This window comes from Bacteroides rodentium JCM 16496 (genome assembly GCF_000614125.1).
GTDB classification, from domain to species: Bacteria; Bacteroidota; Bacteroidia; order Bacteroidales; family Bacteroidaceae; genus Bacteroides; species Bacteroides rodentium.
On the sequence record NZ_BAKJ01000019.1, the window covers coordinates 1 to 57,416 of the forward strand.

General features: G+C 48.5%; 54 protein-coding genes and 11 pseudogenes (1 of these 65 running past the window's edge). 28 read left to right on the forward strand and 37 right to left on the reverse strand.

Annotation, left to right across the window (positions count from 1 at the left end):
- The 15 genes and pseudogenes from JCM16496_RS10135 to JCM16496_RS10205 all read left to right on the forward strand — a co-directional run.
- Positions 1–170 (forward strand): DUF4134 domain-containing protein (locus JCM16496_RS10135; protein WP_025834055.1); only part of this gene is annotated, 170 nt, incomplete at its 5' end.
- Position 171: 1 nt separating this feature from the next.
- A pseudogene (locus JCM16496_RS10140) lies at positions 172–502 on the forward strand (DUF4133 domain-containing protein).
- Positions 499–2,997, forward strand: a complete 2,499-nt coding sequence (locus JCM16496_RS10145) for a TraG family conjugative transposon ATPase (RefSeq protein ID WP_025834057.1) — start codon at positions 499–501, stop codon at positions 2,995–2,997. The pseudogene JCM16496_RS10140 and the gene JCM16496_RS10145 overlap by 4 nt, the downstream one beginning before the upstream one ends.
- 32 nt (positions 2,998–3,029) lie before the next feature.
- A complete protein-coding gene (locus JCM16496_RS10150; protein WP_025834059.1) occupies positions 3,030–3,650 on the forward strand; it encodes a hypothetical protein in 621 nt (206 codons plus the stop codon).
- A gap of 38 nt (positions 3,651–3,688) precedes the next feature.
- On the forward strand, positions 3,689–4,318 hold the full coding sequence (locus tag JCM16496_RS10155; protein ID WP_025834061.1) for a DUF4141 domain-containing protein: 630 nt from the start codon (positions 3,689–3,691) through the stop codon (positions 4,316–4,318).
- A gap of 18 nt (positions 4,319–4,336) precedes the next feature.
- Complete coding sequence (gene traJ, locus JCM16496_RS10160) at positions 4,337–5,341, forward strand: conjugative transposon protein TraJ (RefSeq protein WP_025834064.1); 1,005 nt, start codon at positions 4,337–4,339, stop codon at positions 5,339–5,341.
- 21 nt (positions 5,342–5,362) lie between these two features.
- On the forward strand, positions 5,363–5,986 hold the full coding sequence (gene traK / locus JCM16496_RS10165) for a conjugative transposon protein TraK (RefSeq protein ID WP_025834065.1): 624 nt from the start codon (positions 5,363–5,365) through the stop codon (positions 5,984–5,986).
- A gap of 12 nt (positions 5,987–5,998) precedes the next feature.
- The gene (locus JCM16496_RS10170) at positions 5,999–6,292 is read left to right on the forward strand and encodes a TraL conjugative transposon family protein (RefSeq protein ID WP_025834067.1); all 294 of its coding nucleotides are present in this window, start codon (positions 5,999–6,001) and stop codon (positions 6,290–6,292) included.
- Between the two features lie 96 nt (positions 6,293–6,388).
- Positions 6,389–7,600 carry a conjugative transposon protein TraM gene (gene traM / locus JCM16496_RS10175; protein ID WP_244440307.1) on the forward strand — a complete coding sequence of 404 codons (1,212 nt, stop codon included), beginning with the start codon at positions 6,389–6,391 and terminating at the stop codon, positions 7,598–7,600.
- Between the two features lie 23 nt (positions 7,601–7,623).
- Entirely contained in the window at positions 7,624–8,604 is a 981-nt protein-coding gene (gene traN, locus JCM16496_RS10180) for a conjugative transposon protein TraN (RefSeq protein ID WP_025834068.1), read from the forward strand.
- 2 nt (positions 8,605–8,606) lie between these two features.
- Entirely contained in the window at positions 8,607–9,179 is a 573-nt protein-coding gene (locus JCM16496_RS10185; RefSeq protein ID WP_025834070.1) for a conjugal transfer protein TraO, read from the forward strand.
- A gap of 12 nt (positions 9,180–9,191) precedes the next feature.
- Positions 9,192–10,047 (forward strand): annotated as a pseudogene (locus tag JCM16496_RS10190) (DUF8464 domain-containing protein).
- Between the two features lie 37 nt (positions 10,048–10,084).
- On the forward strand, positions 10,085–10,651 hold the full coding sequence (locus JCM16496_RS10195) for a DUF3872 domain-containing protein (RefSeq protein ID WP_025834071.1): 567 nt from the start codon (positions 10,085–10,087) through the stop codon (positions 10,649–10,651).
- The gene (locus JCM16496_RS10200; protein WP_025834072.1) at positions 10,642–11,160 is read left to right on the forward strand and encodes a glycoside hydrolase family protein; all 519 of its coding nucleotides are present in this window, start codon (positions 10,642–10,644) and stop codon (positions 11,158–11,160) included. Before JCM16496_RS10195 ends, JCM16496_RS10200 begins: the two co-directional genes overlap by 10 nt.
- A gap of 98 nt (positions 11,161–11,258) precedes the next feature.
- Positions 11,259–12,146: a bacteriophage abortive infection AbiH family protein gene (locus JCM16496_RS10205; protein ID WP_025834074.1), complete on the forward strand. Its 888-nt coding sequence runs from the start codon at positions 11,259–11,261 to the stop codon at positions 12,144–12,146.
- Positions 12,147–12,208: 62 nt separating this feature from the next.
- On the opposite strand, the gene JCM16496_RS10210 is transcribed toward JCM16496_RS10205, so the two are convergent.
- The 13 genes and pseudogenes from JCM16496_RS10210 to JCM16496_RS10270 form a co-directional block, all read right to left on the reverse strand.
- Positions 12,209–13,228, reverse strand: coding sequence for an LPD29 domain-containing protein (locus tag JCM16496_RS10210; protein ID WP_025834076.1), 1,020 nt, complete (start codon positions 13,226–13,228; stop codon positions 12,209–12,211).
- 12 nt (positions 13,229–13,240) lie between these two features.
- On the reverse strand, positions 13,241–13,450 hold the full coding sequence (locus JCM16496_RS10215) for a hypothetical protein (RefSeq protein WP_025834077.1): 210 nt from the start codon (positions 13,448–13,450) through the stop codon (positions 13,241–13,243).
- Positions 13,426–13,725 (reverse strand): hypothetical protein, encoded by a 300-nt coding sequence (locus JCM16496_RS10220; RefSeq protein ID WP_025834079.1) that lies wholly within the window; start codon positions 13,723–13,725, stop codon positions 13,426–13,428. The genes JCM16496_RS10215 and JCM16496_RS10220 overlap by 25 nt, the downstream gene beginning before the upstream one ends.
- Positions 13,722–14,312, reverse strand: a complete 591-nt coding sequence (locus JCM16496_RS10225) for a hypothetical protein (RefSeq protein WP_025834081.1) — start codon at positions 14,310–14,312, stop codon at positions 13,722–13,724. The genes JCM16496_RS10220 and JCM16496_RS10225 overlap by 4 nt, the downstream gene beginning before the upstream one ends.
- A 38-nt stretch (positions 14,313–14,350) precedes the next feature.
- Positions 14,351–15,279: pseudogene (locus tag JCM16496_RS10230) on the reverse strand (hypothetical protein).
- 92 nt (positions 15,280–15,371) lie between these two features.
- Entirely contained in the window at positions 15,372–15,659 is a 288-nt protein-coding gene (locus JCM16496_RS10235) for a hypothetical protein (RefSeq protein ID WP_025834082.1), read from the reverse strand.
- An 18-nt stretch (positions 15,660–15,677) separates the two neighbouring features.
- Entirely contained in the window at positions 15,678–16,043 is a 366-nt protein-coding gene (locus tag JCM16496_RS10240; protein WP_025834083.1) for a hypothetical protein, read from the reverse strand.
- Between the two features lie 11 nt (positions 16,044–16,054).
- Positions 16,055–16,369, reverse strand: coding sequence for a DUF8466 domain-containing protein (locus tag JCM16496_RS10245; protein ID WP_025834084.1), 315 nt, complete (start codon positions 16,367–16,369; stop codon positions 16,055–16,057).
- A 13-nt stretch (positions 16,370–16,382) separates the two neighbouring features.
- Entirely contained in the window at positions 16,383–16,880 is a 498-nt protein-coding gene (locus JCM16496_RS10250; protein WP_025834085.1) for a hypothetical protein, read from the reverse strand.
- 11 nt (positions 16,881–16,891) lie between these two features.
- The gene (locus JCM16496_RS21750; protein ID WP_244440308.1) at positions 16,892–17,092 is read right to left on the reverse strand and encodes a hypothetical protein; all 201 of its coding nucleotides are present in this window, start codon (positions 17,090–17,092) and stop codon (positions 16,892–16,894) included.
- A gap of 16 nt (positions 17,093–17,108) precedes the next feature.
- Positions 17,109–20,111 carry an N-6 DNA methylase gene (locus JCM16496_RS10260; protein WP_025834087.1) on the reverse strand — a complete coding sequence of 1,001 codons (3,003 nt, stop codon included), beginning with the start codon at positions 20,109–20,111 and terminating at the stop codon, positions 17,109–17,111.
- 82 nt (positions 20,112–20,193) lie between these two features.
- Complete coding sequence (locus tag JCM16496_RS10265; RefSeq protein WP_025834089.1) at positions 20,194–21,132, reverse strand: hypothetical protein; 939 nt, start codon at positions 21,130–21,132, stop codon at positions 20,194–20,196.
- A gap of 20 nt (positions 21,133–21,152) precedes the next feature.
- Positions 21,153–21,981: pseudogene (locus tag JCM16496_RS10270) on the reverse strand (DUF4121 family protein).
- Positions 21,982–22,049: 68 nt separating this feature from the next.
- Here JCM16496_RS10270 and JCM16496_RS24620 point away from each other — a divergent pair.
- Complete coding sequence (locus JCM16496_RS24620) at positions 22,050–22,178, forward strand: hypothetical protein (protein ID WP_262482769.1); 129 nt, start codon at positions 22,050–22,052, stop codon at positions 22,176–22,178.
- Positions 22,179–22,480: 302 nt separating this feature from the next.
- On the opposite strand, the pseudogene JCM16496_RS25400 reads toward JCM16496_RS24620, so the two are convergent.
- Positions 22,481–22,591: pseudogene (locus JCM16496_RS25400) on the reverse strand (N-acetylglucosamine-6-phosphate deacetylase); the annotation flags it as partial.
- Positions 22,592–23,126: 535 nt separating this feature from the next.
- Here JCM16496_RS25400 and JCM16496_RS10285 point away from each other — a divergent pair.
- Entirely contained in the window at positions 23,127–23,828 is a 702-nt protein-coding gene (locus tag JCM16496_RS10285) for an SIMPL domain-containing protein (protein WP_025834094.1), read from the forward strand.
- Here the strand turns inward: JCM16496_RS10285 and JCM16496_RS10290 are convergent.
- Genes JCM16496_RS10290 through JCM16496_RS10300 form a run of 3 tightly spaced genes read right to left on the reverse strand, consistent with a single transcriptional unit; the run spans position 23,800 to position 25,454 of the window.
- Positions 23,800–24,606 carry an amidohydrolase gene (locus tag JCM16496_RS10290; RefSeq protein WP_025834096.1) on the reverse strand — a complete coding sequence of 269 codons (807 nt, stop codon included), beginning with the start codon at positions 24,604–24,606 and terminating at the stop codon, positions 23,800–23,802. The genes JCM16496_RS10285 and JCM16496_RS10290 overlap by 29 nt on opposite strands.
- 22 nt (positions 24,607–24,628) lie before the next feature.
- On the reverse strand, positions 24,629–25,183 hold the full coding sequence (locus JCM16496_RS10295) for a 1-acyl-sn-glycerol-3-phosphate acyltransferase (protein WP_025834098.1): 555 nt from the start codon (positions 25,181–25,183) through the stop codon (positions 24,629–24,631).
- A gap of 1 nt (position 25,184) precedes the next feature.
- Positions 25,185–25,454 (reverse strand): hypothetical protein, encoded by a 270-nt coding sequence (locus tag JCM16496_RS10300; protein ID WP_005826660.1) that lies wholly within the window; start codon positions 25,452–25,454, stop codon positions 25,185–25,187.
- Between the two features lie 303 nt (positions 25,455–25,757).
- On the opposite strand from JCM16496_RS10300, the gene JCM16496_RS10305 reads away from it, so the two are divergent.
- The 3 genes and pseudogenes from JCM16496_RS10305 (at position 25,758) to JCM16496_RS10315 (ending at position 31,543) form a co-directional block, all read left to right on the forward strand.
- Complete coding sequence (locus JCM16496_RS10305) at positions 25,758–27,032, forward strand: efflux RND transporter periplasmic adaptor subunit (protein WP_025834101.1); 1,275 nt, start codon at positions 25,758–25,760, stop codon at positions 27,030–27,032.
- Between the two features lie 7 nt (positions 27,033–27,039).
- Positions 27,040–30,150 carry an efflux RND transporter permease subunit gene (locus tag JCM16496_RS10310; RefSeq protein ID WP_025834103.1) on the forward strand — a complete coding sequence of 1,037 codons (3,111 nt, stop codon included), beginning with the start codon at positions 27,040–27,042 and terminating at the stop codon, positions 30,148–30,150.
- Between the two features lie 17 nt (positions 30,151–30,167).
- Positions 30,168–31,543 (forward strand): annotated as a pseudogene (locus tag JCM16496_RS10315) (efflux transporter outer membrane subunit).
- 169 nt (positions 31,544–31,712) lie between these two features.
- On the opposite strand, the pseudogene JCM16496_RS10320 reads toward JCM16496_RS10315, so the two are convergent.
- Both JCM16496_RS10320 and rbp read right to left on the reverse strand, forming a co-directional pair.
- Positions 31,713–32,210 (reverse strand): annotated as a pseudogene (locus JCM16496_RS10320) (cold-shock protein).
- 79 nt (positions 32,211–32,289) lie between these two features.
- Positions 32,290–32,595, reverse strand: coding sequence for an RNA-binding regulator (rbp, locus tag JCM16496_RS10325; protein ID WP_025834104.1), 306 nt, complete (start codon positions 32,593–32,595; stop codon positions 32,290–32,292).
- A gap of 307 nt (positions 32,596–32,902) precedes the next feature.
- On the opposite strand from rbp, the pseudogene JCM16496_RS10330 reads away from it, so the two are divergent.
- From JCM16496_RS10330 to JCM16496_RS10345, 5 genes and pseudogenes are all read left to right on the forward strand, one after another.
- Positions 32,903–34,548 (forward strand): annotated as a pseudogene (locus JCM16496_RS10330) (diphosphate--fructose-6-phosphate 1-phosphotransferase).
- A 69-nt stretch (positions 34,549–34,617) separates the two neighbouring features.
- Positions 34,618–35,474, forward strand: a pseudogene (locus JCM16496_RS10335) (glycoside hydrolase family 25 protein).
- Positions 35,475–35,615: 141 nt separating this feature from the next.
- Positions 35,616–36,722, forward strand: a complete 1,107-nt coding sequence (locus tag JCM16496_RS10340) for an ABC transporter permease (RefSeq protein ID WP_244440309.1) — start codon at positions 35,616–35,618, stop codon at positions 36,720–36,722.
- Positions 36,692–36,916: a hypothetical protein gene (locus JCM16496_RS23685; RefSeq protein WP_244440310.1), complete on the forward strand. Its 225-nt coding sequence runs from the start codon at positions 36,692–36,694 to the stop codon at positions 36,914–36,916. Before JCM16496_RS10340 ends, JCM16496_RS23685 begins: the two co-directional genes overlap by 31 nt.
- A gap of 6 nt (positions 36,917–36,922) precedes the next feature.
- On the forward strand, positions 36,923–38,194 hold the full coding sequence (locus tag JCM16496_RS10345) for an ABC transporter permease (RefSeq protein ID WP_025834106.1): 1,272 nt from the start codon (positions 36,923–36,925) through the stop codon (positions 38,192–38,194).
- A 4-nt stretch (positions 38,195–38,198) separates the two neighbouring features.
- Here JCM16496_RS10345 and prmA read toward each other — a convergent pair whose 3' ends face one another.
- Positions 38,199–39,041, reverse strand: a complete 843-nt coding sequence (prmA, locus tag JCM16496_RS10350) for a 50S ribosomal protein L11 methyltransferase (protein ID WP_025834108.1) — start codon at positions 39,039–39,041, stop codon at positions 38,199–38,201.
- A 281-nt stretch (positions 39,042–39,322) separates the two neighbouring features.
- Between prmA and JCM16496_RS10355 the strand changes: the two genes are divergently transcribed.
- Together JCM16496_RS10355 and JCM16496_RS10360 are read left to right on the forward strand one after the other, a co-directional pair.
- Positions 39,323–40,708 (forward strand): hypothetical protein, encoded by a 1,386-nt coding sequence (locus JCM16496_RS10355; RefSeq protein ID WP_025834110.1) that lies wholly within the window; start codon positions 39,323–39,325, stop codon positions 40,706–40,708.
- Positions 40,709–40,744: 36 nt separating this feature from the next.
- The gene (locus JCM16496_RS10360; protein ID WP_025834112.1) at positions 40,745–42,382 is read left to right on the forward strand and encodes an OmpP1/FadL family transporter; all 1,638 of its coding nucleotides are present in this window, start codon (positions 40,745–40,747) and stop codon (positions 42,380–42,382) included.
- A gap of 111 nt (positions 42,383–42,493) precedes the next feature.
- Here the strand turns inward: JCM16496_RS10360 and JCM16496_RS10365 are convergent, their stop codons facing one another.
- From JCM16496_RS10365 to JCM16496_RS10390, 6 genes are all read right to left on the reverse strand, one after another.
- Complete coding sequence (locus JCM16496_RS10365) at positions 42,494–43,399, reverse strand: cytochrome c-type biogenesis protein (RefSeq protein WP_025834114.1); 906 nt, start codon at positions 43,397–43,399, stop codon at positions 42,494–42,496.
- Between the two features lie 20 nt (positions 43,400–43,419).
- The gene (locus tag JCM16496_RS10370; RefSeq protein WP_128809538.1) at positions 43,420–43,890 is read right to left on the reverse strand and encodes a DUF6108 family protein; all 471 of its coding nucleotides are present in this window, start codon (positions 43,888–43,890) and stop codon (positions 43,420–43,422) included.
- 12 nt (positions 43,891–43,902) lie between these two features.
- Positions 43,903–44,361, reverse strand: a complete 459-nt coding sequence (locus JCM16496_RS10375; protein ID WP_025834118.1) for a PG0215 family putative anti-sigma factor — start codon at positions 44,359–44,361, stop codon at positions 43,903–43,905.
- Positions 44,358–44,882 (reverse strand): GFO_1088 family ECF-type sigma factor, encoded by a 525-nt coding sequence (locus JCM16496_RS10380; protein WP_025834121.1) that lies wholly within the window; start codon positions 44,880–44,882, stop codon positions 44,358–44,360. The genes JCM16496_RS10375 and JCM16496_RS10380 overlap by 4 nt, the downstream gene beginning before the upstream one ends.
- A gap of 124 nt (positions 44,883–45,006) precedes the next feature.
- A complete protein-coding gene (locus JCM16496_RS10385; RefSeq protein ID WP_005836026.1) occupies positions 45,007–45,564 on the reverse strand; it encodes an NADH peroxidase in 558 nt (185 codons plus the stop codon).
- 26 nt (positions 45,565–45,590) lie between these two features.
- Positions 45,591–46,025 carry a Fur family transcriptional regulator gene (locus JCM16496_RS10390; protein ID WP_025834123.1) on the reverse strand — a complete coding sequence of 145 codons (435 nt, stop codon included), beginning with the start codon at positions 46,023–46,025 and terminating at the stop codon, positions 45,591–45,593.
- Positions 46,026–46,294: 269 nt separating this feature from the next.
- On the opposite strand from JCM16496_RS10390, the pseudogene JCM16496_RS10395 reads away from it, so the two are divergent.
- Positions 46,295–48,217 (forward strand): annotated as a pseudogene (locus tag JCM16496_RS10395) (NAD(+) synthase).
- Positions 48,218–48,489: 272 nt separating this feature from the next.
- On the opposite strand, the gene JCM16496_RS10405 reads toward JCM16496_RS10395, so the two are convergent.
- From JCM16496_RS10405 to JCM16496_RS10455, 11 genes and pseudogenes are all read right to left on the reverse strand, one after another.
- Positions 48,490–49,320 carry a transporter substrate-binding domain-containing protein gene (locus tag JCM16496_RS10405; protein ID WP_025834127.1) on the reverse strand — a complete coding sequence of 277 codons (831 nt, stop codon included), beginning with the start codon at positions 49,318–49,320 and terminating at the stop codon, positions 48,490–48,492.
- An 11-nt stretch (positions 49,321–49,331) separates the two neighbouring features.
- A complete protein-coding gene (locus tag JCM16496_RS10410; RefSeq protein ID WP_025834129.1) occupies positions 49,332–51,542 on the reverse strand; it encodes a putative porin in 2,211 nt (736 codons plus the stop codon).
- A gap of 255 nt (positions 51,543–51,797) precedes the next feature.
- Positions 51,798–52,343, reverse strand: coding sequence for a 2-oxoacid:ferredoxin oxidoreductase subunit gamma family protein (locus JCM16496_RS10415; RefSeq protein WP_005826606.1), 546 nt, complete (start codon positions 52,341–52,343; stop codon positions 51,798–51,800).
- Between the two features lie 51 nt (positions 52,344–52,394).
- A pseudogene (locus tag JCM16496_RS10420) lies at positions 52,395–53,155 on the reverse strand (thiamine pyrophosphate-dependent enzyme).
- A 12-nt stretch (positions 53,156–53,167) separates the two neighbouring features.
- Positions 53,168–53,341: a hypothetical protein gene (locus JCM16496_RS21760; RefSeq protein WP_005826603.1), complete on the reverse strand. Its 174-nt coding sequence runs from the start codon at positions 53,339–53,341 to the stop codon at positions 53,168–53,170.
- A 102-nt stretch (positions 53,342–53,443) separates the two neighbouring features.
- Positions 53,444–54,523: a 3-methyl-2-oxobutanoate dehydrogenase subunit VorB gene (locus JCM16496_RS10430; RefSeq protein WP_025834133.1), complete on the reverse strand. Its 1,080-nt coding sequence runs from the start codon at positions 54,521–54,523 to the stop codon at positions 53,444–53,446.
- A gap of 19 nt (positions 54,524–54,542) precedes the next feature.
- Entirely contained in the window at positions 54,543–54,770 is a 228-nt protein-coding gene (locus JCM16496_RS10435; protein WP_005826600.1) for a 4Fe-4S dicluster domain-containing protein, read from the reverse strand.
- Between the two features lie 16 nt (positions 54,771–54,786).
- The gene (locus tag JCM16496_RS10440; protein ID WP_025834136.1) at positions 54,787–55,062 is read right to left on the reverse strand and encodes a tetratricopeptide repeat protein; all 276 of its coding nucleotides are present in this window, start codon (positions 55,060–55,062) and stop codon (positions 54,787–54,789) included.
- A gap of 167 nt (positions 55,063–55,229) precedes the next feature.
- Positions 55,230–56,636 carry a glycoside hydrolase family 28 protein gene (locus tag JCM16496_RS10445; RefSeq protein ID WP_025834138.1) on the reverse strand — a complete coding sequence of 469 codons (1,407 nt, stop codon included), beginning with the start codon at positions 56,634–56,636 and terminating at the stop codon, positions 55,230–55,232.
- A gap of 229 nt (positions 56,637–56,865) precedes the next feature.
- On the reverse strand, positions 56,866–57,306 hold the full coding sequence (rpiB, locus tag JCM16496_RS10450) for a ribose 5-phosphate isomerase B (protein WP_025834140.1): 441 nt from the start codon (positions 57,304–57,306) through the stop codon (positions 56,866–56,868).
- Positions 57,307–57,397: 91 nt separating this feature from the next.
- Positions 57,398–57,416 carry the end of a transketolase family protein gene (locus JCM16496_RS10455; RefSeq protein WP_025834141.1) on the reverse strand. It continues 1,991 nt past the right edge of the window, so the window shows 19 of its 2,010 coding nt (coding positions 1,992–2,010); the start codon falls outside the window, past its right edge; the stop codon is at positions 57,398–57,400.

The window sequence follows — 57,416 nt, forward strand, 5'->3', positions numbered from 1 at the left end:
CCAAGTTGATTTACGCAATCGGTGCCGTGGTCGGCCTTATCGGTGGCGTGAAGGTGTATTCAAAGTTCTCGTCCGGCGACCCGGATACCTCCAAGACCGCCGCGAGCTGGTTCGGGGCGTGTATCTTCCTGATCGTGGCGGCAACCATCTTACGCTCATTCTTCCTGTAATATGGCGAAGTATCCGATTAACAAGGGAATCGGCCGCAGCCGGAGTTCAAGGGGCTCAAGAGTCAGTACCTGTTCATCTTCGCCGGAGGCTGCTCGCCCTGTTCGTGGTGTTCGTCATCATGTACATGGCAGGCATTGACCAGTGGATATGCATCGGTTTCGGGGTCATTTCCGCATCGGTGCTGGTCTGGGCGACCTTCCGCATGAACACGAAGTACGGCGAATGGGGTCTGATGAAGCTCCAGGCGTTGCGCAGACATCCCCGCTACATCATCAACCGAAGAAAGTTCCTTCGGTTGTTCTCTTCAACCATCAAAAACAGAAAAGCATGAGAAACGTAATGAAAACAGCCACGCTGGAAAGCAAGTTCCCACTGCTTGCCGTGGAGGACGGCTGCATCATCAGCAAGGACGCGGACATCACCGTGGCGTACAGGGTGGAACTGCCCGAACTTTTTACGCTGACCCGTGCCGAGTACGAGGCGATGCACTCCACTTGGGCGAAAGCGGTCAAGGTACTGCCGAACTACAGCATCGTGCACAAGCAGGACTTCTTCATTGAGGAAAGCTACCGTCCTGACATCTGCAAGGACGGCATGAGCTTCCTCGGCCGCAGTTTCGAGCGGCACTTCAACGAGCGTCCGTACTTGCAGCACACCTGCTACCTGTTCCTGACCAAGACCACGAATGAACGCAGCCGCACGACCAGCAGTTTCAACGCCCTGACACGAGGGTTCATCATCCCCAAGGAAATGCAGGACAGGGAGACCGTCACCCGTTTCATGGAGTGCTGCGGCCAGTTCGAGCGTATCGTGAACGACAGCGGCCTGCTCCGCATCACGCGCCTGACGGACGGGGAGATAACCGGAACGGAGAGTTCGGCGGGCATCATCGAGAAATACTTCTCGCTCTCGCAGGAGGATACCGCCTGCTTGCAGGACCTTTCGCTCGGGGCCGGGGAAATGAAGGTAGGCGACAACTACTTCTGCCTGCACACCCTTTCCGACCCGGAAGACCTGCCGTCAGGCGTGGCCACGGACTGCCGTTATGAACGGCTCTCCACCGACCGGAGCGACTGTCGCCTGTCATTTGCCGCACCGATAGGCATCCTGCTCACCTGCAACCACATAGTGAACCAGTACCTCTTCATCGACGATTCGGCGGAGAACCTGCGGAAGTTCGAGCAGACCGCGAGGAACATGCACTCGCTTTCCCGTTACAGCCGTTCCAACCAGATTAACCGCGAATGGATCGAGGAATACCTGAACGAAGCGCACAGCAAGGGGCTGACCTCCATCCGTGCGCACTGTAATGTCATGGCGTGGAGCGATGACCGGGAAAAACTCAAGTGCATCAAGAACGATGTGGGCAGCCAGCTGGCATTGATGGAAGCGAAGCCGCGCCACAACACGGTGGACGTGCCGACCTTGTTCTGGGCGGCGATACCCGGCAATGCCGGTGATTTCCCGTCCGAGGAGAGTTTCTACACCTTTATCGAACAGGCATTGTGCCTGTTCGTGGGGGAAACCTCCTACAAGGACTCGCTTTCCCCATTCGGCATCCGCATGGTGGACCGTCTGACCGGAAAACCCGTCCATCTGGATATTTCAGACCTGCCGATGAAGAACGGCACGATTACGAACCGCAACAAGTTCATACTCGGACCTTCAGGCAGCGGAAAATCCTTCTTCACCAACCACATGGTGCGACAGTATTACGAACAGGGTACACACGTGCTGTTGGTGGATACGGGAAACTCCTATCAAGGGCTGTGTAACCTTATCCATGCGCGGACACACGGAGAGGACGGTATCTATTTTACCTACAAGGAGGAAGATCCGATAGCCTTCAATCCTTTTTATGTGGAGGATGGTGTTTTCGACATCGAGAAGAAGGAGTCCATCAAGACCCTTATCCTTACCCTGTGGAAACGTGACGACGAACCGCCAACACGTGCCGAGGAGGTGGCACTCTCCAATGCCGTCAATCTCTTTTTAGAGAAGATTCGGCAGGAAAAGCAGTCCAATCCCACTTTCAACACCTTCTACGAGTTCATCCGGGACGAGTACCGGGACATCCTGAAACAGAAGCGCACCCGTGAGAAAGATTTCGACGTGTTCAATTTTCTGAACGTATTGGAACCCTATTACCGTGGCGGCGAATATGACTACCTGCTCAACTCGGACAAACAGCTTGACTTGTTAAGTAAACGATTCATTGTCTTCGAGTTGGACAATATCAAGGACAACAAGGTCTTGTTCCCGATTGTGACCATTATCATCATGGAAACCTTCATCAACAAGATGAGGAAGCTGAAGGGTGTCCGCAAGATGATATTGCTGGAAGAAGCCTGGAAAGCCATCAGCAAGGAGGGTATGGCGGAATATCTGAAATACCTCTTCAAGACCGTCCGCAAGTTCTTCGGTGAGGCGGTGGTCGTCACTCAGGAAGTGGAGGACATCATTTCCTCTTCCATAGTCAAAGGCACCATCATCAACAACAGCGACTGCAAGATTCTCCTTGACCAAAGGAAATACGTCAACAAGTTCGATGAGATACAGGCACTGCTCGGTCTGACGGACAAGGAACGGGCGCAGATACTCTCCATCAACATGGCGAACAACCCTTCCCGGAAATACAAGGAAGTCTGGATCGGCCTGGGCGGAACGCAGTCGGCGGTCTATGCCACAGAAGTGTCGCTTGAGGAATATGTATGCTACACCACAGAAGAGACCGAGAAACTTGAGCTTATGCGGCTTACGGAAAAACTGGGTGGCAATATCGAACTTGCCATAAAACAACTTGCCGAGAGCAAGCGGGAAAAGTGAAATCATTTATCAACCATTAAACATTAGAAATCATGTACAGTAATTTGGAATCTGACGAAAGGAAACGCGACGAGGTCGTGTCATGCCTCTACTGGTCCCTGATGCAGAACTGGAACATTCCGCGGTCGATACAGGACTGTTACGGGTTTACGGAGGACTACAGGCTGTTCCATCGGCTTGAGGAGATGAGTCCCGATGAATACCGGCAGAAAAGGCTGACGGGAGAAGTACCGGACAGTCTGGAGGTCGATGCCCGGCTGACCCACCGGGCGGAAGCACTTTTCGAGAGGCTTTGTCCCCGTCCTCCGGCCGATTACCTTGACAAACTAAACGGGGAACTGGAAAGATTGGGATGGATTGCCGCTTCACCGGATACCGTCCACGACATTATCCATATCAGTCCTTCTTTTCTTGTCAAGTACGGCATAGACAAAAACGCTTCCGCTGCGGAACGCTCGTGTCAGGCGGAAAAGGCATACCGGGAACTGGATGTCCGTTTTGTCAGGATGACCGGCCGCAGACCGTATGCCGATGAGTTCTTTTCATCGCTTAGACGTGAAACGGAAAAGGCTGCAAAGGAGAACCGTCCAAAGCAGGTTCATCGGACCATCCTGCGTAACCCGCCGTCCAAGGGACGGAAAATGTCATTCTGAAATCCAACATTCTATTCACAATTAAAAACAGAAACATCATGAAAAAGAAAATTATCATGCTGTGTATGGGCTGTTTCTTTGTCAGCCTCACGGCGAAAGCGCAATGGGTGGTGACCGACCCGACCAATCTTGCCCAAGGTATCATCAATGCCGCGAAAAACATCGTGCAGACATCCACGACGGCGACCAATATGATCAACAATTTTCAGGAAACCGTAAAGATTTACAAACAGGGAAAGGAGTTCTATGACGGGCTCCGCAAGGTCAAGAACCTCGTCCGTGACGCGCGTAAGGTGCAGCAGACCATCCTTATGGTCGGTGACATCACGGACATTTACGTGAACAGCTTCGAGCGTATGCTCAGCGACCCTTACTTCACGCCGGAGGAACTGAGTGCAATCGCTTTGGGTTACACCAAACTGCTGGAAGAGAGTGCGCATTTGCTGAACGACCTGAAGACGGTGGTCAACGAGAACGGCCTGTCGATGAACGACAAGGAACGGATGGATATAATCGACCGCTGCTACAACGACATGCTGCAATACCGCAGTCTCGTGCAGTATTACACCAACAAGAACATCGGCGTTTCCTACCTGCGTGCCAAGAAACGGAACGACCTTGACCGCGTGATGGCCCTTTACGGCTCGCCTAACGAACGTTACTGGTAATCCTAAATCCGAACGCTTATGGTATTGTTGGCAGCAAATTTTGACAACCTGCACCAGATCCTGCAAAACCTGTACACGGATATGATGCCGCTATGCTCGCAAATGACGGGCGTGGCAAAAGGACTTGCCGGATTGGGAGCTTTGTTTTATGTAGCATATCGTGTATGGCAGTCCCTGGCAAGGGCCGAGCCGGTCGATGTGTTCCCGCTCCTCCGTCCTTTCGCACTGGGGCTCTGCATCATGTTCTTTCCGACCCTTGTGCTGGGTACGCTGAACAGTGTCATGTCACCCATAGTAAAGGGTACGCACACGATTCTGGAGACCCAGACCTTCGATATGAACGAGTACAGGGCACAGAAGGACAGACTGGAGCTGGAAGCGATGAAACGCAATCCCGAGACGGCCTACTTAGTGGATAAGGAAGCCTTTGACAACAAGTTGGATGAACTGGGTGTATTGGACGCGATAGAAGCCTGCGGGATGTACGTGGACCGCGCGATGTACAACATGAAGAAGGCGGTACAGAACTTTTTCCGTGAACTGCTGGAACTCATGTTCAACGCCGCCGCCCTTGTCGTCGATACGCTCAGGACATTCTTCCTTGTCGTCCTTTCGATACTCGGGCCGATTTCCTTTGCCATCTCCTGCTGGGACGGCTTCCAGGCTTCCCTCAGCCAGTGGTTCGTCCGCTATATCAGTATCTACCTGTGGCTTCCGGTCAGCGACCTGTTCAGCAGCGTGCTGGCAAGAATACAGGTGCTGATGCTCAAGCAGGACATAGAATTACTTGCTGATCCCAATTTCATCCCCGACGGCTCGAACGGTGTGTATATCACCTTCCTGATTATCGGCATCATCGGGTACTTCACCATCCCGACAGTGGCCAACTGGATCATCCAGGCAGGCGGCGGTGCGGGCAATTACGGCAAGAACGTGAGCCAGACGGCATCCAGGACCGGGTCGATCGTGGCGGGTACGGCCGGTGCGGCGGTGGGCAATATCGCCGGAAGGCTTATCAAGTAATCACATTAAAACGACATTGAAATGGAATTCAAATCACTAAAAAACATCGAGACCAGTTTCAGGCAGCTGCGTCTGTTCGGTATCGTCTATCTCTGCGCCTGCACTCTGCTCGTGGGATTCTCCGTGTGGAAGGCTTATGGCTTTGCCGAGGCGCAACGGCAGAAAATCTATGTGCTGGACGAGGGGAAATCGCTTATGCTCGCCCTCTCGCAAGACTTGGAGCAGAACCGCCCAGTGGAGGCGAGGGAGCATGTCAGGCGTTTCCACGAGCTGTTCTTCACGCTTTCGCCTGACAAGAGTGCCATTGAGGGCAACATCCAACGCGCGATGTTCCTGAGCGACCGTTCCGCATACGCCCATTACCGGGACTTGGCGGAGCAGGGCTATTACAACCGTGTCATCTCCGGCAACATGAACCAGCGTATCGGAATCGACAGCGTGAAATGCGACTTCAACACCTATCCCTACGAAGTCGTGACGTACGCACGCCTTTCCATCATCCGCGAGAAAAGCGTGACGGAGCGCAGCCTCGTCACGCGGGGCAGGCTGCTCAATTCCACGCGCAGCGAAAACAACCCGCACGGCTTCATCCTCGAAGCCTTCCGCGTGGTGGAGAACAGGGATATAAGAGTGTATGACCGTTAAAATTTAGAATGTATGAAAAAGATTTTTGTAAAAATCCGGGACTTGGCCGAAGGAAAACTGCGCGGCTTGTGCGCCGGGCTGAGTCCGGAAAAGAGAGTGATAACCATCGTGGTGCTGGCAGTCCTGTTCGCCGTCGGGAATTTCTATATGATTTTCCGTGCCATCCATGACATCGGACGGGAGGATGCAAAACAGGAGATTATCAAGATAGAGCCTCTGAACATTCCGGACTTTGTTCCGGCAGACACGCTTTCGGACAAGAAAATCCGCGAGATGGAAGAGTTTTTTAACCAATTCAACAAATAAGACAATGAGTAATGATGTGAACAAATTGAAAAAACGGCAGGAAATCAGAAAGTACCTGGTCTTTGCCGGGATGTTCCTGCTGTTCATCGGCTGTATGTGGTGGATTTTCGCCCCTTCGGAAAAGGACAGGCAGGAAAAGGAGAAGAACGCCGGATTCAACACCGAACTGCCGACCCGAGAGGGGCGGGTATCGAGGCGGACAAGATTACGGCTTACGAGCAGGCGGACATGAGACGCAGGCAGGAAGAGAAGATGCGCACATTGGAGGAATTCTCTGCGATGGCGGACGGGGGCAGACAGGAGGTGACCACGGAACATGTCATTGAACTTTCACCGGATACGGACTATCCAAGCAGCGGCACATCCAACCGTAACGGCGGAAGTTACCGGAGAAGCGGCTCTTTCTCATCGTCCACGGCAGCCTACAACGACATCAACGCCACGCTCGGCAGTTTCTACGAGACCCCGAAAGAAGACCCCGAGAAGGAGGCGTTGAAAGCCGAAGTCGAGCAACTGAGGCAGGCTACCGCCATGCAGCAGCCCGCGCAGATGACCTACGAGGAGCAGGTGGCTCTGTTGGAGAAATCATACGAACTGGCTGCCAGATATACGCCGGGAAAGGATGGCGAGAGGACGGAGAGCCGGGAAGAAACGGAACCTGTTTCCAACAGCAGGAAACCGAAAGCCGTTCCCGTGGGGCAGGTATCCACGCCGGTGGTATCGTCACTTCATCAGCCAATCAGTGACTCCGTGTTGTTTGCAAGGCTGGAGCAATCCGGAAACATGGGCTTCCATACCGCTGTGGGAAACTCTGGAGAGAAGTATAGCCGGAATACCATCCGCGCCTGTGTGCATGGCGACCAGACCGTCACCAGCGGGCAAGGCGTGAGGCTGAGACTTTTGGAACCTATGCGTGTCGGCAGGTACACGCTCCCGCGTAATTCCATAGTTACCGGAGAGGGACGCATACAGGGAGAACGGCTCGGTATCGAAATCATCCAGGTGGAGCATGGCGGAGTCATCATTCCGGTGGAACTCACCGTGTATGACAATGACGGACAGGACGGAATCTTCATTCCGGGTTCCATGGAGGCGAATGCGGTCAGGGAGGTGGCCGCCAACCTGGGACAGAACCTCGGCACGAGCATCTCCATCACCAACCAGTCGGCAAAGGATCAGTTGCTGTCCGAACTCGGAAGGGGTGCCATACAGGGAGTGTCGCAATACATATCACGGAAAATGCGTGAGGAGAAGGTACACCTCAAGTCCGGCTATACCCTGATGCTTTACCAGAAAGAGAATCAATAACAATCCATTAAAATTCAAGAAGTATGAAAAAGATTTTTGTAATGCTTGCCCTTGCATTGGGCGTAACGAGTGCTTTCGCACAGAATGAGTCCGATACCGTATCGGCAGAAAAAAACAATGTGACACTGGCCAAGGATGTCTATCCGCAGCAGGAAGACGGCGACCTCTATCATGGTCTGACCCGGAAACTCACCTTTGACAGGATGGTACCTCCGTATGGGTTGGAAGTGACCTACGACAAGACGACCCACATCATCTTCCCGTCGGCTGTACGTTATGTGGATCTCGGTTCCCCGAATCTCGTGGCAGGCAAGGCTGACGGTGCGGAGAATGTCATCCGTGTGAAGGCGGTGGTGAAGAATTTCCGTGACGAGACGAATATGTCGGTCATCACTGAAAGCGGCAGCTTTTACACTTTCAATGTCAAGTACGCCGATGAGCCGCTGCTTTTGAATGTGGAGATGAAGGACTTTATCCATGACGGCAGCAAGGTGAACCGTCCGAACAACGCGCTTGACATCTATTTAGAGGAACTGGGCTGTGAATCTCCCAAATTAGTGCAGCTTATCAACAAAAGCATCCACAAGGAAAACAGACGCCATGTCAAGCACATCGGCAGCAAGGCTTTCGGCATCCAGTACCTCTTGCGCGGAATTTACACCCACAACGGGTTGCTTTATTTCCATACGCAGATCAGGAACTCTTCCAATGTGCCTTTCGAGGTGGATTTCGTGACGTTCAAGATTATGGATAAGAAAGTGATGAAGCGTACAGCCATCCAGGAGCAGGTCATCTTTCCGCTCCGTGCCTATAACTACGCCACTGTGGTTGCCGGCAACAAGGAAGAACGTACCGTATTCACTCTTGACAAGTTCACCATTCCGGCCGACAAGGTGCTGGTGGTGGAACTGAACGAGAAAAGCGGCGGTCGCCACCAGTCGTTCACCGTGGAGAACGAGGACATCGTGAGAGCCAGGGTAATCAATGAACTTAAAGTGAAGTGACCATGCGTAAAGTCGTTTGTATCATAGTAACGGTCGTGTCGCTAGCCCTGTTCTCAGGGCGGGCGCACGCCCAACGCTATCTCCCCGGCATGACGGGAGTGGAACTTCGCGGAGGTTTTGCCAACGGTTCAAGGAATCCGTTGAACTATTATACCGGATTCGCGGTGTCGGGATATACCAAGAGAGCCAACCGTTGGGTGGTCGGTGCGGAATACCTGCAAAAGAATTACGGATACCGTAATGTGTCCCTTCCCCGTACGCAGTTCACGGCCGAAGGCGGATATTACCTGAAGTTCCTGTCCGATCCATCCAAGACACTGTTCCTTTCTATCGGCGGTTCGGCAATGGCCGGTTATGAAACCGTGAACTGGGGTGACAGGATATTGTATGACGGTTCCAGACTGCTTGTCAAGGATGCCTTTGTCTATGGAGGGGCGATAACGCTGGAACTGGAGACCTATGTCACAGACCGTATCGTGCTGCTGGCAAGTGTCCGTGAGCGTGCCCTGTGGGGCAGTTCGCTCGGGGTATTCACGACCCAGTTCGGGATAGGATTGAAATTCATCATCAACTAAAAATTACCGCTTATGAATATAGAAGACATAAGGGCTGTTCCCATTACCGATTTCCTCGCGAAATTGGGATACGGGCCGAAAAGACAACGCGGGGATGAATGCTGGTATCTCGCTCCTTACCGTGAGGAACTGACTGCCTCATTCCAGGTGAACATCCGCAAGAATGTCTGGCACGACTTCGGAACCGGACGCGGCGGTGATATTTTCACCCTTGCCGGGGAATTTGTCGGCAGTAACGATTTCAAGGAGCAGGCGGATTTCATCACGAGGATTTATGCCGGGCTGGCTCCGGAAAGGAAGACGGTCTTCCGTCCGAAAGAGAACGGCAAGGATAATTCGGATGAAAGGGAATGTATGACGGATATCCGTTTCGGACCGCTTTACAATAAGGTTCTGCTCCGCTATTTGCAGCGATGTGGCATTACCGAACTGCGAGGAGGTCAGGTATTCCTTGCACGGGAAACAGTATTTCGCCATCGGGTTCAGGAATCGAAGCGGCGGATATGAACTGCGCAACCGTTTTTTCAAGGGAAGCCTGTCCCCGAAGGACATTTCGCTGACAGACAACGGATCGGATATCTGCAACCTCTTTGAGGGGTTTATCGACTACCTCTCGTGGATGGTGTTGGGATTGGGGTACGGTGATGACTGTCTCGTGCTGAACTCGGTGGCGTTATTGGAACGTTCGTTTACTGTTTTTGACAGGTATGAGACGATAAACTGCTATCTGGACCGGGACGAAGCCGGGAGGCGAACACTGGAAGCACTCCGAAAACGCTATGGAAACAGGATTGAGGACCGTTCAGCCTTGTACAAGGGGTTCAAGGATTTGAACGAGTATTTGCAAAACAGGTTGCCACAGGATTAAAACAATGAAGTATAACAAATTAAAAATCAGATTGGATATGAATACATTGATTCGAAAAAGAGGATTTGGCGGACTTTTGTCCGTCCTGTTCCTGAGCCTGACGGCTTTTATGTTTACCGCCTGCAATGACGATATGGACGTGCAGCAGGCTTATCCCTTCGCGGTGGAAACGATGCCTGTTCCCACGCGCATAGTGAAGGGCGAGACCGTGGAGATACGTTGTGAACTCAAGCGGGAAGGACGTTTCTCCGATGCCCGTTACACCATCCGCTATTTCCAGCCGGACGGCAAGGGTACACTCCGCATGGATGACGGGATGGTACTGCTGCCGAATGACCACTATCCGCTTGACAGAGAAGTGTTCCGACTGTATTACACTTCCGCGTGTGAGGACCGGCAGTCGATTGACATCTATTTTGAAGACAACAGCGAACCGAAACTGCTGTTCCTGCTCAGTTTTGATTTCAACAACGAAAGAAAGGAGGAGACTGAAGAGAAAACGGAAGGGACTGTATCCGATCCCGGAACTCCTTGGATTAGGGATTCGCTCGTTATTGTAAGACCGCCTGTATCGAAATCTGAAAAGGATTCCCTATGCGAATGATTGTAGCGGTTTTATGCCTGATTCTGACCTGCGGCGGTATGGTGGCGCAACCACGGGGAGGCGGTTCTTCGCCTCCCACCGCCTTGCAGATTCCGGCTTCACTCTTCGAAAAGGCAATCGCCTGTATCAAGGAACATGAAGGATGGCACGGAAATCATTTGCCTTATGTAGGATATGGCCATAAACTGTTGCCGGGCGAGACGTTCATGCCGGACATGAGCGAGGCGCAGGCGGATTCCCTGCTGAGGGCGGATCTGATGAAATTGTGCAGGATGTGCAGCCGTTTCGGAAAGGACGCATTACTCGTCGCAACCCTTTCATATAATGTGGGGTATTACCGTCTGGTAGGCTATGGAAAAATCCCAAAAAGCAAACTGATTCAAAAATTGGAAGCCGGTGACAGGAATATCTACCACGAATATATCTCCTTCAGGTGCTACAAGGGGAAAGCGGTACCAAGCATTGAACGACGAAGGAAAAAGGAGTTCAGACTGCTGTACATTCCATAAAATTAAATAAGGATGAGATTCAATAGAGTTTCATCCTTATTTGTTATGTTCAATGTTTCAAAAAAGAGTAATTTTGTAAATTATTAATTGAAAACTATATGAACTATTTATTTCCAGAAATAGAACAACAGAATAAAAAGACACTTGTTGTCATTGGTAATGGATTTGACTTGGCAAATGGTATTGAGTCCAGTTACGGCAACTTTAAAGAATGGTTACAAAAGAATAGTAAACATCGCCTCATTGGTTTGATGGACACTTTTTTTAGCAATCAACGGGATGTATGGGGTGATATTGAAAAAGCCCTTGGAGAATACGATGAAGATAGTATTTTGGAGTATTGTAAACCCGACGAGGATTTTGATTATGACCATCCTACTCGTTCGATGGCGGCAGTGGAAGATTCACCGGATTGGATATTCAGACCAGTATTGGATGAGTTTCTTGAAGAATTCAGAAATTGGGTAGACAGTATCAATATAAACGATGCTGAAAAAGTCCTTGACCTACCAATGGAATGTAGATATTTGACATTCAATTATACAGAAACATTGGAAAGGGTATATTCTATACCTGAATCTAATATATTGCATATTCACGGGTCACGATTGTCAGATAAAGAATATATTATCGGGCATAATAATTATCGGGATCCACAAGATGCATATAATGATGAAAGCCAAATGTTATACCTGCAACAAACATGGAGTAAAATTATAGAGTGGATGAATGGCTTAATAAAAGTTTCGTCTTCTATCATTCATCAAAATCTGGACTTCTTTAATAGTTTATCTGATATAGAGCAGGTAGTTGTTTATGGTCATTCTTTTTATAAAGTTGATTGGCCATATATGGAAGAGATTGTAAAACATATTGGGATTGACAAGCCATGGGCTATATCTTACCATGTTCCCGAAGACTTGAAACGTATAGATTCTTTTGTGAAAAAGATAGACCTAAAAAAAGTGAGAGAATTCAAATGGTGATTTGATAATCTTTAATAAAATGGTTCGTGAGGGCTTTCATTGAACCATTTTATTTTTGTTGACTAAGTTGCCGATTGTCTTGCCTGCCATGCCTTGTGTGCAACGATGACCTCCTGCCGTTCCTGCTCCAGCAACGCTTCCGTTTCGGGAGCATAGCCGAGAAAACGGATGTAACCGCCATTATAGCCTGTAAGCTTGCATTGAATGCCGGCTTTTTCCAATTTGTCTATCCGTTTCTGCGCCAGTTTCGCACTTGAATAATTTTTCGGCCAGAAATAGAGCTCGCCGTGTGAGCCGTAATGGTCTTCACCGAGTATCATTTCCCCGGAATGCCTCCTGTGTTCGATAAAGTCAAAACGGGCTTTGCCCAATGCCTGCCGGATGGCCTTGTGCGCAGCCCCTTCGGGATGTTTGAACACTTCAGGCTTGTCCTTTTCCTTGCAGGCAAGTTTCGGCAACTCCACTTTATACGGTTGTTTGTAGCTGCCTATTCCGAGAGTCAGGTAGAAATTGGTGTGGAAGTAGTCCGTCATCGGGTCGCTGTCATCGAAGTTATACGACATCACGAAATCGCAGACATTCAGCATCACCTCTTTCGCACGGTCGGTCAAGGACTTGTCGGACGAGATATTGTAATGGTTGATGTCATCCCGGACTTTCCCGGATTCTTTGGTAAAAGCCTCGAAATCCGCTTTCATCAGCCGAATGTAGATGGAATGGTAGTTCTCGCGCTTGACCGAGAATTTGTATCTCGGATAGGTCTCCTTGAGCCATGACCGTACCAGTTCCACGATTTCAGGGGCGTGCTGCCCCTTGTAATTGCGGCCTTTCCAGCGGTATTCGTTATACACGTACTCGGTGTATTCCTTTGCCGTAGCTCCCGAATAGTCGTGTTCATACCCGGTCGAAGTGGCGGAAACATCCGGCTTGTCCTTCCAGACCTCAAAAAGCCTTTCAAACTCGATGTTCACCTGTTGCATGATTGCAGTATCACCACCCTTGTCGGGATGGTGCTGCAATGCCAGACGGCGGTACTCTTTCTTCAAGTCCGCCAGAGAGTGTATGTTCTGAAAATAAGCCATAGCTGTAAGTTTTTATGCCCCTGCGAGGCGGTTGATAAAATATTCCCTGTAGTCAAAGTCAAGACCGAGGTTGCTACACGCCATATCAATATCATCTTCCCTTAAATCGTCCAGTTCCTGCAACTCGCGTAGGTTCCGGATTTCGGAGTCCAGATACTCCTGTGCTTCTGCCTGACCGCAGTTGCATGAACTGCAAATCAGATTAATGATGTTTGTCTGCATAATATTTGATTTTCAATGTTTATACTTTTGTTCCTGAAACGTTGGCCGTCATAAATGGAGACGGCACGCTCCACCAATAACTTGCGATTGTTTTCCGACAGGGCGGCATAGAATCGTTCCGCCGCACCGAAGATAGAATCGTTTGCAAAAGAGTTCCATTTTTCCCAGAAATGCTTGCACATTCCACCGAATACGATTTCGCATTCCTCCTTGCTCCAGGCATTCCACATGTAGTAAAAGAAACTGGAGACTGCATTTTCTGCTGGATAGTTCATGATTTTTCCGTTTGTGGTTCAACATCCTTTGTTTCTTCCAACTGGTGCCATACGGCATCATACATCTCGTGAAGCCAGTCTATGTTTCTTGCACCGAGTTCAAACGGGGAATCGCAACTTACTTCTTCAAAGCTGTCCTTCATTGTTGCGAATACCGTCAGGCCTTTGTCTGTTACCTCAATGCCGGACACCCAACATTCATAAGGTTCGCAGTCGTCATTGAACCATATTACCCATACAGGGTCGTGTTCATTTTCATTCGGAAACCGTATCGCGTTCATGGCATGGTCATGGAGCAACTGCCGTATCGCACCGATGATGTCCTCCCGCAACTTCTTGATCCTGTCTTCAAACACCAGTTTGGGGGATTTCCCGCCTCTCTGCCTTACGGAGAGGACCTGCAAGTCCGGATGGCAGCCGAAGTTCCAGTCCGTCACCTCATCGTCATCGCGTGTCGTATGGATGTTGCCGCCCAATACCAGCCCGCAATCTTCCGATACCATTCTTTCCGCTTCTTCGCGGTCCTCCGCCGCCACTGTGTAGGTACCCTCGAAGATGTACCTTACTTGTACATTGTACTTTGTCATAATCTTCTATTGTTTGATTGTTATTGATTTGATTCTTGTCAGGATACAATGCGTACCGCATCCCCGAAAAAGGAATTATCCACCCCATATACATGTTGGACTGAATAGTCATATTTGGAGCGTTCGTCATCCAGCCGGAAACGGAAGCCGTTACAGCCCTTGATTTCCAACTTCAGGCGTATATCCTGTTTCAGTTCCATTTCAAGCAGCTTCCGCCACCGAATGTAGAGCTGAACAGCCCGCAACAGTTGCCTTTCGGGATGATAACTTCATTCAGCGAAAACTCTGCATTGTACAGTTCATTCAAGTTCACACGTCCTATATAGACCAGCAGGTTCGCGCCGCAACAGGAATTTATCAACTCCTTGTAGAACTGCTCGTATGAAACCTGTTCCTTGCCGTTCCGGCTTCTGCGGTTCGGGAAACGTCCGTATGTCTTGTAGCCGTGTTCCGTCAGGAGTCTCTTCACTCTCGCCGGATTGAGGTTCAGGCAGTCTACCATGTCCCCGAAGTAGGATTCCTCGTACCTGTAACCGCCCTGTGATTCAAACCAGTTGGAATTGATGCAGTCGTGGTCGGACAGCATCTCCACACGAATGGGAATGTTGTCCGTGTGCCTTATCAGGTCTTTTATCACATCCGAGTCGTTGCGGCTGTAAACCTCGTCCCGGATTTCATCCTCGTGCTCATCGAAGAAGGTATCCACATCCTCTTCACCGAAATCATTGAAAACTGTACATTCCTCTTTCAATTTGGCGATTATCTCACGGACAGCCTCCCATTCGGCATCGCTGTACCACTCGTCCGCCTTTTCCCACAAATGTTCGGGGCTTTTGCTGTCAAGACATTTTTGAACCAGCCACCGATGGTTGTCAAGATTGTCATCATAATCCGTCCAAATCAGTGTATAGGACGGTTCCATCAGGGATTTGATGAAATCCAATGTCAATGTTTTCTGCTCATCCATTTCTGTTACCTGTGTACGGCAGGATTCTTTTTCCCGTACATACCGTTATAAATGACAGAAGCGGCCTTCCGGCCGCCTCCGTGTTCGTTTCATTACCCATACAGTTCCTTTACTATCCCGTCATACTTGTCCTTTTCCATTTCCGTATTCCGGTTGAAGTGGAAATGCGCCGTGTATCGGTATCCAGTCCTCGGCTCTCCTCCGCATTGCTGTATAGCCATGTCTATGTCCCAGTCGATATCACCTATGCCGAGAGAGATGCTTGTGCCACGTAGCAGGCACCTGGCAAGTTTCAACGCGGAATCCTTCTTGTCTTCCTTGCGGAGCCTGTCGAAAGCCATCATCGCAATCTGGCGGTTTGAAATCTTCATTATTTCCATATGCTTTCACTTTTAGAGTCAGACAATTCCGGCCAGTTGCTTGAATCGCGCAACTATTTCATCGCGTTTGCTTCGGGCAAGTTCTTTATATTTCCGACGGATGGCACAATTCTCCTCATAGGATTTGTTAAGTTCATGTTTGTATGAATTCATAACCAGTTCGGGATATTCGCAGAAAAGGGTCTTGAACGCTTTTTCCCATTTGCGTCCTTGCCATGCACCTTCTGCCACCAATGTTATGAATCCGAGCATTTGTTCGTCCGTCCTGACATCCAAAGCATAGTAATAATCGGTTCTTGGCCACACGTTGTTGGAATGCTGCCAAGTTTCTATCTGCTTGGTTTTAGCGTTGTATGCCATTCTTGTTATTATCTGGTGACTCATATTGATATGTTTTAGTTCATTATCGTATTATCCCTTTCCCTGTCACGGCTTGCCAGCGTTCCGAAATGGATGCTGAATATGCGCTGTTTGAAACAGAGCGGCGAGTTGTACTCCATCCGTTGCCACAACGTGAAATGGTTGTCCGAGTAGGACCATCGGAAATGTCCCGACAGGGAGCCGAAAACGGGATTGGCATTCCGCCCGACGAGCATCCTGTTCACGTCCATGATGTTGTTCGCTGTCAGGATGATGTTCAGGATTTCCACGAAGGCCATCTGTACGAATCGGTCTGTCGGCAGGACCGGCCCGAGAAAATTGATATTCATAAGCGTGTTTTTTTTAGTCGTAATTGTCATCGAATATCTCGAAGCGGGGAATGCCCGGCTCGAAATAGTTGCCCGATATGCCCGGGTAGTACAGCAAACTATCATCCCCGCTGTCCGGGCAAGGTTCGTCATTTATATAGGTCGCGTTCCCGAAAAGTTCGATATAATGCGCCACCAGCAGGTGAGGGTCTTCCGTGCCGATGTCGTGCCCGTAACGGTCACACCAGTCGAAGAAGCAATCCTTGTCGGGTTCCTCCAGTTGTTCCATCGCTTCCCTTATTTCAAAAAAGTTGGGACACAGCCATTCCCTGTTGATGAGCGAGTCCGGAATGTCCTCCCATCTCGTGTACCTGTATTCCGGGGTTTCCTCTTCCGGAAACAGCTCGGAGCAGGTACACAGGAATTCCCCCATGTCGCCGAAGTCGGCCATTTGCAGCAGGCTGTCTTTTTCCTGCCTCGTGTCTATGAGATGCTGCGTGGTCACTGCCACTTCTGCCTGATTCAAGTCCATGATATTCTTCATTACGGTTTATGATGCGGAACCGGGGATTTCATTCCACAGGCGTATAAAGGTCCGCGCCCCGGCAGTGCAGGGTTTTTCGGGGAAATACCGGAGCCTCCGGCGAGGATGATTTGCCCGAAAACCGCCTGCGGCCTGACCTTGCTCTGCCGGAAAAGGGTGCGGGCTACCTTTGCCTGTGGAATGTAATCTGCGGTTCTCATAAGTTTCTCCATTGTTTCAACTCATTATTCGCTGGCTTCCCCAGCTGATGTGTATCTTTCCCTCGCTGTCGCGTTCCCTGACCAGCAGGCTCTCGATGACGGACATGGTGACGTCGAACTCCTCGAAAATCTCGGACTGCTCCTTCACTTCTCCGGTCTTGATGAACTCGTTCAGCCGTTCTTTGGTCAATACCAGGGCCATCAGGTTCTGCTCCACAGAATCCTTGTAGGTGACATAATGCACGTCCTTCAGCTCTTTAGAGTCAAGACGTATGAAGCGGAAATAGAACTGTTCCATCTTCGGGATGTTCCATTGGAGCGATTCAAGTATCACGTCGTTGCAGGTGGGGATGTTCACCGAGCTGCTCAGGCTCTGCTGCGTGCAGACCAGTATGCCGTTTACGGTGGAGTCGAACTCCGTCACGATGCTTTGCCGTTTCTTGAAAGCCACGTCTCCCTTGACCACGAATACCGGCCTGTCGGGAAAACATTCGCGGAGACGGTTCCCGTAGAGGTCGAATGCGGCTATGGACGTGCAGCCGACGGCCACTTTGCCGGGAATCTTCCGTATCAGTCTCTCGATGTACCTTGTTTTTTTCGGAATCCCGTCACCGGAATAGCCCTCTATCAGGTGGGGGACGGAACAGGCCTTGATGAGTAGCTTGATCTGCCGCATAAGACGTAGTCCGGCATCCTTCTTCGTGTCACCCGTGCTGTTGTAATACAACTCGCAGATACGGCAGAACTCCTCGATGATGACACGGTAAACCTCGCGTTCGCCATCGGCAGGGCTGACGGTGTGTGTCCGTATCTTGTACTTCTCGCCGGCAAAGTCCCTGAACTTGCGGGTGATGACGGTCTTCCCGATAAGCTCTGCAAGTTCCTCTTTGTTATAGACATCCTGGTTCTGTTTCTCTATTCCGAACACGGTGGATTTTCCCGGACAGTGGCAGGCGCGGAAAAGTACATGCCCCCTGAAAGCAGGGAACGGCTCACCGTAATGCGGGTTGTTTTCTTCCTCTATCTCCTTGTCCCTGTTCTCGTGGTACACCCGGCTGCTCCAGCAGATCATATTTACGGAGTTGTTGTACAGCAGCTCGAACTGGCTGTACAGTTCTGCGATGTTGTTTCGGGTGGTCGTTCCGGTATCGAGTATTTTGTACTTGAACCTGCGGAAGAGTCCGAGGATATGCCTTGTGCGCTGTGACGAAGGGTTGGTTATCTCGTCCGATTCGTCAAAAACGAGGCATAGTTTTCTTGAGGAGCGTTTGACAAATTTCGTCAGCCCCCGTTTCAGTTTGCCGAGCATGGAGGTGGAGAGCACAATGAACACGCCTTCCGGTACGGTTTCAAGGTCGGCATTGTTCCGTATAATCCTGAACCTTTCCCTGTTTATGGAGAGAAATGGTATCCATGTCATGTTGGTGGCAATGGCGGGGGCCAGTATGATGACGTTCCGTACCTTGCGGAATTTGAGCAGGTATTTGGCACGGTGATAGACCGCCGCTGTCTTGCCCGATCCCTGCTGCCAGTTAAGCAGCGCGTAGCGTTTCTGCAAAACGAGGTTCAGGTCGTGCTTCTGGAGTGCGGTGAACTCGCATACGTCACCGTCCTTGTTGATGAATGTCACCCTGTCAAGGTATTCCGCCAGTTGGGTGTCCGGCTTCATGTCGGGAAACTGCCGGTTCTGGATTTCATATTGCCTGCGTTTCCTACGGATCAGCTTCTCTGCCACATGGATTTCACGCATGTTCTTTTCTGTCAGGATTTCCGGCATGGGCAGTTCGGTGCGCCCCAACACGAGGTCGTTGATGCCTGCCGCCTTGTGCGAAACCTTGTCTAACAGTCGTGGGGCGTACTGTTTCAGTTTGAACCCGTAGGAGGTCTTTACCAATGCCACTTCCTTGCGTGGCACGACATTCTGCGAGGTGATGTACCTACGGATGACGGCAAGCACTTTCTTCGGGGTAAGCTTGTTCTTTTCCCATTGCGCGACTTGTTCCCGTGTGGCGTTCTCCGGCGGTTTCTGGTTGCGGAACTTCGTGACCAGTGCTTCCGCCTTGCCGATATGTTTGTTCAACTTGGCGTGTGCCTTCAGTTCGTACATGTACTTGGCGAGCCTATACTCGAACACTTCAAGCTCTTCCTTGTCTATCCTGTTTGTCTCGCGCATCAGGTCGAAACGCAGCCTGTGTTTCATCGTCCTTGCTTCGCTGATACGGTTCTTCAATTCTTCCGCCGTTATGAATTCCTCCGCGTTGTAAGCCTGCATCTCGATATGAACCGATTTGCGCAGGAATACCATGATTTTCGTATTGAAATCGCGGACTCCGACGGAGGCAAAGGCTGACGGAGACAGTTTTGTCTGTCCGACAAAAGAAAAGTTGTTATTGATACTGGCAACCCGTGTTTTCTCCCAAAATTCACTCTGCATAAACGAGCCGGGTACTATGGCCATCAGGATTCCTGCCGGGTTGAGCACGTCGTATGCCTTGTCTATGTAGTATTCCTGTGACAGCTTGTAATCGAACTTCAGGTTGAAAGGTGGATTGCCGATGACTACATCGAAGCGTTGTTCCGGATAATACTGCCGGATGTCACATTTTTCGATATGCGCGTCCGGATAGAGGTATCGCGCCACGCTGACGGCTTTCCCGTCTATGTCGAAGCCGTAGGTGTTGTGCTGGTTGGGCAGATGATTGAAGAAATTGCCCATACCGCAACACATGTCAAGTATCATTTCGGAAGTGTTGGGAGAAAGCATCTCCACCATATCCCTGCACACTTCATGCGGGGTGAAGAACTGTCCCATCTCAAACTCCTTCTTCGCTTCGGCGTACTCGTTGTAATTGGCGAAATCGGATTGCCTGAGGTTGTGAAGCCCTCCGATGCCGGTGTAGCAGTTATAGATGCTCTCCGCCGGAATGAGGTCCTTGCCGGAGTCTATGGCGAAAAGTATCTTCTCGTTGACCTCGGCACGCATACCTTGCGGTATCTGTTGGGGAATGATGGCATACATATTCTGTCGGTTGTTTACGGTTGAAAATGAAAACACCCCGCAAGAATCGTCTTACGGGGTGCTGTGAGTTTTTTCTTCATGATCAGTTCTCTCTTAGCGTGATTTCATCAAGGCGGAGACGCTTGAAACAGTTTTCGGCAGTCGTGCTGTCCTTGAACTTGACATCTATGCGTCCGTTCTTGTAAAACCGGATTTGCTCGGCGTTGATCGTCGTGAGGTCGTACCAGCCGGAAACATCAACATTGTCAGCCTGGAAGCCGGTAATCATATTGCTTGAACCATGAATGGTGTCATCGGCACCGAACGCGATGCCTTCACAGAAGGTTTCTATGTCGCCCCGATAGTTGTAATGAATCTGGTTACGGTTGTATGACAGATAGAACTCATCAAATCTCAGAATTTCAGGGAATGTGATTTTATCTTTCTTCAGTTCCGGCTTGACCTTGCTCCAGCATGATGGACGGACTACTTTCAAGAACCTGTTCAACAGTTCCTCCTCTGCTGTTTCCCTGAAACTTTTGCCGCCAAGATGTTCTATGACAGCATCCACGTAGGTTTCATAGATTGGACGGAAGCCCATCGGAAGGGTATTTTTCTCAATTTCCGGTACGGGGACAGAGACATTATATGTCTTGTTGAAATAGGAGATGATACGGCTGGCGAAATTAGCGTTGGCATTACAGTTCTTGTCAACCATATCATTGAGGATGTCAAACGGTTTGAACTCGTTGTGCGAATAGTCGTCCCTGTCGTTATGGTAGGAATAGAAATCACGCATGGATACCTTGCCGTTCTCCTCGTAGTGGAACTTGCGTTCCTCCCGGTACTGTTCCGCTTCCTCTTTGAAGATGGCGTACCAGCGGTCTATCCGGTCGAGTGTTTTGTAAAGCATGTCCTGTTGGTTCTGACAATAGATCCGGTCTTGCTCCGTAATCTTGTCCTCGTTTTTCACCTGCACGCTCAGGATACCGGAAAGCAGGTCGGGAGCGTTGCCGGCCTTAGTTGCTGTTGTCGTTTGCATATCAGTTGGATTTTTAAGTGTTAGAAGTTCTGTGATTTGATTCGGTAGAAGCAGGTGATGTGTTTTTCCATGTCCTTGACAATCTTCACCTGTTCGGGATAAAAGTTGAGCCTCCGTTCTTCGGCCGGAGCATCAATCTTTTCCCATTCGGCGAGAGGAAGGAAGACATATTCCCGACGGAAGCACCATACCACGATGTTGTTGTCCCAGTTGCCTTTGAATACCGTTCCCTCGTAGTCCTTTAGGAATTGCTGGAACTCTTTTTCATCACTGAAAGCTGCATCAAAACCTTGATAGAGATTTCTTGCGGAACCGCTTGTGTCTTTGGTGAGGTAGAATTTCCGGTAAGTTTCGGTAGTGAAGTTCCCGTACTTTGGGTTAGGTTCGGCATAGAACCATAGCGGCACTTTGGCTATGAATGTCACTGCACCGTTGGCACACGCGCCGCAATGTCCCCAGTCCTTGAACGCGCCGTCCGTCCATCGCAGGAACTTCATATCCTTCGGATTCACTCCGTGGAATGCCCCTCCGCTGACGCTCAGACGGATATTCCCGTCTTGTTCCCACACGAAAGGCACATACGGCTGTTCGCATATGGAAAGATGCCCTTCCTTTGTGTGATGCCGGTTCTCGATGAGCGTTGCCGTAATAATCCCCGTCTTCGGTCACATAGACCAGCCTGTCTCCGATTTGCGGTGTAATCTCCGAACGTGTACGTTCGATGAGTTCAACATAACTGTTGGCCATATCGACATCTTTCTGTGTCAGCCCGTGCTCGTTGTCGTATGAAACATTCCATGCTCTGAGTGTTTCAATACTGTACTTTTCTTTTGTCGCCTGCTGTAACATAACAATTGATTTTTGTTAGTCCGGCTTTTCGGGGCCGGAGTTCCCGTAACTACAGGCTATAAAAGGTCGTGTCCCGTACATGCAAGGTTGGCGGGAAAAATACCGAAAGCCCTCCGGGCGAGGATGATTTTTCCACGACACCCGGAGGGCTTGACCTTGCATTGTACGAGCAGGACACGGATTACCTTTGCCTGTGAGTTAGGGGGACTCGGCTGCGGTATGGCTGTTCTGTCCGATATGGATTATTTCATGGATTTATAACGAGATTATGCCCGGAAAATTCCGGTATTCTCGGAAAAAAATGCTATCTTTGCATCAAGATAAAGAGTTATTTGAAAGCATGAGGAATATAGTGATTCTGAACAGTCTGGCATTTTCTTATCCGTTGCCCGTTCTCATGCGAGTTGAATATAATTCGTTGATAGTCAAATAAAATTCACCAAACTATCACAAATATACAAAAAACAATATTCATTTGCATCTTGTTGAAGATTAATTAATAAATACTGGTTGTCCCATATCTCATATGGGTTTTGACGGCTGTACGGAAAGTGTCTTCGGTACATTCCATAAAGTCACGGCCACCGCCACCGTGAGTATGGATTTTTACGTTGGGTCAACATAGAATTTAGGGGTTAGAATTATTAAATTAATCATGTTGTCGCTTTGACATTGTTTCGGAGGACAAAAATAGGTACTTTTTGGAGAAGATGTACTCCTTCTTTTGGGGTATTTTCATTAAATACTCTAAAAAAGCGGATTTGGTGCATTTTGCAGGATGTTTCAGAATATTTATCAATGGATATCGTCTGTTGTTCTATTTGTCGGTTCTGTTCCTGTCTTCTCCTCACCTTTTCCCTATTTCCTCCCTGTCTATACATTGGGAGCAGGTAGGGAGCGGGTAGGGAGAAGGTAGGGAGCAGGTAGGGAGAAAGAAGAGGAAGTATTAAGAATGTTCTGTTTGTCGGAATATTCTGTATAGCAATCCTGCGCTCATCTATAGGGATTCTGTGTAGTGCGTGCCAACTATTCAATTTTCGGTTGCTGATTCGCATGAATCGTGTAAAAATAAACCGCTCATCGCACTTTTTTCCGTTCGGGTTTGTTATATTTGCGTATGTTTATAAACTCTAAAATATCAACGTATGAAAAGTTGGAAATTAGAAGCAGCCATCATCGCGGTGGGGCTGTTCTCGGTGGGTGCCATGCTGAAAGGTGGACTCAACAATTTTGTGAACAAGGACCGTATAGTCAGCGTAAAGGGACTTGCAGAGATGGAAGTGCCTGCCGACAAGGTGGTCTGGCCTCTTGTCTACAAAGACATTGGCAATGACCCTGCACTGCTCTATGCCAATATGGAACAGAAGAATGCTACCATCGTGGGTTACTTGGAAAGCAATGGCATCGGGAAAGAAGAAATCAGCATTGCGCCGCCCGAAGTGATTGACATGCAGGCCGAACGCTACGGTGACCGCAACGTGGCCTATCGCTATAATGCCACGTCCGTCATTACCGTCACCTCTAAGAACGTGGATAAGGTGCGCAAACTAATGTCCGGACAGGCGGAACTCTTGAAACAAGGCATTGCCATCACCGGAGGAGATTACAGGTATAACGTGTCATACGAATTCACCGGTCTCAACGAAATAAAGCCCAAGATGATAGAAGATGCCACCAAGAATGCCCGCGCCGCAGCCGAGAAGTTTGCCAAGGATTCGGACAGCGAGTTGGGTAAAATCCGCAATGCTTCGCAAGGGCAGTTCTCCATTAGCGACCGTGATGCCTATACTCCTTATATAAAAAGTGTGCGCGTAGTGACTACCGTGAACTATTATCTGAAGAAATGACGAAACAGTCCGCATCCCGCCAAGCGGGAAACTTTAGCCTGAACTCCTGCAGGGAGGAAAGGCTGAGGGAGGCGGTGGCAGTCGCCTCTTCGTTGTCGGGCACAGCGGCAAGCGTTTCCCCCTTCGGAGAGTAGACTACACTGCCTCCGTTGTGTGGGATGTCTCTGCCGTCCCTGCCGATGCGGTTGACACCGCAGACGTAACAGATGTTTTCCAGGGCGCGTGCTTGCAGCAGGATGTCCCAGACTTTCCGGCGGGGGACGGGCCAGTTGGCCACATAAATCAGGAGGTCGTACTCATTGTTCTTGTTGCGGCTCCAGACGGGGAAGCGAAGGTCGTAGCACACAAGCAGCAGTATGTTCCAGCCGTGATACCGGATGATGGGACGTCGGTTGCCGGAGGTAAAATGCTCTGTCTCGTGCCCCATCCGGAAGAGGTGGCGTTTGTCGTAATAGTAAGCATTGCCTTCGGGCGTAAGGAAGAATGCGCGGTTGTAGTAGGATGGCTTTCCACCTTCCGAGGCTGTTTCGCAGGCAATATAGCTGCCGGCAAGAGCAAGCCGGTACTCTTCGGACCATTGGCGCAGCGTTGCGATGGTTTCTCCCGTTGTGGGTTCGGCCAAACCGGCGGTGTCCATACTGAAGCCGGTGGAGAATGTTTCCGGTAAAACAACAATCTCCGTTGTTCCACGAAGAGTTTCTAACTTCTCGCGGAGACGACGGAGATTTTCTTGTTTATTTTCCCAGACGATGTCTGTTTGCAGAATGCTTATTCGCATGGCATTAATGCTTAATACCTGATTAGATATTTCCTAAATCAAAATTTTCGGGATTTTTTCCTTTAAAGTTCTTGAAGTACAGTTTTATCTCGCGCATATCCTTTTCGATGTCTCCGGTAGGCATGACAGCCTTGGTCGAGGAGATGGTCTTGGAAGGATAATCAATCCCGATAAGCATGATGGGCACTTGTGCTTTAAGTGCTATGTAATAAAAGCCTTTCTTCCAGTTAGGATTGGCTTTACGGGTTCCTTCCGGTGTAATGGCCAGATGGAAATGCTTGCTGTTTGCAAACTTTTCGGTCATTTGGTCCACTAAGGAAGATTTACGTCCCCGGTTCACCGGAATGCCGCCAACGGCTTTGAATATCAGTCCCAAAGGAAAAAAGAACCATTCCTTTTTCATCATGAAGCTGGTTTTGCGACCGATGGCACCATAAAACAATTTACCGATAAATAAATCCCAATTGGAAGTATGGGGTGCCGCACAAATTACACATTTGTCGTAGTCGGGCACCGTCACGTCTGTCTTCCAGCCCAGCAGGCGATAATAAATGAAGCTATAAAAGGCTTTCTTCATCTTATTTCAGTTTGCCCATTGCGTCAATAATTTCATCTACTTTTGCATTGAAGTCAGCACGAAGTTTTTTGTAGAAACCTTTTACATTTCCCGGCTCGGTGTGGCTGATGCGGCTTATGAATTCATCTTGCATTTTCAGAATTTCAGCCATCAGTTCATCGGCTTTCTGTTTGTCTGTTCCAGGTACATATAAGCTGTTTACAAGACACTCTGTGAACAATTCTCCCGCAATATAGTTTATATTCTTCTTTAGCTCTTTTCTACTTGCCATAATCTTTACGTTTAAAATGAATAATCTGAATTATTTTCGGTAAAGATAATGTTTTTCTTTGTTAGTGTAGAGCAAAAAAAGGTTTTTATGTGTTTTTAATTTAATGGTTTTGTGGAATTATTCCACAAACTGTGGACACATTCCACAAGGGAAAATGGAAGATGCCACCATGAATAAAGAATTGTTGTCTTCTTTTCTGTCTGATATATAGTTTGTTAGAAGTGATGGATGAGATGGTGATAGATTGGCATCGGATTTGTTTTAATAGAAAGAAACAGGGTTAAATTTAATATACAAACAAGCATGAGACAGTTTTTCCAAAAAAAAGAATTGAAACTAAAGAAGAAGAGGTTGCTGATGATGATTGCCTGCATGGCGGTATTGTTGGCAGGCTACTTCATTCTGACTTGGCCTAAAAAGGTTGAACCGGAAGCTCCTACCGTGATTGTGGAACCTGCGGAAAAAGGAGATGTGGAGATATATGGAGAGTACGTGGGACGTATTCGCGCCCAGCAGTTTGTAGAGGTACGTGCGCGTGTGGAAGGGTATTTGGAGAATATGCTTTTCGCAGAAGGAACATATGTCACCAAGAACCAGGTACTTTTTGTGATAAACCAGGAACAATATAGGGCAAAGGCTGACAAAGCCCGTGCACAGTTGAAGAAGGATGAAGCGCAGGCATTGAAGGCAAAGCGCGATTTGGAGCGTATCCGCCCCCTCTATGCGCAGAACGCTGCCAGCCAGCTGGATTTGGACAATGCCCAGGCTGCTTACGAAACTGCAGAAGCTTCGGTAGCGATGAGCCAGGCCGATTTGGATCAGGCTGAATTGGAACTGGGGTATACGCTGGTCCGTTCTCCGCTGTCGGGGCATATCAGTGAAAGAAATGTGGATTTGGGAACACTGGTGGGACCGGGAGGCAAGTCCTTGCTGGCTACGGTTGTGAAAAGCGATACGGTTTTGGTAGACTTCAGCATGACGGCATTGGATTACCTGAAAAGCAAGGAACGGAATATTGAGATAGGGCGCCAGGACTCTACACGTTCCTGGCAGCCGAACATTACGATTACTTTGGCAGATAATACCGTCTATCCTTATAAGGGCTATGTGGATTTTGCCGAACCTCAGGTGGACCCGCAGACCGGAACATTCTCCGTGCGTGCCGAAATGCCGAACCCTGACAGAGCGTTGCTGCCGGGGCAGTTTACGAAGGTGAAGCTGTTGCTGGATGTACGTGAGGGGGCTGTCGCCGTTCCTCAAAAGGCGGTTACCATTGAGAAAGGTGGTGCTTATATTTTTGTGATGCGCCGGGACTCTACGGTCGAAAAGCGTTTCATTGAGCTGGGACCTGAATTTGGCAACAATTGGGTGGTTGAGCGTGGTCTGGCTGCCGGAGAACAAATTGTGACGGAAGGTTTCCACAAGCTGACTCCGGGTATGAAAGTACGTGTCCAGGCTGCCGTTCCTAAAAAGGAGGAAGAGCAGACGAGTGATTCTCTGAACAAACAGGTTGTTTCCGAAACCAAGCAGACTGCTCCGGCTGAGAATAAATCAAAGGACAACAACCCTTCAAAGTAATGATGTTATGAAAGTAAGTTTCTTTATAGACCGCCCGGTATTCTCGGCGGTGATATCGATTGTGATTGTAATTGTCGGTGTCATTGGCCTGACCATGCTGCCGGTAGACCAATATCCGCAGATAACGCCTCCCGTAGTGAAAATCAGTGCTTCCTATCCGGGAGCCAGTGCATTGACTGTTTCGCAAGCGGTGGCAACCCCTATCGAGCAGGAGATAAACGGTACTCCCGGTATGCTGTACATGGAGTCCAACAGTTCCAATTCCGGAGGATTTTCGGCTACGGTCACTTTCGACGTGTCTGCCGACCCGGATTTGGCTGCCGTAGAAATACAGAACCGTGTGAAACTGGCGGAGAGCCGTTTGCCGGCCGAAGTGATTCAGAACGGCATTTCTGTGGAAAAGCAGGCTCCCAGCCAGTTGATGACCATCTGCCTGACTTCCAGTGACCCGAAGTTCGACGAGATTTATTTGAGTAACTTTGCTACTATCAATGTACTCGACTTGTTGCGCCGTATTCCCGGTGTGGGACGTGTTTCCAACATTGGCAGCCGTTACTATGCCATGCAGATATGGGCGCTGCCCGACAAGCTTGCCAACTTCGGACTGACGGTGCAGGACTTGCAGAATGCCCTGAAAGACCAGAACCGTGAGTCTGCTGCGGGTGTTTTGGGACAACAGCCGGTGAAGGGACTCGACATTACTATCCCTATCACTACCCAGGGGCGTTTAAGCTCGGCAAAGCAGTTTGAGGACATTGTGGTCCGTGCCAATGCCAACGGTTCCATCATCCGTCTGCGCGATGTGGCGCGTGTTTCATTGGAAGCATCTTCGTATAGTACGGAGAGTGGTATCAACGGTGAGAATGCTGCCGTTCTCGGTATCTATATGCTTCCCGGGGCCAATGCAATGGAAGTTGCAAAGAGCGTAAAGGCTGCTATGGAGGAAATCAGCGCAAATTTCCCTGAGGGGATGAGTTATGAGATTCCCTTCGACATGACGACTTATATTTCCGAATCCATTCACGAAGTATACAAGACGTTGTTCGAAGCACTGATTCTGGTGGTGCTGGTTGTATTTCTATCCTTGCAAAGTTGGCGTGCGACGGTGATACCGATTGTTGCGGTACCTATTTCCCTGATTGGTACCTTCGGTTTCATGCTTATTTTCGGTTTCTCTCTGAACATACTGACTTTGCTTGGATTGATTCTTGCCATCGGTATTGTGGTGGATGATGCCATTGTGGTGGTGGAGAATGTAGAGCATCTTATGGAGACGGAGAAATTGAGCCCGTATGAAGCTACCAAAAAGGCGATGAACGGATTGGCAAGTGCCTTGATTGCCACATCGCTGGTGCTCTGTGCCGTGTTTGTGCCGGTAAGTTTCTTGAGTGGAATCACCGGACAGTTATACCGTCAGTTTACCATTACTATCGCCGTTTCCGTATTGCTTTCTACGGTAGTGGCCCTGACGCTTAGTCCCGTCATGTGTTCGCTCATATTGAAGCCCGACAGTGGAAAGAAAAAGAACCTGGTTTTCCGCAAAATCAATGAATGGCTGAACTTGGGCAATCACAAATATGTGGCTGTCATTAACCGGGTCATCAGGAATCCCCGTCGCTTGATGAGTGCGTTCGGCCTGGTACTGGTTGCCATTTTCATTATCCACCGGTTGGTGCCTACCAGCTTCCTGCCGGTAGAAGACCAGGGCTATTTTAAGATAGAGTTGGAGTTGCCGGAAGGTGCTACTTTGGAGCGAACCCGTGTGGTGACCGACCGTGCCGTGCAATACTTGGAGAAGAATCCCTATGTGGCCTATGTGCAGAACGTGACGGGTAGCAGCCCCCGTGTGGGTAGCAACCAGGCACGTAGTGAGCTGACGGTTATCTTGAAACCGTGGGAAGAGCGTAAGGGGATTTCCATCGATAAGATAATGGAGAATGTGGAGAGGGATTTGAAGGAATATCCCGAATGCAGGGTCTATCTTTCCACGCCTCCGGTCATTCCGGGATTGGGTACCTCGGGAGGTTTCGAAATGCAGCTTGAGGCGCGTGGAGAGGCGACGTTCGACAACCTGGTGCAGGCAGCGGATACGCTGATGTATTATGCCCGGAAGCATAAGGAGCTGACGGGGCTTTCATCATCCTTGCAGTCTGAAATACCGCAACTTTATTTTGATGTGGACCGTGATAAGGTGAAAATGCTGGGTGTGCCCCTGGCGGATGTATTCTCTACCATGAAGGCCTATACCGGTTCTGTATATGTGAACGATTTCAATATGTTCAACCGTATATATAAGGTGTATATCCAGGCCGAGGCTCCTTATCGTGAGCATAAGGACAATATCAACTTGTTCTTTGTAAAGGCAAAGGACGGAGTGATGGTGCCGCTTACTTCCTTGGGAAATGCCTCTTATACCACCGGACCGGGCAGTATCAAGCGTTTCAATATGTTTACCACTGCCGTCATCCGCGGTTCTGCGGCACAAGGCTACAGTTCCGGCCAGGCAATGGAGATTATGGAGCAGATTGCGCGTGACCACTTGCCGGACAATATCGGTCTGGAGTGGAGTGGCCTTTCCTATCAGGAAAAGAAGGCGGGAGGACAGACGGGTCTTGTGCTTACGCTGGTATTCCTTTTCGTATTCCTCTTTTTGGCTGCGCAATATGAAAGTTGGACGGTGCCTGTCGCGGTATTGCTTTCACTGCCGGTTGCCGCTTTGGGCGCCTATCTGGGCGTTGTGATATGCGGATTGGAGAATGATATTTATTTCCAGATCGGCTTGGTGATGCTGGTGGGGCTTGCGGCAAAGAATGCCATTTTGATTGTGGAGTTTGCCAAGGTGCAGGTCGACAAGGGAGGAGACCTGATACAGTCTGCCATCCATGCTGCCCAACTCCGTTTCCGGCCTATCCTGATGACTTCCCTCGCCTTTGTATTGGGAATGCTTCCTATGGTGTTGGCAAGCGGACCGGGCTCGGCAAGCCGTCAGGCCATCGGTACGGGTGTTTTTTTCGGAATGATATTTGCCATTATATTCGGTATTGTGCTTGTACCGTTCTTCTTTGTCCTGGTATACAAGACAAAAGCCAAAGTGCAGCATAAGATTAAGAAAGACTGATTTTAAAGACAACGTTTATGAAAAGAAAGAATATATATATTATTTTGTTGCTGGGTATGTTTGCCCTTACCTCATGCAAGGTGGGCAAGGGTTATGTGCGTCCGGAGATGGCATTGCCGGATAGCCTGGCACAGCAGCAGGATAGCATGAGCATAGCCGATGAACAGTGGCAGGCGGTTTATACGGACAGCACGCTGCGTGGTCTGATAGACCGTGCTCTGGAATATAACAAAGACATGCTGATCGCAGCTTCCCGTGTCAAGGAGATGGCTGCCCAAAAACGTATCAGTGTTGCCAACCTTCTGCCGCAGCTCACCGGAAAGGTGGAGGCTGAGCGCGAGGTGGAGAATTACGGTGGTCATAGTCGTGATGTAGGCAATGCTTATGAAGCCAAGGCATTGCTCTCTTGGGAACTGGACCTTTGGGGAAACTTGAGATGGAAGAAAGTGGCTGCTGTGGCCGAATATCTGCAAAGTGTGGAGGCGCAGCGTGCGTTGCGCATGACTATCGTTGCCGAAGTGGCGCAGGCTTATTATGAGCTGGTAGCCCTTGATACGGAACTGGAGATTGTACGTCAGACACAAAAGGCGCGCGAAGAAGGAGTGCGCTTGGCCCGTATTCGTTTTGAAGGTGGACTGACCTCGGAGACTTCTTATCAGCAGGCTCAAGTGGAGTTGGCTCGTACGGCTACTCTTGTTCCGGATTTGGAACGCCGTATCTCTCTGAAAGAAAATGATATATCCTTCCTTGTGGGGGAATTTCCTACCCGTATCAAGCGTGTCAGTTTTCTGCAAGAACTGGATGTGCCGGAGTCCTTACCGGTAGGTCTGCCTTCCGATTTGTTGGAACGTCGCCCCGATGTCCGTGCGGCGGAGCAGCAGTTGAGGCTGAACATGCCAGAGTGAAAGTTGCTTATACCAATATGTTCCCCCGTCTGGCCCTGACCGGACAATTTGGATTGGAAAGTGATGTGTTGTCCAATTTCCTGGAATCCCCCTATTCCTTATTGAATGGGGCAGTCTTGGCACCGCTTTTCGGTTGGGGAAAGAACCGTGCTGCACTGAAAGCGCAGAAGGCTTCTTTTGAAGCCGAAGTGCATAGCTATGAAAAGACAGTGCTGAATGCTTTCAAGGAGGCGAAGAATGCCATTGTGGATTTCAATAAGATAAAGGAGGTCTACCAACTGCGTGCCAAACTTGAACGCTCTGCCAAGGGATATGTGGATTTGGCACAGTTGCAATACATCAACGGCGTCATCAATTATATGGATGTGCTCGACGCCCAACGTGGTTATTTCGATGCCCAAATAGGGGTGAGCAATGCCATCCGCGACGAACTTATTGCCATGGTAAATGTCTATAAGGCATTGGGAGGCGGCTGGCAAACCGAATGACGTGTGATTAAAAAAACAGTAAGAGGGTGTCAAAATTCACCACAGATTACGCAGATTTGCACAGATAAGCATCCTTGATTATCAGTAGATTAAACCCGTTCTGTGTTAATCCGTGTAATCTGTGGTGAATTTTGACACCCCCCCTTGTCCTATAATTGGCTTATTTCATCTAGGATTCTGTATTTAGAGTCTCCTTGTCTTTTTTCTTTTCCTTTGCCTTTTCTACTTCAAGAGCTACGTTTACGGCATTCATGCCTTTGAGACCACGTTCAAGGTCGAACGTCACAATATTGTTTTCTGCTATATCCGTAAGTACATTATTAATGTGGAAAAAGTATTTCTCGGTCCCGGATAGGTCCTTGATGAAGCCGAAGCCTTTCGATTCATTGAAAAACTCGATACGTCCTCTGTGGATGACCGGTTCTTCCTTATCTTTTTTGGGAGTTGATATGACGATTTCTTCCAGCTTTATTTCTTCTTTGGGAGTGTTTTCTGCGGGAGGAGTAGAGGTTATCATGCCGTTTTCGTCAACATAGGCAATCATATCTTCAAAGCTGTTGGCTTTGTTGGATTAGTTTCTTTTCTTCTTTCTTTTCTGTTTTTCAGCTCGTCGGGCGAGTCTTTTCTTTTCATTTTCACGCTTGTCTGCGGAGATGGATTTGGCCATGTATCTTTATTTATTGAGTTATAAAAAAAGCAGGGGGCATTGCTACAACACCTCCTGCTTTTGTCAGTAGTTAAGAATATTAATATCTTCTAGAGTTGTAACCGCCTCTTCTGTCGCGATTGCCGCCATTGGAAGGTCTTTCTTCGCGGGGGCGTGCCACGTTTACCGAGATCTGTTTGTGCTCAAATTCAGCACCGTTCAATTCGTCAATGGCTTTTTGGCCTGCTACATCGTCCGGCATTTCTACGAAACCGAAACCTCTAGATCTTCTTGTTTCTCTGTCTGTAATGATTCTTGCAGAAGAAACTTCTCCGTACTCTGAAAATAAATCGTTTAATTCAGCGTCTGTTGTGCTGAAATTTAAACCTGAAATGTAAATGTTCATTTGAAATTTTAATTAATTGTAATTATTAAATTGGAGTATGGAGAATAATTATGGAAGAGACCGCCTAATAATAGTTATATATTAAAAGAAGAACAATGCGATAATGACTCGTAACTCAAACTTTGCGGCAAAGATAACACAATAAATCAGTTAATTGCTTTCTTCTCCTTTTTATTTTAGGATAAAAAACGATAAATGTCATTTTATACATTATTTCGACCTCTCGTTTGCATATCTTACGAAAAAAAGCGAAATTTGCGACGCTTTTAAACGGAACTTTACTAACACCTTTAAATAATTAAGAGAAATGACTAAAAGTGCATTGCAAATTGCAAGGGCTGCCTATCAGCCAAACTTCCGAAAGCGCTGAAAGGAACTGTTAAGGCTGCAGAAGGCGCAGCTACTCAGTCTGTTGCTGACCAGGAAGAAATCAAGAAATTGTTCCCCAACACGTACGGAATGCCTTTGATTAAGTTTGAAACAACCGATGAGGCGGTTAATTTTCCCGCAATGAACGTGGGGGTTATCCTTTCCGGTGGACAAGCTCCTGGCGGTCACAATGTGATTTCAGGTATCTTCGACGGCATCAAGAAGCTGAACAAAGACAGCAAGTTGTATGGCTTTATTCTGGGCCCTGGCGGCTTGGTTGACCATAATTATATGGAACTGACTGCTGACATCATTGATGAATACCGCAATACGGGTGGTTTTGACATCATCGGTTCGGGCCGTACCAAGCTGGAAAAGGAAGAACAGTTTGAGAAAGGTTATGAAATCCTGAAGGAACTCGGCATCAAGGCATTGGTTATCATCGGTGGCGATGACTCCAACACCAATGCTTGCGTACTGGCTGAATACTATGCTGCCAAGAATTATGGCGTGCAGGTAATAGGTTGCCCCAAGACCATCGACGGTGACTTGAAGAATGATATGATTGAAACTTCTTTCGGTTTCGATACTGCTTGCAAGACTTACTCTGAAGTAATCGGCAACATCCAACGTGACTGTAACTCTGCCCGTAAATACTGGCACTTCATCAAGTTGATGGGACGTTCTGCTTCTCATATCGCTTTGGAATGTGCATTGCAGGTACAGCCCAATATGTGTATCATCTCTGAAGAGGTTGAAGCTAAGGATATGTCTTTGGACGACATCGTGACCAGCATTGCCAAGGTCGTTGCCGACCGTGCAGCCCAGGGTAACAACTTCGGTACGGTTCTTATCCCCGAAGGATTGGTTGAATTCATCCCGGCCATGAAGCGTCTGATAGCTGAGTTGAACGACTTCCTTGCTGCCAATGCAGAGGAGTTTGCCCAAATCAAGAAGTCTCACCAACGCGACTATATCATCCGTAAACTCTCTCCGGAGAATGCTGCCATCTACGCAAGTTTGCCCGAAGGTGTGGCTCGCCAGTTGTCTCTGGACCGCGACCCGCACGGAAACGTACAGGTATCTCTGATTGAAACTGAAAAGTTGCTGTCCGAAATGGTTGGTACCAAACTGGCTCAGTGGAAAGAAGAGGGCAAGTTCGTAGGCAAGTTTGCTGCACAGCACCACTTCTTCGGCTACGAAGGACGTTGCGCTGCTCCGTCAAACTTCGATGCTGACTACTGCTACTCTTTGGGTTATGCGGCATCTGCATTGATTGCTAACGGAAAGACCGGATACATGTCTTCTGTACGCAACACTACTGCTCCTGCCGAAGAATGGATTGCAGGCGGTGTGCCCATCACTATGATGATGAACATGGAACGTCGCCACGGTGAAATGAAGCCGGTTATCCAGAAGGCTCTGGTGAAGCTGGACGGTGCTCCGTTCAAGGCATTCGCCGCTCAGCGTGACCGTTGGGCTATGGAAACAGACTACGTTTATCCGGGTCCTATCCAGTACTTCGGTCCGACAGAAGTTTGCGACCAGGCTACGAAGACTTTGCAGCTGGAGCAGGCTAAATAAGTTGATGCATCAACAAGTTGACAATAAAACGGAGGGGCGGTTCATTCCGCCCTTTCTTTTCATTTACTCATGGCAACCAAGACCTCCACAAATACCCGGCGTAAAACTACTGCCGCCCGTCGTTCTTCCTCTCCGCGGAGCAAGAAGAAAACGCAGCCGCGTACCATGCCCATATGGTTGCGCAATCTGCTGGCGGTCTGTATCATTCTTGTTTTTTCTACCGGCTTTTACTGGTTTTTCATTCGTCCTTATGCTTATCGCTGGAAGCCTTGTTATGGTCAGAAAGGTTACGGTGTATGTATGCCCTGCAATTATGAGGTGCATGGCATAGACATATCCCACTATCAGGGAAAGATAGATTGGGAACTCCTGACACATAATAGAGAAGCCAAATTTCCCATTCACTTTATTTTTCTGAAAGCTACCGAAGGCGGCGACCATGGTGACGATACGTTTACGCAGAACTTCGGTCAGGCCCGTAAATACGGTTTTATCCGTGGTGCCTATCATTATTTTATCCCTAAGACCGATGCCCACAAGCAAGCCGATTTCTTTATCCGTACCGTGCAGCTGGCAAAGGGAGACCTGCCTCCCGTACTTGATGTGGAGACTACCGGCAAGCAGTCGCCGCAGGAACTTAAAACGGCAGTCAAGACTTGGCTGGACAGGGTAGAGGCGCATTACGGCGTAAAGCTATTCTTTATACTTCCTATAAATTCAAGAAACGCTATCTCAGCGATTCCATTTTCAATGCTTATCCTTATTGGATAGCCCATTATTATGTAGATTCCGTGCGCTATGAGGGCAAGTGGCACTTTTGGCAGCACACGGATGTAGGCACTGTGCCCGGTATCGAAGAAGAGGTGGATTTGAACGTCTTTAATGGGACGTTGGAAGAGTTGCAGATGCTTACGTTGCAAAACTGATTTTTTACATCCTTTCTGTGTCCAATAGCGAACGCCTGTTCATTATCGGACACTTTTCTCTGTTGATTTCCCGCTGACAATCTGATTGTTGTCTATCTGGCACGTCTTTTGCTTTCCTTCTACGTTTTAAAATGTATTCGTATGATAGGAAAATACTTGCAACAATCCTTTATGATGCTTCGGCAACAGCCTTTGTTCAGTAGCTTCTATATTGTCGCTACCGGACTTGCCATCTCCATGGTGATGGTGTTGGCGGTTTTATATTATATAAAGGTAGGGGATATCTATCCAGAGACCAATCGTAGCCGTATGCTCGTAGCACCGTCGGCACACATGCAGAACACCAAGGATACGAGTAACAGCACGTGGAAGTTTTCTGCTCCTTTTGTGAAAGATTGTTTTTACTCGTTGAAAGGAGTAGAGGCTGTGACTGCTGTGAGTGAAGCGGATAGTTGGTTTGTAAAGGTTCAGCATGTGAAGCGGCCTCTTTCGGCCCTCGTTAAACTTACCGATACCGGCTTTTGGGAGGTTTTTGATTTTTCCTTTCTCTATGGACAACCTTTCACGGATGCTGATTTTCAGAGCGGCATGCGTACGGCGGTTATTTCGGAAGAGATAGCCCGTCGTGTTTTCGGTAAAAGTGATGTTGTAGGAGAATATATCAAACTTAACTATACAGATTATCGCATTTGCGGCGTGGTGAAGTCACCAAGTTATGCCATGAAGCTGAGTTACGCGCAAGTCTGGCTGCCCTATACCTGCCAGCCTGCCTACGTAAGGGATAATAACCAGTGGGATGTTCTTGGTCCTTTTCAGGTAGCCGTTCTTCTGCCCTCGGCAGCAGATGCCGACCGGGTGAAATCGCAGGTCGATGAGTACGTGCGCAAATTCAATGCTTTGCCGCACGATGGTTACCAACTGGTGATGCACGGTCAGCCCTATCTTTATTGGAAAACCTTATTCTATGTCAATGATATGGACGATTTGGATTTCTTAGTGATTGTCCGGCAGATAGGCGTATGGCTGCTGATGCTGTTGCTGGTACCTGCACTCAATTTGTCGGGAATGATTTCCTCGCGCATGGAGCGCAGGCTTCCGGAGATGGGAATACGGAAGGCATTCGGCGCTACCGGAAAACGTCTTTTCTCTCAGATTATATGGGAGAATCTTTTGCTGACGTGCTTGGGCGGCATCATGGGCTGGTGCTTTCTTTCAGCATGGTGTACTTTGCCAAAAGCTGGCTGCTGACTATGCTTGACGGCGGCATGAAGCCGTTGCCGGACAGCGTGCAGATGAGCATTACGACAGATATGCTGTTCAATCCTACCTTATTTACGGTTACGTTTGTAGTTTGTGTGGTACTGAATTTGTTTTCGGCATTGATACCTACTTGCGTAGCTTTAAAGAAAGATCTTGTTTATTCGCTCAACCGACAAAAATAACGAATTATGTTACGACAAATCATAAACTTGCTGTGGAACAGCCGTCGGCACAATCTGTGGGTTATGCTGGAATTGGTGGTGATAGCGATAGTCAGTTGGGCTGTTCTCGACCCTCTGTTTGTTTTGAAGTATAATCAGTCTATCCCGAACGGATACGATGCAGAAGGCCTCTATCGTCTGGAAGTGACGCGTAATAAGGCAGATACACTTTCAGCTCCTGCCCGAGACTTTGAACGGATTATGCAGGGGTTGCGCCATCATAAGGACATCGAAGCGGCCACATGCGTGCTGTCCGGAGCCTATCCCGGTTCGCCGGGCAATAATACGAATGAAGTCTTTAAAGACTCGGTACGGGCGCGCATGACGTATATTCCTTTTTTTACGAACTCCGGCTTTTTCCAGACCTGGCATTTTCATTCGGCTAAGGATGGCACTTGGGAGACACTTGAGAAGTTGGAAGTTCCGAGGGGCAGTGTGATTATGTCCGAAGATGCCGCTATGCTGCTTTACGGGGGCAAGGATTTGACCGGACAAACTGTGTACAGCACTTACGATTCTACGGAGATGCACGTAGCAGGAGTCATGAAGCCTATTAAGATGCGGAACAGCATGCAGCCTTATCTGGTACGCCTGATTTCCTATGGTGATGAAGGGCAGATGCCCGCGTGGGCTTTTGACAGGGGATTGCGTATCTTTTTCCGGACAAAGGAGAATGTTGCCGAAGGGCGTTTTATAGAAGAGTTCATGTCGTGGGCAGATGATAACCTATCGTCCGGTTCACTGGTATTTATGAAGCTGACTCCCCTTCATGAAGTGCAGCGCGAAAGCGATTTGCAGGAGGGCGCTACGAATGAAATACGGATGAAGTATGCTTTGGCCTATTTCTTTATGATAAACCTGCTGCTTGCCGTAAGCGGTACTTTCTGGCTGCATACGCGTACCCGCCGCGAGGAAATCGGTATCCGTTTGTCCTATGGAACCTCTCCCGGAGGCATCTGTCGGATGTTGGTAGGAGAGGCTTTTATCATGACGACCATAGCGGTCGTTGTCGGTTGCTTCTTGTATTTCCAGTGGGCCTATTATGAAGGCTTTTATACGCTGGATGATGGTGTGCCGGGATATGGTGACCTTTATCTGACCAACCATTTCTTTGCCCACTTCTGCATCGTATCACTGTTGGTATATGTAGTGATGATGGCAGTGACATGGCTTGGGGTATATATTCCTGCATACAGCATCAGCCGTATATCACCGGTCGAAGCGTTGCGGGATGAGTAGGTGCTCATTTTTGGAACTTCACTGCCGCCCACCGGTTCTTCTCGCGATGGTGGACAAAGTGCACCCCGTTGCGTTCGGCTTCTTCGCGGATTACGGGAATGTCATCTATGTAGAAACCGCTCATCAACAATTCCGCTCCAGGATTCATGCGGGCTATGTAGTGCTTCATATCTGCCAGGAGGATATTGCGGTTGATGTTGGCGATAACCATATCAAAAGGACCTTTGCTTTCCAGAGAGGAGGCATCGCCTTGGGATACGGCAATGTTGTCCACTCCATTCAATTCTATATTCTCGAGGGAGTTGCGCACACACCATTCATCTATGTCGATGGCTGTACAAGGGGAGGCTCCACGCATGCGTGCCAGTATGGCAAGGATGGAAGTTCCGCAACCCATATCGAGCAATGCTTTGCCTTGTAGGTCACTGTCCAGCAGTTCGCCTATGATGAGGCTTGTTGTCTCGTGGTGTCCTGTGCCGAATGCCATTTGCGGATTGATGACGATGTCATATTCTGCTTGTGGGACATCGTTGTGAAAAGTGCTGTGAATGACACAACGGTCACCGATAACGATGGGCTGGAAGAAGTTCTTCTCCCATTCTTCGTTCCAGTCTTTATCTTCGGCTTCCACGAAGTTATATTCTATCTGCGTATCGGGCAGAGGAAAGTCTGCAAGCGCTTCTTTGAGTAGAGATTCGTTATACAGTTCTTTCTGTATGTAGGCAGTGATACCGTCGGTCTGCTCAACAAAACTTTCAAAGCCGGCTTCACCCAAGACTCCGGAAAGTACATCGTTGACTATTTCTGTGCACGGAACAGTGCGGAATGTAAATTCTAAATATTTCATCGGAATATGATTGTTTGTTAAATGCAGAAGAAGATTCTTAGAAGTAAACCAGTTTCTGCGTATATTTGTTTATCTTTTTGCAAAGGTAATGTAAACTGGGGGTAGAATAAAACGAACGTGCTCTTTTTTTATCCGGCAGGAACTTTGATTTGTTGAATGATAGGGCATTTAGGGAATTCCCTATAAATCTTTGGGGAAAATCTGCTGCATGGGATAAAATCCGGCGTTATCTTTGTGACGTGAAGAAATAGATAAACGTAAAATCCATAAACCAAACTAATATGAAAAAGATTGTTTTTTTATCGCTTTTTGCCTTGTGCCTTCCATGGACACTGGTGGCACAAAGTATAGATGACGACCTTTACTACACTCCTTCCAAGAATAAGGAAGAGAAAAAAGAAGAGGTGAAGCAGGAGAAGAAAGTCGCTGCTCCCGTAGAAGAGATTGTAGTAAAGTCGAATGTACCGACCACGGTCTATTCATCGCCGGGAAGCACTACTGTTGTAGTAAAAGACCGTAAGGGAAACACCCGCGATGTGGACGAATATAACCGCCGTTACGACTCCCGCGACAATAATTTCGTGATGGAGAACGATACCCTTTACATCAATGAAAAAGAAGATGACGGCCTGGACGGCGAATGGGTGAACGGTGAGTTTGAAGGTTCGCAGGATGATTACGAGTATGCTACCCGTATCATCCGTTTCCGTAATCCCCGTTATGCCATCAGCATCAGCAGCCCGCTATATTGGGATGTGGTCTATGGCTTGAATTCCTGGGATTGGAACGTGTATACCGACGGATTATATGCATATGCTTTCCCTACATTCACCAACCGCTTGTGGTGGGATTGGCGCTATAACTCTTATGGTTGGGGCGGCTATCCTTACTATGGCTGGGGATGGAACAGCTGGTACGGTCCGAGCTGGAGTTTCAGTTGGGGCGGCTGGTACGGCGGTGGCTGGTGGGGACACCATCATCACCATCACTATCATCCCGGATATTATCCCGGTGGCGGTGGTCATTGGGGAGGCGGTGGCCATTGGGGAAATGCATATACCAATAGACGTTCTTATGGTCCGAGCCGTTCTTCTTATGCCGGAAACAGAGTATCGTCCTCTACTTCCCGCCGTTCTTCTACTGTAAATGGAGGGCAGACTGTACGTCGTAGCAGTACTACTTCCGGTCAAGTGAGACGTAGCAGTACCGGTACGTCAACCCGTCGGGTGGTAGGTACAAGAAGTTCGTCTACAGTTCGTTCAAGTTCTTCTGCAACTCGCTCAAGTGTAAACCGTTCGAGTGCGGCTTCTACCCGCCGTTCCACTTACACCCGTCCAAGCAGTACGCGTAGTAGCTCATATAATAGTAGCGTAGAAGGAGTTCGTAGCAGTCGTTCTTCCGGTGTACGCTCTTCTGTTGGAACTTCCACTCGTAGCAGGACTTCATCGACTTATAACAGAGGTTCAAGCGCCGCACCGGCACGCAGCTACTCCAATGACAACAATCGTAGCAGCAGTCGTTCATATTCTGCTCCAGTACGTTCATCCAGTAGCACCCGTTCTTCTTCCAGTTTCTCTTCCGGTAGTAGCTCACGTTCCAGTTACTCCAGTGGTGGTGGCGGTGGTTCCAGTCGTTCCAGTGGTGGCGGCGGTTCCAGAAGACGGTAAGTATAAGCATGTTTTAATCTAACAAGACTAAGAATTATGAAGAAGATAACCATGATAGCCCTTGCTATGTTTACAGCTGTAGGCGCGGGGGCACAGACAATATATGATGCAACGAATATTGCACAGAAGGAATTGAATGGAACCGCCCGTTTTGTCGGAATGGGCGGAGCTATGGGAGCATTGGGTGGTGATATTTCTACCATAGGAACCAACCCTGCCGGTATCGGTATTTATCGTAGCAATGATGCTATGCTTACTTTTGGCTATTCAATGACGGGTACAGAAAGCAATTATGTAGGTAATAAATTTGAAACGAACAAGAACCGCTGGAGTTTTGATAATGCTGGTTTTGTGATAGCTTCGAAGATAGGCAATCATACTCCTTTGCGGTATGTGAATTTTGGTTTTAATTACCACAAATCAAAGTCATTCTATAAGAATATGACGATGCAGGGGTTGATGGGAAGCATAGATAATCAATATGTATCTCAAGTGCGGAGTATGGCGCAGCAGGCTACGGATGCCCAGAATTATGTCTATAACAATTATAATCAACGTTTGAACTGGGAATCGAAAGATATTTATCAAGACAACGACGCTGGTTGGCTGGGAGCTGTAGGCTATCAAGGTTCTCTTCTTTTTGAGAACAGCCAGGAGGGTGCTCCCGATTTTTATGACCCTTATATTCCTTCCGAAGCGGATGCTTATTTCTTGTCGCGTGAGCGTGGCGGTATTGAACAATATGATTTCAATATCTCCTTTAATGTAAATGACCGTTTTTATTTCGGTGTTACTCTGGGTGCTTACGATGTAGATTACAACAAATATTCTCTCTATAATGAAATGTATGCCTACAGATGGGAGGGTGACGGGCAGATTTATGAAGAAGGCTACTCTTTGGAGAGCTTTAACCGTATACACGGTTCGGGTTTCGACTTCAAATTCGGTGCCATCTTCCGACCGATTGAGGATTCTCCGCTTCGTATAGGTTTGGCTGTGCATACTCCTACTTATTACAAACTGACTTATACTACGGGGGCGTTGCTGACTTCGGATTTGTACTTGCCTGATGAAGCAGGGAATGAAAGCCCTGTCCGTACAACTGTAGATACTTATTCTGCATTGGGTGGTAGAGACATGGATTGTGATTTCAAACTGCAAACTCCGTGGGTCTTTAACGCTAGTTTAGGTTATACGGTTGGCAATAATCTGGCTTTGGGAGCTGAATATGAATATGAAGACTACTCAAGCATGAAGTTCAAATATCCTGAAGGTGACGAGATGACATGGGAAACGAGGCAAGCTGACTTCAACATGAAAGGGGTAAGTACGCTTCGTTTAGGAGCAGAATACAAGCCTATACCTGCTTTCTCTTTGCGTGCCGGTTACAATTACAGTACTGCAGCCTATAAAAAGGATGCTATTAAGGAGTTGCCTTCCAACTCTATAAATACAGATACGGATTTTGCCAATAGCAAATCGATGAATACTTTCACTTTAGGTATCGGTTATCGCTTTTCTTCGTTTTATGCGGATTTGGCTTATAAATTCGATACTTATAAATCTGATTTCTATCCGTTCTATAATGATATAAATGGCTTGGTAACACCGCCAACAACGGAAGTTACCAACACTCGCAGTAAAGTGCTATTTACATTGGGTATGCGTTTTTAGAAGAACAATTTTCATTGCAGATAACCTTTCATTGTCAATACCTTAGGGTATAAAAGAACTCCCCGGAATGTACAAATACATTTCGGGGAGTCTTGTGTTATAGGGGAGGGGTTACAGATACCATGCCACGCCAAATGAATAGGGAGATACTTCCGGTCCCTTGTCTTTTTGGAATAATCCGTATGTGGAATAGCGCAGGTAAATGCCGATATTGCCATAACCGGCTTGTGCCAGCAGATTTATGCCGACGGGCTGTGCATACATACCTTTGCCTACGGTCTTCTTCTTGCCTCCATTGATGTGTGAGAATGACTTCACACCGTGGCGTATCTCAAATTCGGGACCGGCATTGAAGAACACTTTGTGCCTTCCTACTCTTTGTTGCCATTCCATCAATACGGGTACGCGAAAGAAGAAATGGCGCAGACGGCTTTTGCTGTAGCTGGTCTCTTCATTTCCTGCGGTGAAAATACTGGTTCCATTTTCCTTTAGTAAAGCATAGTTACCGTCGATATTGAAAGAACGGTATCCCCAGCTGACTCCCAGGTTGATTCCCCAATGCGGATTCTTCTTGAAGTTGTGATATACGGAGAGGATGTTGAAGCCGAATTCCCATGACTTGGATAAGTCGAGTCCCATCTTGTCGCTTGCTCCGAAGGAGAGGAAGTCGTTAGCCAGCCGGCTGTAGCCGATGAATAGACCGGAACAATGCGGTTCGTAAGCATTGTACCTTCTCTTTTTGGGGATGAATGGCAGGGCATCGAGGAAAGTACGCTTGTCTGCATCCACCTTCTCGAGATAGACTCCTTCATAAATTTGCACTTCTTTTTTCTCGCCGTCTTCCAGCTGCTCTTCGTACACCTTGATGCGCATGTCTCCTTTTCCTTTCAGGATGATGATGGAGTCTCCTTGTGTCTGTACAGTAGCTTTCTGTTCAGGGTCAGTCTGTTGTTGTGCTGCCATGCGGCCGGCCGGAATAGCAAGCAGGCAGGCCAAAATCATAATTCTGGTTTTCATATCGTATATTGTTTTTAGTGTTATTCCGATTTGTAAAGCATATCCATCATTTCCTTTTCACTGAGCAGGCCCTCTATGTAAATCAAAGTGCCCACGGAGTCTTTTCCTATCTTGAAAATGATGTAGCGGTTCAGCTTCTTTCCATTGCGTTCCACCTCTTTCAGTTGGTAATAAGCGCTGCGCAGCACACCGCTTTCCATTACTTCCTGCGCCTTCTTTGCGTTGTCTTGCTTGTCGTGTACAATGGCCTGCTGAATTTCCTGGCGATAGGGGGATACATTCTTGAACACAAGGCTCTTGTAGGTAGTCATGCGGTAAGATTTCAGGATGCTTCCGTTCAGTTCTACCCTGGTCACGTCCTTTTGTTCGCCATACTTGTTGAACAGGTCGGCTATTTGCAGTCCCTCTTGTGCATGTACAAAGGCTGGCAGGCAAATCAGCAGGGAAAAGAGGCACAGACTACGTATACAAATCAGTATAGATGTTTTCATAACCTTGTTATATTAGTGTTGAAACAGTAAGTTGCTTAAATCTTCATCCGTGAAGCTGGCATTCTGCAGGGCTTCCAGTGCTTTGGCTTCCACCAGTTTCTCGTCTGTATACCGCTGGCCGTCGATGACGACATAATTTTCGGGAACACCGGAAAGCGGAAATATAATCTTGGCTACCCCGAGCAGCAGGAGCAATCCGGCGGCAATGCCGCTGACAGCATAGAATGTGCGATAGAGACGGGAAGGCTTCCGCTGTGCGGGCACTTCCTTTGCCGATTCTGTTGTTACGGTTGTTTCCTCTGTCGGTTCCGTCATTGAGGTTGCTTCCCGGTTCAGATAAGCGAATAGGGGGCGGTACGTTTGCAGGTGCTCCGGCACTTCCTCTTCGGTAAAGAAACGGCGCAACCGGCGTTCTTCTTCGCAGGAGGTTTCCCCTTCGAAATATTTGTCCAGCAGTTCATCTATCTTCATGGCTCATTTCTCCTTTCTTTTCTTTCTTGTATGGTTCGCAGGTAAACGTCTCTCACTTTCTTCCGGGCTCTTGACAGATTGCTGCGGATGGCTTCCGGTCCGCATCCCGTGATTTCGGCGATTTCGTCCGTTTCGTATCCTTCGATGTCCTTCATCTGCATGATGGTGCGTTGAAGATTGGGCAACGAGTGGATGATTTCGTGCATCAGACGGATTTCATCTTTGATTTCCAACAGCCGTTCCGGTGTTCCGGTGGGGGATGCCGCCTGCACAATGTCGAGAGATAGGTTGTCGTTGCGTTTGCAGCGCCACATATCTATACAGATGTTGTGCGTCAACGTCATGGCAAATGCTTCGATGCTCCGGTATTGCTCCAGTTCAAGCCTTTTGTTCCATAGCCTGAGCAGCACCTCCTGGACGGCATCTTCTGCATCCTCCGGTTCGTCGGTCAACTTCCGTGCGTAGTTCAGCAACTTGGCACGGAGGGGAAGAACGGTTATTTTGAATTCTTTGAGTTCCATTTACACAGATAAGACGAATGGGAAATACAAACGTGACATTGATAAGTGAAAAAAGTCAGAATAAAAAAAGGGACTTACTAAAATTAGCAGTCCCTTTTCATCACATTACTCTAAAAGTATCGGATTATTTCTTGAAATAGCGGTTGTACAGACCTTCGAAACCTTTACCGTGACGAGCCTCGTCCTTAGCCATTTCGTGAACGGTATCATGGATAGCGTCGAGGTTCAAAGCCTTAGCGCGAGTGGCGATACGCTTCTTGTCTTCGCAAGCACCAGATTCAGCGTTCATTCTCTTTTCGAGGTTAGTCTTGGTGTCCCATACGCAGTCACCCAGCAATTCAGCGAATTTAGCAGCGTGTTCTGCTTCTTCCCAAGCGTAACGCTTGAAAGCTTCTGCAACTTCGGGATAGCCTTCACGGTCGGCCTGGCGGCTCATTGCCAAGTACATACCAACTTCTGTACATTCGCCCATGAAGTGGTTGTTCAGGTCCTTAATCATTTCGTCGTCGCAACCTTTGGCTACGCCGATAACATGTTCGTCGGCAAATACCAACGGACCGTCAGCTGTTGCTTCTTCAACTTCTACGAACTTGCTTGCGGGAGCTTTACACAACGGGCATTTTTCGGGAGCTGCATCACCTTCGTATACGTAACCGCATACTGTACATCTAAATTTTTTCATTTTCTCTCAGATTTTAATTAGTTGAATTAGTTATTCTTTGTTGTTCTTAAACGTTCTTCTTCTATGCAATGTTTACAGATTCCTTTATAATAGTAGTGGATTTCCTGCACATCGTGTCCGCCCATATCCATGTCTACCACTTTCTTGATGTTGTTGTTGCACATCAAGTCATAAATCTTTCCGCAACGTTTGCACAAGAAATGGCCGTGCGGACTGGTATCGGCGTCATAACATGTATTACGCTCGTCGATAGTCAGGGTCTGTGCGGCACCTTGCTCACTCAGTAGTTTCAAGGTGTTGTATACCGTTGTCTTGGACAGTGTCGGTATAGAGGGAGACAATGCCGTATATATTTCATCCACCGTGGGATGCGTACGATGCTCCATCAGGTAGTTCATAATGGCTATGCGCTGCACTGAAGGCTTAATGTTATGATTCTGCAACCGTTTTACTACATCCATATCATCAGATATTCAAACTTGTAATTATTACATTTTTAATTCTTTTGCAAAGGTAACAAGTTCCTATAATTCTCCAAAAGATTTCCGGAATATTTTTAGCTGCAATCATTAAAAATGTTTGTGTGCTTCTTGTTCTTGCGGGTAAATTGCCGTATTTCTGTCACAAAGTGAAGATAGGCTGCATCTTAACAGAACTTTTTTGTGCAAGCATGAAAGTTCTGTATTTGGTTTGCACTATCTTTGCATCGAATAAATAATATAGCATCCTTATGAATTACGGATATGTAAAAGTAGCGGCGGCTGTGCCCCGTGTCAAGGTGGCTGACTGTAAGTTCAATGCCTCAGAGATTGAAAAAGAGATTATTATAGCCGACGGGAAAGGTGTGCAAATCATCGCTTTTCCGGAGTTGTGCATTACCGGATATACTTGTGGCGACCTCTTTGCCCAGCAACTTCTGCTTGAAGAGGCGGAAATGGGCTGATACAGATTCTGAACAATACGCGCCAGATGGATATCATCTCGATATTGGGCATGCCCGTTGCACTGAACGGTGTGTTGCTGAATGCGGCGGTTGTCATTCAGAAGGGGCGAGTGCTGGGCGTTGTCCCGAAGACTTATCTTCCCAATTATAAGGAGTTTTATGAGAAGCGCTGGTTTACTTCCGCATGTGATGTGGCGGAAAACAGTGTGCGCCTTTGCGGGCAGATTATTCCGATGGGGAGAGACCTGCTGTTCGAAACGGCGGATACCACTTTCGGAGTGGAGATATGCGAGGATTTGTGGGCCCCCATACCGCCCAGTTCCACGCTGGCACTGCAAGGTGCGGAAATCTTGTTCAATCTTTCGGCCGACAATGAAGGTATCGGCAAGCACAATTATCTGCGCTCGCTTATCAGCCAGCAGTCGGCACGGTGCATTGCGGGCTATGTGTTCAGTTCATGCGGTTTTGGAGAATCCACTACGGATGTGGTGTTTGCCGGCAACGGACTGATTTATGAGAACGGGACTCTGCTGGCGGCAAACGAACGTTTCTCCTTTGAAGGGCAGGTGGTCATCAGTGAAATTGATGTGGAGCACTTGCGTACGGAGCGCCGGGTGAATACGACCTTCGCGGCTTGCCATGCAAATTGTGTCTCGGACCTTCCGGTACGAATCTCTACGGAGTATGCTGGCAGCAGGGATTTGAACCTGACACGTATTTTTGAACCGCATCCATTTGTTCCGCAGGGGATAGCGCTGGACGAACGCTGTGAGGAGGTATTCTCCATCCAGGTGTCCGGACTGGCGCAACGTCTGGTGCATACTAAAGCGAAGAGTGCCGTTATCGGCATTTCGGGCGGACTGGACTCTACGCTGGCGCTGCTGGTTTGCGTAAAGACTTTTGATAAGTTGGGATGGTCCCGCCAGCATTGTCGGTGTCACCATGCCGGGATTCGGAACGACCGACCGTACTTACACGAATGCCATCGACCTGATGAACTCCCTTGGTGTAACTGTCCGCGAAGTCAGTATCAAGGAGGCCTGCATACAGCATTTCAAGGACATCGACCATGATGTCCATGTGCACGACGTGGTTTACGAGAATGCGCAGGCACGGGAGCGCACCCAAATCCTGATGGATATTGCCAATCAGACGTGGGGAATGGTTGTCGGTACGGGCGACCTTTCGGAGCTGGCTTTAGGATGGGCCACTTACAACGGTGACCACATGTCGATGTACGGTGTGAATGCCAGTGTCCCCAAGACTCTGGTGAAGCACTTGGTGAAATGGGTGGCGGAGCACGACATAGACGATGCTTCACGTGCTACCTTGCTCGATATTGTGGATACTCCCATCAGTCCGGAACTGATTCCGGCAGATGAGAACGGTAATATCCGGCAGATTACCGAGGACTTGGTGGGTCCGTATGAGCTTCACGACTTCTTCCTTTATTACTTCCTGCGCTGCGGTTTCCGTCCTTCCAAGATATTCTTCCTGGCAGCACGCACATTCAAGGGGATGTATGATGAAGAAACCATCAAAAAATGGTTGCAGACTTTCTGCCGCCGTTTCTTCAACCAGCAGTTCAAGCGTTCCTGCTTGCCGGATGGTCCGAAGGTGGGCAGTATCTCTCTGAGTCCGCGCGGCGATTGGAGAATGCCGAGCGATGCTTCGTCGGAGATGTGGCTAAGGGAGGTGGAAGGACTCTAATTCTTTACTTCGGGCATGCCGTAATATTGATATGGGTATTTGATGACTGCATCTTGTTTGCATTCTCGCTGCATGTGTTTTGCAGTACCACTGCAAACGTGTTGCAGTATCACTGCACAACCGTTACAGTTGTACTGCATAACTGTTGCAGCGCCACTGCAACGGCTTTGCAGTGGCACTGCAAAATGTATGCAGGACTTTGCAGTAATAAGATGTTGATTAATAACTGGTTGTAAAAGCAGGGATATGCTGCGTGTATGGAAAAGTGCAGCTTAGTTTCGTTTCCCGTAGTATCGTTTGTAGATTTTCTTGTATTCCTTTCCCTTTTTGAAACTATCCAGCCATGTGTTGAGGCTGTCCAGCAGGATAGGGGACTGTTTGCTTACCCCCCAGGAATAGAATTGCGTGAAGCTGATGGCGGTATTGATGTCTATTTGAGGAATACTGTCGGCTGCGGTACGGGCAATGCTTTCGTCGCATACGGCATAGTCGATGTCTCCGTGGGCTACCAAGGCAATCAGTTGTTCGGAACCGTACTTCTCTATCTCCTCAACGTAGATGGTGTCGCCTATCTCATTTCCCAGGTTGCGGATGCGTAGTATGGAAGGGGAGCCTTTCACTACGTGCAGTGTCTTTCCGGCCAGGTCCAGTTGGCTTTTGATGAATAATGACGAGTCGGAAATATTCTCGAGCTTGCGTTGCACCAGCACTTGCTTGTTCAGCACAATAGGGGTGGTAAGCAGCAAGGAGTCTTTCAGCTCGCTGGTGGCGAGGATGCCGTAGGCAATCACGTCATATTGCCCGTCGGCCAGGCCTTCCAGCCGCTTGTTGAAGCTCATTTCCGGTGATATGGCCGCTTGCAGTCCGTGGTCGTGTGCAAAAGCTTCTATCAGCTCGTAGTGGAAACCGGACAAGGTGTCATCGTCCACATAGAAGCTGATGGAGTTGTATTCCGTCGAAGCATGTATGATGCCTTCGGCGGCTATCTCGGCATAATCGCGCGGATGACCTTTCGGTTTCTCTTCTTTCTTGATGAGATAGTGGGCTATGAGAGCCGCTGCAATTCCCAGAAGTGCGTATTTGAGCAGTCTGCTTTTCGTCATACAGTCATCTGTTAGTCATAGAAATTCCATGAGACGCCAATTTTGAACAAGCGCGGATTGATGGGGTAGTGCGGCACCAGGAAGGAATTGGCGCTTCCCATACCCGCGTTGACGTGATACATCATGGCAAAGATACGTGTCCGCTTCAAGTGCAGGTTGGCATATACGTTTACGATGGGATAGCCGCCTATTTCCACCTGGTCGTCCGTAGGTTGCAGATGGAACTGCTGGATGCCGGGGGCGTATGCCGGTGCGTTGTACTTGGTGAAGTAACGGACATCGGCACCCAACTGGACGGTCAGCACCTTTTTGGCCAGCTTGGTCAGTATGTAGAAGTTGTGGTAGAGCGAGAGTTGGGGCAATGGAAGTACTGTTTCATTGCTCGTCTTCTGCCAGGTCACCTCGTTGTCCAGGTGGAAGACACCAAGGCGGAAGTCTTGTTTCAGCGTGGCAGACAGCACTTGTATGTTGCCTCCGTTCTGTTCGGGCAGGGCGCTTTGGTTGAAGTAAGTGTAGTTCTTGATGTTCTCTACCCCGGCACGGAGGTTGGTTCCCCAATGGGCGATGTTCAGCTCGCCTTCCACACGCGTACGGAATTCCTTGTCCATGTTGTCATTGTCCCAGTTGTAGTGGTTGGAGTGATAATGACGCATATAGAAGGAAGGAAGCGTGTTGCTCACATAACCGCGGGCGTAGAAGTTCACCGTATCTTTCCATAGACGGAAGTTCAGGTCCAGATTGGCGTTGACACGGAACTGCCCGATGGCTTTGTCTACCAACCCCACTTCACCGTTTACGTTGTAGTGCAGCAGTTTGCCTTCGCGCTTGGCGAGTTCGCCACCCAGGAAGATTTCCTGCTCGGTGTAGCGGATGCGGCGCATGTCGGTAAGCGTGTCCGTGTTCATCAGGTCGTACCGGCTGAACTTGTGCGAGATATAGGCCGTAAGTCCGGCTTTGGCGTATTTGTTGAAACCTTCCAGCAAGGCTATGCCGAACACGTTCTTCACGCTGAATGCCGTGGTGGAGTCGTTGCTGAACCCATTATACAGCTTGGGTTCGTCGGGGAAGAATCCTTCAGGTTCCCTTCCCGAACGGAATTGGTGCCGCGACCGCTCTACTTTCAGTGTATGGATAAAGCTGGTGACGGGTACGAACTCCTCTTCGAAAAGTGAGTCGTTGACGGCGGCAGGGGCTGGCGGCAGGCTGTCGTTGGCGGCTGCAAGTGTGCTGACCGATTTTGATGCTATGCTGTCGTTTGGCAATGCTATGTCATTGTTCGAAGCGGATATTTCGGCTTCAGAGGACGGGGAGGATGAGACTTTGGGTGCGGATACCGTCGGTTTGCCTTCTTGTGTGTTCCGTACTCTCCGCGTAAAACCAAGACGATAGCGCTGTGTCAGATAGATATAAAAATCCTTGTTACGGTTGGAAGTCTGTTCCAGTTTCACCGGGATGGTGGTCGATTCATACTCTTTCTTTCCGCCGGACATGTTTTCGGGGCGGGTGATGTATTGGTCGTCGGCAATTCCGCCGTTTTCGTTCATCTTCAGGAAAAAGTTGTTGTAGACTGCTTGTACCTGATATTTCTCGCCAATATAGCTGCCAAACACTCCTGCATTGAAATGCGAGGTGGACTGGTTCTGGTAGTAACCGCGTCCGTACAGATAGTCGATGTTAAAGCCAAATGCCAACTGCTTGTTGACGTTGACGGAGAAGTAGGACTTGAAGCGTTCTTCACCGTTCACTTTGTTGCCGGCCTTGTAGTAGGTAAGATTGGTGTAAGGCACGTTGCTGTTGGTGAAAAGCACCTGGTCGGGACGTGTGAAAAAACTGGAGAAGGGAGCCATGAAGATGGTAGGTTCGCTTTCCTCCCGTTCGAAGAACAGACGTGAGAGACGTGGAGAACCTAAATTTCCCAAGTAGTTGTAGTGGCCGAACATTCCTTCCACCAGGTTGGTGCTCTGGAAGTTGAGGCTGGCTGTGTCGGCAGGTATGATGGTACGGTTGCCCAGTGTCTCACTTAGTTTCCACATGTAAAGCTTGGGCGGAAGACTTTGAATTTCAGTATTGGTACTGTCTTCCAGATTGTCCGGCTGGGTATTCGGGTCAATCTGGTTACCGAACCGGTCGCGATTGTTCATCGGGTTCAAGGTGTTCTGCGCCATCGCCCCCCATATCCCTATAACGGACAGAAATATATATGTCAGTACAATTCGTCTCATAATTAGGCGCAAAGATACAATAAAAAATTATTTGCTTACTGAATTCAGCCTTTTTTGCTTCTTTTAAACTGTCTTGTTTTCTATTTTGTTCTATACTGCTTCCGGTTCTCTGCCCTTGAATCCATGCTTTTTCCGGCTTGAAATGAAATAAGCCCTTGCAATAAATCAATATCACAAGGGCTTATCCGTTTTCCTTTATCTCTTATTCTGGCGTAAAGTTCCTCCTCATTATGGGAAGTGGCTTTACATAGCCTTTCATTTCATTTCCTGAATAAGTTCCATTCCTTTCTTGATAGCTTCTTCGTTCATCGGTATCAAGTGGTGGTGGCGTTCGGGCAGTGTCTTCTTCAATCCTCTGAGTACACTGTCCAGTGTAACCATCGGCTTGATTTTCAATAATCCACCCAATACAATCATGTTGAATGCCTTGGCGTTGTTCATTTCATTGGCGGCATCCATGGCGTTGATGCGATAGACGTGGATGTCCTTGCGTGTCGGCGGGTTGATGATGCCGTAACCGTCGTAGATAAGTACGCCTCCGGGTTTTACCTTGCTTTCGAATTTCTCCAGTGACGGCTGGTTCAGGATGATGGCGGCATCGTACTTGCTCAAGATGGGTGAGGATATTTTCTCGTCACTCACGATGACTGTCACGTTAGCCGTGCCACCGCGCTGTTCCGGTCCGTAAGCCGGCATCCAAGTTACCTCTTTGCCTTCCATCAGTCCGGAGTAGGCAAGAATCTTTCCCATGGACAATACGCCTTGTCCGCCGAAGCCTGCTATAATGATTTCTTCTTTCATTGATTTAATGTGCTAATGGTTAATGAATGTGTGCAACTGTAATGATGCACATTATCTGTCCTTCAAGTCGCCCAGCGGATAGAACGGGAACATGTTCTCCTTCATCCATTGGTTTGACTTTTCGGGCGACATCTTCCAACCGGAGTTGCAAGTGGAGACGATTTCCACCAGGTTGGAACCTTTGCCTGCCATGGAGTTTTCGAACGCCTTGCGGATGGCCTTCTTTGCCTTGCGGATGGCGGGGACGCTTTCCACGCTTTGGCGTGTCACGTAAGCGGTGCCTTCCAGTTGTGCGGCAATATCCGCCATCTTCAGCGGATAGCCGTGCAGGTGCACGTCGCGACCGTAGGGGCAGGTGGCGGTTTTCATGCTACAAGGGTGGTGGGTGCCATCTGTCCGCCCGTCATGCCGTAAATGGCATTGTTGATGAAGATGATGGTGATGTTTTCGCCGCGGTTGAGGGCGTGGATGGTTTCGGCAGTACCGATGCAGGCCAAGTCGCCGTCACCTTGGTAGGTGAACACCAGGCGGTCCGGCCAAAGGCGCTTGATGGCAGTGGCAAGTGCGGGTGCGCGTCCGTGGGCGGCTTCCTGCCAGTCGATGTCTATATAGTTGTAGATGAACACGGCACATCCCACGGGGGAGATGCCTATTGCTTTGTCTTCCAGTCCCATTTCTTCGATAACTTCGGCTACGAGTTTATGGACTACGCCGTGGCTGCATCCCGGGCAGTAGTGCATGGGATTGTCGTTCATCAGAGTCGGTTTCTTGGCAACCAGGTTCTCGGGCTTTATAATATCTTCTTTTGTCATAATCACTTCTCCTTATCTGTTGGTGAACCGTATGAAAAACTCCATTAGCTTGACAAATATCGCCGCGCCGCAGACGTAGATGAACAGCTTGAAATCATCTTTTGCAGCAAAATATATAATGATAGCTGCCAGGGCAAGTACCATGAAGAGAATGTTCAGTACGTTTCTTATTTTATCAGGATTCATCGTTTTATTTGCGATTTAATTATTTACGATTTACGATTGAAGAATGTTTCGATTTACAAAAGAGTAATCTGAATCGTAAATCGTACATCGTCAAATCGTACATCAAATTATTTTTTCTTTCAGTGCGCTTATTATTTCATCTGGGTCGGGTACGATACCACCGAGACGTCCGAAGTGTTCTACTTTTACTTTACCGTTCACGGCGAGGCGTACGTCTTCAATCATCTGTCCCGCATTCAGTTCAGTAACCAGCATGCCTTTTACTTTCTCAGCATAAGATGCGATGGCTTTTGTGGGGAAAGGCCAAAGGGTAATGGGGCGCAATATGCCGACTTTAATACCTTCTTCGCGTGCCAGTTCCATTGCTTTCTGTCCGATGCGGGCCATAGAACCGAAGGCGATAATCAGGTAATCGGCATCTTCACAATTGATTTCCTCGAAACGAACTTCGTTTTCTTCAATCTGTTTGTATTTGGCTTGGAAGCGGAGGTTGTTCTTTTCCATTTCCTCCGGTTTCAGTTCCAGTGAGGTGATGATGTTGGGTTTGCGTCCGTTGGTTCTGCCGGTAGTGGCCCATGGGCATTGTTCGATGACTTCCGCATCGGTGCGCCGTGGCTTTTGTGCAGGGAGCACCACTTTTTCCATCATCTGGCCGATGACACCGTCGGCAAGGATGATTGCCGGATTGCGGTATTTGAAGGCAAGTTCGAATGCCAGTCCTACGAAATCTGCCATTTCCTGTACGGAAGCCGGAGCAAGGGCAATCAAGCGATAGTCGCCGTGGCCGCCTCCTTTTACTGTCTGGAAATAGTCGGCTTGGCTCGGTTGGATAGTTCCCAGACCGGGACCGCCGCGCATCACGTTGACAATCAAGCAAGGCAGCTCGGCACCTGCCAGATAAGAGATGCCTTCCTGCTTCAGGCTGACACCGGGGCTGGAGGAGGAGGTCATGACCATTTTACCACTTCCGGCACCGCCGTACACCATATTGATAGCTGCCACTTCACTTTCTGCCTGGAGCACCACCATGCCGGTCGTTTCCCAGGGTTTCAGTTCGGCAAGAGTTTCCAATACCTCCGATTGCGGAGTAATGGGATATCCGAAGTAACCGTCGGCACCACAACGGATGGCTGCGTGGGCGATGGCTTCGTTTCCTTTCATTAATACAACTTCTTCTGCCATATTCTACTGATTTACAGATTTATTCTACTTTTATTTTATATACTGAGATACATCCGTCCGGACATACTGTGGCGCACGAGGCGCATCCGTTGCAGGTATCTTCCAATATCTGGTGGGCATAGTTATACCCTTTCACATTCACCTCCTTGGTGAGGGCTATTACGTTGAGCGGACACGCTACCACACACAAGTTGCAGCCTTTGCAACGTTCGGTGTCTACTACGATTGCTCCTTTGATTTTTGCCATAATTTACGTTCTTTATTTATTGATTGTACATATCCTTGTTGTAGAAGTTCAGGATGTCCATAGCCATTTGATAGGCATGTTGTGCCGGGCTTTCGGGGTTCAGGTCGATGGCATACTGATAGTTGTTCAGTGCTTGTTGCCAGTTGCCTTGTTTCCGATAGGCATTTCCCCGCAGGTAGTAAGCTTCGTCTTTGCCGGGAAAGTCTGTTTGCAGTATTTCGTCAAGCTGCTGGATGGCTTGCCCTACATTTCCCTGGTTGATAAGCTCTTTTATGGTATTCAGTCGTTCCATATCTAAAAAATATCCGGGTTATCGAACCACAAAGATAGTTTTTATTTGAAGATAATGGGCATCTTCACTGTGAAAAATAAGAAAAAGGGGCAAATAAAAAGCCCGAAGTTTCTCACGATTCTATCAGAATGTCAGAACTTCGGGCGGATATCATAAAGAATGTGATTCTACTGCTTTACAAGTTTGCCGTTTATATAAAGGTTACGGAACGTAACGTCTTTCGCACCTTTTATGTCATTTCCGTCTTTTTCGACATTATTGAAGCGGCTGTCTTCTACGCTGATATTGGATACATGCTCGTCATCATCCAGTCCGATGACAAGTATGCCGAGCTTACTCTTTTCGCAGGTCACGTTTTTCAGGTGGACGTTGCGTACGACAGGAGGGAAATTGCGGTCGCACTTTTCGCGGTTTTCGTATTGCAAGTTGATGCGGAGTACCGCTTCACGACATTGGCCTACGGTAACGTTGCGAACAAATACATTTTCTATGATGCCGCCACGGCAGGTACTGGTCTTTATGCGGATGACACGGTCCAAGTCCGGACTGTCCATACGGCAGTTTTCAACGTATAGGTTGCGATAGCCTCCGGAAATTTCACTGCCGATGACTACACCCCCATGTCCGTTCTTCATGAGACAGTTGCGTACGATGATGTTTTCACTGGGGATATTCCATTTTCGGCCGTCGGCGTTACGTCCGGACTTGATGGCAATACAGTCGTCACCCGTATCAAAAGTGCAGTTCTCAATCAATACGTTTTTGCAGGATTCAGGGTCGCATCCGTCACCGTTGGGACCACGATTGAACACTTTTACACCTCGTACAATCAGATTTTCGCAGAATAGCGGATGGATGACCCAGAAGGGGGAGTTCAATAGTGTGACATTCTCAATCAGGACGGTATTGCAGGAATAGAGGTTGATGAGTTGCGGGCGTAGACCGTCTTCGGGAGTCATTACACGTTTGTAGATGGGAGTAGAGGTTTCACCGTACATCAACAGGCGTTCGCGCCCACCAGTACTCTGTGCAGTCATCCCTTCTTTCCATCCATAGCGGGAAACTCCGCACATGGGCCACCAGGCGTTTTTGGAGCCTTGTCCGTCGATGGTACCCTTTCCGGTGATGGCGATATTTGTTTCGCCATAGGCATAAATCAGCGGATGTGCATTGTAGCAGTCCAGTCCTTCCCAACGGGTAATGACACCTGGAAAGTAAAGGCTTTGAGTGGTCGAGAATTTGAGTTCGGCACCTTCTTCCAGATGGAAGTTTACATTACTTTTTAAAGTGATGGGACCGGTATGGAAAGTTCCCTTAGGTACGATGACTGTTCCACCGCCATTCAGGCTGCAGATCACGATAGCCCGGTTGATGGCTTCATGGCAGGGTTCGTCCGGTGTATCGGTTTTTGCACCGAAATCGGTGATGAAGTACGTACGTTCAGGGAATGAAGTCTTTTTGATTTGCTTTTCAATTTGGGCGCTTTCTTTGAAGGCTTTGTCAAAGTCTATCGGGTGGGCGATGGCCAAAGTTGCCGATAGAAGCAGGAAAAGAATTCCGGATACTTTTTTCATGTGTTTCTTCTGTTTTTTTAGATTATTGGATGTCGGCTACAAAAGTACGGAATACCGGCTGATAGGCAGGAGGAGTTTTTGATTGAAAAGGTGGAATATTTGATGGGAATGGAGATATTATTATAAATGAAGATAGAATCATACGGCATGATGGTCATAATCGTGCTGTATGATTCTATACTGAAGTTCAAAGCGAGAATCTCTCGATAGTAGGATGTTCCACTTGCCATCAGGCAGGGTGTACCGGTATCTTGTCCACTCTTCGTTGGTGACGTCCGCCTTCGAATGGGGTACTGAAGAATTCCCTCATAATCATGTCTGCTTCTTCGGTACTGATGAATCGCCCTGGCATGACGAGTACATTGGCATCGTTGTGCTGGCGTGCCAAATGGGCTATTTCTGCTGTCCAGCAGAGGGCTGCGCGGATACCTTGATGCTTGTTCAGCGTTATGCTGATGCCTTCACCGCTTCCGCAGATGGCAATTCCCGGATAGCACTCTCCGGCTTCAACGGCCAGTGCCAACGGATGTGCAAAGTCGGGATAGTCGCAACTCTCGGTTGAGTAGGTCCCGAAGTCCTTGTAAGCCCAGCCTTTGGCTTCCAACCAGCCGCGGACATATTCCTTCAATTCGAAGCCTGCATGGTCGGAACAGATTCCTATTGTTTTCATGATGGTCAGTTGATATACCAATGTGCCAATGTGCTGATGCCTGCAGCTTGTAGGGCGCGGGCAATCAGCACATCAGCACATCGGATAATGATTATAACATTGCTTTTACT

Coding starts and splice junctions, on each gene's coding strand:
- JCM16496_RS10235 (WP_025834082.1), bottom strand. CDS start 15,659: ATGGAAATAATGAAGATTTCAAACCGCCAGATTGCGATGATGGCTTTC.
- rbp (WP_025834104.1), bottom strand. CDS start 32,595: ATGAACATTTACATTTCAGGTTTAAATTTCAGCACAACAGACGCTGAA.
- JCM16496_RS10170 (WP_025834067.1), top strand. CDS start 5,999: ATGAAAAAGATTTTTGTAAAAATCCGGGACTTGGCCGAAGGAAAACTG.
- JCM16496_RS10355 (WP_025834110.1), top strand. CDS start 39,323: ATGAAAAAGATTGTTTTTTTATCGCTTTTTGCCTTGTGCCTTCCATGG.
- JCM16496_RS10415 (WP_005826606.1), bottom strand. CDS start 52,343: ATGAAAGAAGAAATCATTATAGCAGGCTTCGGCGGACAAGGCGTATTG.
- prmA (WP_025834108.1), bottom strand. CDS start 39,041: ATGAAATATTTAGAATTTACATTCCGCACTGTTCCGTGCACAGAAATA.
- JCM16496_RS10200 (WP_025834072.1), top strand. CDS start 10,642: ATGCGAATGATTGTAGCGGTTTTATGCCTGATTCTGACCTGCGGCGGT.
- JCM16496_RS10345 (WP_025834106.1), top strand. CDS start 36,923: ATGTTACGACAAATCATAAACTTGCTGTGGAACAGCCGTCGGCACAAT.
- JCM16496_RS10195 (WP_025834071.1), top strand. CDS start 10,085: ATGAATACATTGATTCGAAAAAGAGGATTTGGCGGACTTTTGTCCGTC.
- JCM16496_RS10435 (WP_005826600.1), bottom strand. CDS start 54,770: ATGGCAAAAATCAAAGGAGCAATCGTAGTAGACACCGAACGTTGCAAA.
- JCM16496_RS10240 (WP_025834083.1), bottom strand. CDS start 16,043: ATGAGTCACCAGATAATAACAAGAATGGCATACAACGCTAAAACCAAG.
- JCM16496_RS10300 (WP_005826660.1), bottom strand. CDS start 25,454: ATGGCAAGTAGAAAAGAGCTAAAGAAGAATATAAACTATATTGCGGGA.
- JCM16496_RS10285 (WP_025834094.1), top strand. CDS start 23,127: ATGAAAAGTTGGAAATTAGAAGCAGCCATCATCGCGGTGGGGCTGTTC.
- JCM16496_RS10145 (WP_025834057.1), top strand. CDS start 499: ATGAGAAACGTAATGAAAACAGCCACGCTGGAAAGCAAGTTCCCACTG.
- JCM16496_RS10380 (WP_025834121.1), bottom strand. CDS start 44,882: ATGGAACTCAAAGAATTCAAAATAACCGTTCTTCCCCTCCGTGCCAAG.
- JCM16496_RS10440 (WP_025834136.1), bottom strand. CDS start 55,062: ATGGAACGACTGAATACCATAAAAGAGCTTATCAACCAGGGAAATGTA.
- JCM16496_RS10250 (WP_025834085.1), bottom strand. CDS start 16,880: ATGGACTTGAATCAGGCAGAAGTGGCAGTGACCACGCAGCATCTCATA.
- JCM16496_RS10305 (WP_025834101.1), top strand. CDS start 25,758: ATGAGACAGTTTTTCCAAAAAAAAGAATTGAAACTAAAGAAGAAGAGG.
- JCM16496_RS10430 (WP_025834133.1), bottom strand. CDS start 54,523: ATGGCAGAAGAAGTTGTATTAATGAAAGGAAACGAAGCCATCGCCCAC.
- JCM16496_RS10445 (WP_025834138.1), bottom strand. CDS start 56,636: ATGAAAAAAGTATCCGGAATTCTTTTCCTGCTTCTATCGGCAACTTTG.
- JCM16496_RS21760 (WP_005826603.1), bottom strand. CDS start 53,341: ATGAATCCTGATAAAATAAGAAACGTACTGAACATTCTCTTCATGGTA.
- JCM16496_RS10205 (WP_025834074.1), top strand. CDS start 11,259: ATGAACTATTTATTTCCAGAAATAGAACAACAGAATAAAAAGACACTT.
- traK (WP_025834065.1), top strand. CDS start 5,363: ATGGAATTCAAATCACTAAAAAACATCGAGACCAGTTTCAGGCAGCTG.
- JCM16496_RS10260 (WP_025834087.1), bottom strand. CDS start 20,111: ATGTATGCCATCATTCCCCAACAGATACCGCAAGGTATGCGTGCCGAG.
- JCM16496_RS10215 (WP_025834077.1), bottom strand. CDS start 13,450: ATGCAGACAAACATCATTAATCTGATTTGCAGTTCATGCAACTGCGGT.
- traN (WP_025834068.1), top strand. CDS start 7,624: ATGAAAAAGATTTTTGTAATGCTTGCCCTTGCATTGGGCGTAACGAGT.
- JCM16496_RS10220 (WP_025834079.1), bottom strand. CDS start 13,725: ATGAACTATCCAGCAGAAAATGCAGTCTCCAGTTTCTTTTACTACATG.
- JCM16496_RS10290 (WP_025834096.1), bottom strand. CDS start 24,606: ATGCGAATAAGCATTCTGCAAACAGACATCGTCTGGGAAAATAAACAA.
- JCM16496_RS10370 (WP_128809538.1), bottom strand. CDS start 43,890: ATGAAAACATCTATACTGATTTGTATACGTAGTCTGTGCCTCTTTTCC.
- JCM16496_RS10360 (WP_025834112.1), top strand. CDS start 40,745: ATGAAGAAGATAACCATGATAGCCCTTGCTATGTTTACAGCTGTAGGC.
- traJ (WP_025834064.1), top strand. CDS start 4,337: ATGGTATTGTTGGCAGCAAATTTTGACAACCTGCACCAGATCCTGCAA.
- JCM16496_RS10210 (WP_025834076.1), bottom strand. CDS start 13,228: ATGGCTTATTTTCAGAACATACACTCTCTGGCGGACTTGAAGAAAGAG.
- JCM16496_RS10185 (WP_025834070.1), top strand. CDS start 8,607: ATGCGTAAAGTCGTTTGTATCATAGTAACGGTCGTGTCGCTAGCCCTG.
- JCM16496_RS10225 (WP_025834081.1), bottom strand. CDS start 14,312: ATGACAAAGTACAATGTACAAGTAAGGTACATCTTCGAGGGTACCTAC.
- JCM16496_RS10390 (WP_025834123.1), bottom strand. CDS start 46,025: ATGGATGTAGTAAAACGGTTGCAGAATCATAACATTAAGCCTTCAGTG.
- JCM16496_RS10385 (WP_005836026.1), bottom strand. CDS start 45,564: ATGAAAAAATTTAGATGTACAGTATGCGGTTACGTATACGAAGGTGAT.
- JCM16496_RS10340 (WP_244440309.1), top strand. CDS start 35,616: ATGATAGGAAAATACTTGCAACAATCCTTTATGATGCTTCGGCAACAG.
- JCM16496_RS10155 (WP_025834061.1), top strand. CDS start 3,689: ATGAAAAAGAAAATTATCATGCTGTGTATGGGCTGTTTCTTTGTCAGC.
- rpiB (WP_025834140.1), bottom strand. CDS start 57,306: ATGAAAACAATAGGAATCTGTTCCGACCATGCAGGCTTCGAATTGAAG.
- JCM16496_RS10410 (WP_025834129.1), bottom strand. CDS start 51,542: ATGAGACGAATTGTACTGACATATATATTTCTGTCCGTTATAGGGATA.
- JCM16496_RS23685 (WP_244440310.1), top strand. CDS start 36,692: ATGGTGTACTTTGCCAAAAGCTGGCTGCTGACTATGCTTGACGGCGGC.
- JCM16496_RS10405 (WP_025834127.1), bottom strand. CDS start 49,320: ATGACGAAAAGCAGACTGCTCAAATACGCACTTCTGGGAATTGCAGCG.
- JCM16496_RS21750 (WP_244440308.1), bottom strand. CDS start 17,092: ATGAGAACCGCAGATTACATTCCACAGGCAAAGGTAGCCCGCACCCTT.
- JCM16496_RS10265 (WP_025834089.1), bottom strand. CDS start 21,132: ATGCAAACGACAACAGCAACTAAGGCCGGCAACGCTCCCGACCTGCTT.
- JCM16496_RS10365 (WP_025834114.1), bottom strand. CDS start 43,399: ATGAAAACCAGAATTATGATTTTGGCCTGCCTGCTTGCTATTCCGGCC.
- JCM16496_RS10375 (WP_025834118.1), bottom strand. CDS start 44,361: ATGAAGATAGATGAACTGCTGGACAAATATTTCGAAGGGGAAACCTCC.
- JCM16496_RS10310 (WP_025834103.1), top strand. CDS start 27,040: ATGAAAGTAAGTTTCTTTATAGACCGCCCGGTATTCTCGGCGGTGATA.
- JCM16496_RS10295 (WP_025834098.1), bottom strand. CDS start 25,183: ATGAAGAAAGCCTTTTATAGCTTCATTTATTATCGCCTGCTGGGCTGG.
- JCM16496_RS10245 (WP_025834084.1), bottom strand. CDS start 16,369: ATGAATATCAATTTTCTCGGGCCGGTCCTGCCGACAGACCGATTCGTA.
- JCM16496_RS10150 (WP_025834059.1), top strand. CDS start 3,030: ATGTACAGTAATTTGGAATCTGACGAAAGGAAACGCGACGAGGTCGTG.